Below are 41741 nucleotides of genomic sequence, written 5' to 3' on the forward strand. Positions count from 1 at the left end.
GTGTTAAATACTCAAAAATATTTTTTCTAAAATTTGTAATATTAATAATTGCCATGTATATCACCTCTTTATGTACATTATAATGTACGTAAAAATAAAAAGCAATGGTATGGATATTGAAAGTATTGTAATCATTTGGAGTAAACTGCAATAGAATTAGAAGTATCTATATTGCCACTACTTGGAAAGATACGATATAATAGGAACAGAATATATCAAAGTATGAGTATAGTATACATCATAACTTATGTTAGTCATGAAAGAGGGTACACCATGGAATGGGTATATTTAGCAATTCATTATGGAGATAATGAGCGTGGTCATATTGCGTATAACAAAGAAACAAAAGAATGCCAAGTGGTATTAGAGGATGTAACTTGGAAAGAGAAAGTAGAATCCTATTTGCAAGCAGAACAAACAGTAATGCATGCCACAGGATTAAATACATATGATGAGTTGACAGTGCAACCATTGGACTCCTACGATAACTTAAAATTAGCCTTAACTCGCATGTGGAACAAAATTGGCGTGCAAGTTGACTGGGGGATTCCAGTAGAAGTAGATGGTCAATTACACTTTGCTGAATAAGTGAGATCATATGTTGGATATTCAGCACTTGTAAGTGACAATGTGGTGCATACTGAAAGTATTCTAGTAAGAGAATATCTGATATATACCATGCATATGATAAAGCCTATAGAACAGATTAGCTATGTTCTATAGGCTTATTGTGTATGTAGTAGATGATGAGATATAGATATGTATTATCGTATATGTAATCAATAGTAAATCTATGTCATGGGTAGATAGACACTAACAGTGGGTATAGTGTAAAAATAGAACAAAAAAGAGACTTTTATCGTACATATGGAACAGTTATCCACCTAACTGTGGATAACTCAGTGTATAACTATGGGTATAGGTTGTGAGTAGCTTGTTAATACATTGTGTATTTAGTGTTAATAACTCTATAGTTATACACATCTTATACACAAAAAGTGAATAACCCTTGTACTATAAGGCTTTATTGAATCTTAATGGGTTAGAAAAAATGTTCTGTATTGTGGATATGCACATACATATACGCATATATAATATATATCGAATCTTATTTTAGATTTCATATTGCTAGGGAGAGTACAGTTAGACTATAATAGATGTATACTTGCGTTCATAGCTCAGTAGGATAGAGCGACAGTTTCCTAAACTGCAGGTCGGGGGTTCAATTCCCTCTGGGCGCACCAGATATAAAAAGGAAGTTACAGATAAGAGTAGCTTCCTTTTTTATGTATAAGTTATTTCGTTTATCAATATAACTCCTTGCAGAACTAAATACTTTAGTTTTAGTAAGTCGCTTAGAGGAACTGGCAACTAATCGATCATACTATGAGACATTGATATTACAGAATTAGAACGATATGTGATAAAATTAAAATATTATATAATTTATATACTAAGGAGAACATGCAAAATGATGAGAAGGAACGTAGTACTAGCGACGTTGGTTGCTTTATTGTGTACGTCAACAGTACTAGCAGAAGAGGTAAATTTAGGTAAGAATGGAGATACAAGCACAGCCTATACGGCTGGTGGTGTGTCGATTGGTAAAGGTACGATTGGATCGAAAGATAAGCGGATAAGTGCTCCTATTGGTATTGGGTATAATCACAATATCGATGCTAATTTTGGGATTGCCTTAGGCTATGGAGCAATGATTGAAAAAAATGGAGAACAAGGGATTGTTATTGGTACTAGCTCCTATGTGGGTAAATTAACAGATGATGAAGCATTAGGGGAGGTACCACATGATACGCCTACAAAGGTGGGGAATCAATCAGAACATGTAATGAACGTAGATGATTATAAACCATTAGATGAGTCAAAAGATAAAAAAGATACTCCAAGTATTCCCAATGGATATGAAGGAAAATTAGCCTTTCAATCGATGGCAATTGGTAATGACACTAGAGTCTATGGATTTGATGCGGTAGGGATTGGTAATGGCATTCGAGCAAATGGAACGGATTCTATTGCCATTGGTAAAGCCAGTCGAGCTTGGTTAGATGAATCCATTGCTATGGGTTCCCAAGCGGTGACAGCAAGAAAAAGAAGTATCGCTCTAGGACGGTATGCTACTACGTTGTCAGAAGATAGTATAGCCATCGGTAATCGTTCAGAAATAGGTTCTAAGGCAGATAGTAGTATGGCTCTAGGCACTTGGTCGCGTGTGAATGATAAAAATAGTGTAGCTATTGGTGTGTATTCTTCTACAGAAGGACGTGGTGCTGCTATAGATGGTACATCTGCTTTCTCAGGAGATGCGGTGAAAGCAGCAGAAGGCGTCGTTTCTGTAGGTACAGAGGGATACACGATGCAATTTGATAATGGTACGTTAGATATTCCAGATATGAAACGAAGAATCGTCAATGTAGCTGGGGGTATCAAAGATACAGATGCGGTCAATGTAAAACAGTTGAAAGCCATCACAAATGCGCTAGGATATACACCTGAAGAAATCGAGAAAATGAATGCTGGTACGGGATCAAAACCAGAAAGCATCGTCAGCCAAGTTCATACGGTGAAAGCCATGGCAGAAGAGGCAAATGATACGGCAAAAATTGCAGGGGCCTCTGCCATTGCCTTAGGCGCTTTAAAAGCCCTACCATATGATGGGACAGATCGAACACAAGTCATGGCTGGTGTAGGCCAATTTAAAGGTACAAAAGGCGTGGCATTAGGAATAGGTCATTATACAAATAAAGATAGATTCTATAATTTTGGACTTAGCCTTGCGGGACATACCCTGTCTTGGAATGCTGGAGCTTCTTTCAGAATCGGTAAAGATGAAAAGAAACCTATGATTTCCAACGATTATGAGGTGCGCATCCAACAGTTAGAAGAGAAAAATACTGAATTAGAACAAAAATTGAATCAAGTGTTGGCTATGCTAAACAAATAATCTGTAAACAGAGGCTCATTGCTACCATAGGGAGTGATGACCTCTGTTTTTATGTAGATATCATACATGATTATAACTAGCAACTATAATAACTATGTAAAAACGAGTATTAGCCAATAGATAGCACCTATGATATCCTTAATACTTGAGAAAGGGAACTTTCAATAGAAAAAATATATATCGAGTAGTTATGAAAGGATAGCAGTATGAAATTAAAATCACTTTTCACGCCCTTATTAGTAGGTGTATTAGCGTTAGGTATTGCGGGCTGTGGTACATCCACAACGACGCAGGACACGCCGAAGGAAATTAAAATTGGTGCTACGGCAGGTCCTCATGCACAAGTGGCTGAGGCGGTAGCGAAGGAAGCACAAAAACAAGGCATCCAGTTGAAAGTGGTGGAATTTTCTGATTACATCACACCAGATAAAGCCTTGGCAGATGGAGACATCCAATTGAATGCGTACCAACATGTGCCGTTCTTGGAAAACTTTAACAAGCAAAATAATTCTAAACTCGTGCCAATTGGCAAAACTATTTTAATGCCAATGGGCATCTACAGTAATACTGTGAAATCCCCTATTGATGTGAAAGATGGCGACACAGTAGCCATTCCAAATGATCCAACCAATGGTGGCCGTGCCTTAGCCTTATTACAACGAGCAGGTCTTATCAAATTAAAAGACGGTGTTGGCTTTAAAGCCACAGTAGCAGACATTGTGGAAAATCCTAAGAATCTAAAAATCCAAGAACTTGAGGCCGCACAATTACCTCGTAGCTTAGATGATGTGACATTGGCGACAATTCCGATGAACTATGTGCAAAGCGCAGGTATCAACGTAGGTGAAAAAGGATTGTACTTAGAACCAAAAGATGAGCCATTGGCTGTAATGATCTTAGCGACTCGTGAACAAGATAAAGACAATGCAACATACAAAAAAATTGCAGAAATCTATCAGTCTGAAGCTATCAAACAATTCATTGCAGAAACGTTCAAAGGAACCATTACATCTGCAAACTAATCATTATGAATATAGAGGTCTACCTATGAGGTGGGCCTCTTTTTTGTATCGTTGCAACGATAATGAAACGATAGGGGTATTGTTGCATAATATATAAAAATACATAGTTACACACTGTGCGTACATATGGTATACTATAGGATATATCTTTTAGCACTTTTACTAAGAAAAGGAGCACTTCTAGTCATAGAGATAGCAAGGGTGTAGCCATTGTTACAGTGAAGTATAGTTGCTTATGGTATACTAGAGATATGATATCGAAATAAGTAAGAATCTATAAATAGAGTATGTAAAGGGAAAGTGTGTCACCAGAGTGGTGCAAGGAGGTCTTTATGGAGTTAAGACATGAACTAGAATTTGATAAAGATTATACGATAGAAGAGGCCTTTGCAGAGGCAAAGCGTTGTTTGAACTGTGCGAAGCCATTATGCCGTACAGGTTGTCCTATTGAAAATGAAATTCCTCGTTTTATACAAGCCATTGCACATGGTAATTTTGGTTTAGCTAACGATATCATTGCGGAGCGCAGCAGCTTGCCAGCGGTGTGTGGCCGTGTGTGTGCTCGTGAAAAACAATGTGAAGGAGCGTGTATTTTAAATCGTGCGAACAAACCCATTAATATCGGTAAATTAGAGCGCTTTGCAGCCGATTTTGAAAGTGACAATAGCCTTCGTAAAGTGAAACCAAACCGTAAAGACCAAGGTAAAATTGCTGTGATTGGGTCTGGTCCTGCTGGTTTAACAGTGGCTGGAGATATGGCAAAATTAGGCTATGCAGTAACGGTGTTTGAGCGCCAAGATGAGCCAGGTGGTATCCTATTATTCGGTATTCCTGAGTTCCGATTAGGTAAAAAAATTGTGCGCCGTGAAGTGCAAAGCTTGGAACGATTAGGTGTTACTTTTGAGTGTAATGTAACAATCGGTCCAGATCGCAACTTAGATTCTTTATTTGAAGAAGGCTTTGATGCTATCTTTATTGCTACAGGTACACATGTACCAGCAGAAATTTCTTTACCTGGTGATGATAAAGCAGGTATGTTACAGGCGATGGCTTTGTTGACATCTGTACAATTAGTGCAAAATGGTAGAGCGGAAGAGTCTTTAATTCCTGTGTACAAAGGTGATAAAGTTGTCATCATCGGTGCTGGTAACGTGGCAATGGATGCGGCTCGTACTTGTATCCGTCTCGGTGCTGAAAGTGTCACTGTGACGTACCGTCGTGGACAAGAGCAAATGCCAGCGAATCCAACTGAGTTTGAAGAAGCAAAAGAAGAAGGCGTTCATTTTGAATTCTTAGCCGCTCCAAAAGAAGTGACAGGTTCAGATATCGTGGAAGGGTTGACATTTACACGACAAGAATTACAAGAAGATGGATCTGTGAAAAGCACTGGCGAAGACTTTACATTACCAGCCGATAAAATTATCGTGGCCATCGGTCATAAACCAAATACACGCTTAGTAGGTCCTGGCAATGGCATTGAAGTGAATGAGTCTGGCTATGTAGTGACACGAGATATGCCATATGGTATGACGAGTCGTCAAGGCGTATTTGCAGGTGGTGACGTAGTGCATAAACCAGCTACCGTAGTATTGGCTATGCGTGAAGCTAAAAAAGTAGTAGAAGGTATTGTAAATTACTGCGAAGCAAAACGCTTTTTAGGGGAGTAAGATTTAAATTTTTATTAACCTATGATATAATTAGAACGGAAAAGTTGATGACCTCCATTTACAAGCAAAAGAAACCCCACAGTCCGCTAACCGTGGGGTTTTAATTTCTTTGTAATTATGATATAATATGGGCAAGCGAAAAAAGTGTGAAAATAATTAGCATTAGGTTCACAAAAAACACCCAGGTGGCGAGACCTGGGTGTTTCTTATATACTAGAAAATATACTAGGAAAGTGATATAATGGAGATGGAATGAAATTGAGGACTTTCCAATTGCAAGCAAAAAAACCCCACGGTTGGCGGACCGTGGGGTTTTGCTTTTTATAGAGAGCTATCTCTTGTTGGGCTAGTTACTTCGTTTATTTCTGTTTAGCCACTTGCAAATATAGTTGCTGACTATACCTGCCACAACAGAAATAAGGAAATTGAGAAATAGATCCAATTGCAAACACCCCCTCTCTGTTACCAGTATAGGGGAAGTAACACTTATAGTATAACAAATTGTGGAAAATAACACATCTGAAAGAGTAAAAAAATATAGATATGTACTTGCGCACAGTGGACAAAGGTGTTACAATAGTAGACAGTTATTTTATTTTTAAAGTATTACACTTATAGTTAAGATTCGTACGCATATCGTACAGAAAGGAGATTATCATGGTATTGTTAGCAATTCTCGTGCTCGTCCTGTTCCTAGTAGTGAACGTCATTAGAACTAACAATTCCATAGAGGTCGCCTTTTCTTCGGTAGAGCTACCATCTTAGGTTTCTTTGTATACAGCATAAGGAATCTAGGTTGTTGTAGTCTATTTGATTAACGTGCATACATATATATTAAAAGGCGATTCCCTAGGGATCGCCCTTTTTTATATCTATAACAAGTGTTATAAATTATATTTATATAAGTAGAAAGGATCATCATATGGTACGCAGTGATAGAGTAGCCAAAGGAGCAACAAGAGCTCCACATCGTTCATTATTAAAAGCATTAGGATTCATTAATGAGGAAATTGGAAAACCAATCATCGGTATTGCCAATTCTTTCAACGAAATCATTCCAGGTCATGTGCATTTAAAAAATCTTGTACAGTCTGTGAAAGATGGCATCCGCGAGGCTGGCGGTATTCCTATGGAATTTAATACTATCGGTATTTGTGATGGATTGGCGATGAACCACATCGGTATGAAATATTCCTTGGTGACACGCAATATTATCGCTGACTCTATCGAGGCTTCTGCCATGGCCACACCATTCGATGCGATGGTATTCATTCCTAACTGTGATAAAGTGGTACCAGGTATGTTGATTGCGGCCGCTCGTTTGAACTTACCATCCGTGTTTGTCTCTGGTGGTGCTATGCTAGCAGGCGTGCATAATGGTAAAAAAATCGGTTTATCCGATGTATTTGAAGCGGTAGGTAAATTTGAAGCAGGCCTCATTTCTGAAGAAGAATTAGAACATATTGAAAACGTAGCATGTCCAACTTGCGGATCTTGCTCTGGTATGTATACAGCGAACACCATGAACTGTTTAACAGAAGCATTGGGTATGGCATTACCAGGAAATGGTACGATTCCAGCGGTTTACTCCGAGCGTTTGCGTCTAGCAAAACGTGCAGGTATGCAAGTGATGGAAGTGTTACAAGAAGGATTACGTCCAAAAGATGTATTGACGAAAGAAGCTTTTGAAAATGCGGTAGCCGTGGATATGGCATTGGGCGGTTCTTCCAACACAGCATTACATTTACCAGCCATCGCTCATGAAGCGGGCGTATCCTTAACATTGGATGATTTCAACCGCATTGCAGGGGATACACCACAATTGGCTAAATTGTCTCCATCTGGTAAATATTTCATCGAAGATTTACATGCTGCAGGCGGTGTGTATGCGGTAATGCATCGTTTACAAGAACAAGGTCACTTGCATGAAAGTGCGAAATCTGTGAGCTTGGTGGACCAAGGTACGATTGCTAAAACTGTGAAAGTCCTAGACGAAGATGTCATTCATCCTTGGAGCGACCCAGTATACACCACAGGTGGTATCGCTGTATTGAAAGGTAATTTAGCTCCCGACGGTTCCGTTGTCAAAGAAGGTGCCGTAGACCCAGAAATGTTAGTTCACTCTGGCCCAGCGAAAGTATTCAACAGCGAAGAAGAAGCAGTTGAAGCAATCATGGGTCACAAAATTGTAAAAGGCGATGTAGTCATCATTCGCTACGAAGGTCCAAAAGGTGGTCCAGGTATGCGTGAAATGTTGACACCAACAGCGACAATCACAGGTATGGGTCTTGGTAAAGACGTAGCCTTGATTACAGATGGCCGTTTCTCTGGTGCGACTCGTGGCGCATCCATTGGTCACGTATCTCCAGAAGCAGCTTCCGGTGGAACGATTGCCATCGTAGAAGATGGAGATATCATCGAAATCGACATTCCAAATCGTTCCTTGAATGTGAAACTTTCAGAGGAAGAAATTGCACGAAGAAAAGCAAATTTAGCACCGTACAAATCAGATGTTACAGGATACTTGAAAAAATATGCTATGCATGTATCCTCTGCGGCACAAGGTGCGATCGAAATCCTAGACGAAGCATAAGAGGGAACGCAGTCGGGATAGACATATCTATGAGGGAAGTACAGGTTCGTAGATAGAATACATACTTAGGAAAGGACGTTTATATGCATAAATTATACGATTTCATGGAGGCTAGGGAGAGACTTGCTACCATCGCCGTGAAAACAAAATTAATTCATAGCTCTGTGTACTCCCAAGAAACAGGCAATGATGTATATATTAAACCGGAAAATTTACAGCGCACAGGGTCTTTCAAATTACGGGGCGCGTACAATAAAATTTCTAAACTAACAGAAGCAGAAAAGGCGTGTGGCGTTATCGCCGCCTCTGCCGGCAATCATGCACAAGGGGTGGCACTGGCAGCCCAACGCTTAGGTATTAAAGCAGTCATCGTCATGCCACGCCATACACCGCTCATTAAAGTAGAGGCCACACGCCAATACGGAGCCGAAGTAGTGCTCGCTGGCGAAGTCTATGACGAAGCCTATGAAAAGGCTTGTGAACTACAAGAAAAGCACGGTTATGTGTTCGTCCATCCTTTCGATGATGAAGATGTCATCGAAGGGCAAGGAACGATTGCCTTAGAAATTTTAGAAGAATTGCCAAATGCAGATATTATCTTAGTACCAATTGGTGGTGGCGGATTGATCTCCGGTGTGGCAGCAGCAGCGAAGCTGAAAAATCCACAAGTGAAGATCATCGGTGTAGAACCAGAAGGCGCAGCCAGTGCAAAAGCAGCGGTAGCAGAAGGAAAGCCTGTGAACTTACCATCTGTAAGTACTATTGCAGATGGAGCGGCTGTAAAATTAATCGGTTCCAAGAATTTGGAATACATCCAAAATTATGTAGATGAAATTGTAACCGTATCCGACTATGAACTGATGGAAGCTTTCCTGTTATTGGCAGAAAAACATAAAATCATCGGTGAAAATGCAGGGTTACTTTCAGTGGCAGGATTGAAAAAACTGCGGGTGCGAGGCAAAACAGTAGTCAGCATTTTAAGCGGTGGCAATATCGATGTATTAACCATTGCGTCCATGATTACTAAAGGCTTAGTTGTACGGGGCCGTATTTTCACATTTGCTGTGAATTTATCAGATAAACCAGGCCAATTAGTGGCGGTGTCTGAAATCTTAGCAGAACAAAATGCGAATGTCATCAAATTAGAACATAATCAGTTTAAAAACCTAGACCGATTCCATGAAGTGGAGTTGGTGGTGACCGTAGAAACGAACGGAGAAGATCATATCAAGAAAATTACGGCTGCCATGGCGGACCGTGGATATACGATTCACCGTATCAGTTCTAATGAATTTAATGAACATGACTAATGAATAGAATGGATATAGAAAGAGGATAAACTATGAGTGAACAGAAGATGATTCGAGGAGCTCGCATACTCCTAGAAACATTGAAGCGCTTGGGAGTGACAGATATATTTGGCTATCCCGGCGGCGCCGTAATTCCTATATACAATGAAATTTATGATTTCGAGGGTATTAACCATTACTTAGCACGTCATGAACAAGGGGCGGCCCATGAAGCGGACGGCTATGCTCGTGCGTCTGGTAAATGTGGTGTTTGCCTAGCCACATCTGGTCCAGGGGCGACGAACCTAGTGACAGGTATTATGACGGCGCATATGGATTCTATTCCTCTCTTGGCCATTACAGGTCAGGTGTGCAGCCACTTGCTAGGAAAAGATGCATTTCAAGAATCGGATATTGTGGGTATTACCATGCCGGTGACAAAAAATAACTACTTGGTGAAAGATATTCGAGACATGATACGCACTGTGAAAGAAGCGTACTACTTAGCGACTACTGGTCGACCAGGTCCCGTGCTGGTAGATATCACACGAGATGCGCAATTAGATGTCATTTCTTATGAAGAATTTGAAGCTATTTTTAATGAACCAATTTCTATCGAAGGCTATGATCCGAATTACATTGGACATCCAAAACAAATCAAGAAAGCTATCGATCTATTGAAAGGTGCGAAACGACCGCTTATCATAGCAGGTCATGGGGTACTATTATCGAATGCTACAGAAGAACTTTACAAATTAGCGACTACATGCCAAGTTCCAGTAGTGAATACCTTATTGGGCTTAGGGTCCTTTCCAGGAGAACACCAATTATCGCTAGGTATGTTAGGCATGCATGGTACAGTGTATGCTAACTATGCTGTGAATGAAGCAGATGTAGTGTTAGCATTAGGGATTCGTTTCGACGATCGCATTGCAGGGGTACCGAAGGAGTTCTGCAAAGATGCTACCATCATTCACGTAGATATTGACCCAGCTGAAATTGGTAAAAATAAACTTATCGATATACCTATCGTTGGGGATTTGAAACATGTATTGAATGAAATAAATCATGAGTTGACTCCACAAACGCATGAAAGTTGGTTGGAACGCATCCGTGAATGGCGTGAAGAATATCCAATTCGAGTGCGACCTCATGAGGGAAATTCTTTATTACCACAAAAGGTGATTCAAGAAATCGACAATATTGTGAAAGGCAACGCCATCGTTGTGACCGACGTGGGACAACATCAAATGTGGGCGTCTCAATTCATTACTTTCTCCAAGCCGAATACGATCATCACGTCCGGTGGTGCCGGTACGATGGGCTTTGGTTTGCCAGCGGCCATCGGTGCACAAGTGGCACAACCAGATAAAAAGGTAGTACTCATCACAGGTGATGGGGGCTTACAAATGAACAGCCAAGAATTGCTCTTATTGAAAGCGTATAATATCCCTGTAAAAGTGGTCATCATCAACAACGGTTTCTTGGGCATGGTTCGTCAATGGCAAGAGTTGTTTAATCAACGTCGCTATTCCTTTGTAGACTTAGAGGTGAACCCAGACTTTGAAACCTTGGCAAAAGCCTATGGCGTACAAGGTGTGACATTATCCACCATCGAAGAGTTGCGCAGCCAATTGCGAGACCTGATCCTATCTGACGAGCCAGTGGTGATTAACTGCGTGGTAGAACGAGAAGAAAATGTATTCCCAATGATTCCAGCCGGTTGCACAGCCAAAGATATGATGGGATTGAAAGGAGGCCCTGACAATGAGTAAAGTACAACAACACCAAGTGTTAGTGATTACAAAAAACAAACCAGGCATCGGGGCTAGAATCTTGTCCTTGTTCAATCGTCGTGGCTATTCCGTGACCCAAATGACATCGGGCATTTCCATTCCAAAGGATCAAGCTCGGATTACCTTAACGGTGGAAACAGACGAAGTGCAATTGGACCAAATCCAAAAACAAATCTACAAACTAGTGGATGCCATCAAAGTGAAAGTGTTCTCTCCAGAACAAGTGGTGCGCCGTGAATTGATGCTCATCAAGGTAAAAGCTGACGTGTCGGTACGACCACAAATCATCCAATTAGCAGATGTGTACCGTGGCAATGTACTCGACGTAGGACCTAGCTCTATCGTTATAGAAATTACAGGGGAAACACAGAAACTCGATGCTTTCATAGAAATTATGAAAGAATATGGCATTCTAGAAATTGCGAAAACAGGTTGCACCGCTATGAGCCGTGGAGAAAAAATGTAATGACTATACCAAAACAAGGCGAGTTGTTACATTACGAAGGAGTGACCTTCGTCCGCAATGGAGAAGCGATTTTGCAAGGTGTGGACTGGCATGTGAACACAGGGGAAAATTGGGCGCTATTGGGTCTCAATGGGGCAGGTAAGTCTACCTTGCTAGGCATGATTATGGCCTATACCTGTGCCACCCGTGGTGAGGTGCGTGTCCTAGGGCATACCTTTGGCCAATGCGTGTGGAAAGACGTGAAAGATCGCATCGGATTCGTCAGCTCTACCTTAGGGCAATTTGAACGAACGATGAGAGACGAAACAGTGCGACAAATTTTGCTATCTGGAGCGCATGGCACTATCGGTGTGTATCGAGAGGTGACAGAGGAAGAAGAACAACGCTGTGATACGGTCCTAGCAGATATGGGCTTGCAGTATGTACAGCATCGTCAGTTTGGGTTATTATCTACCGGTGAACAGCGACGAGCTCTCATTGGTCGTGCTTTGATGACGAGTCCGGACTTGCTCATCTTAGACGAACCATGCAATGGGTTAGACGTACCGAGCCGAGAACAATTGCTCCGTCATCTCAATCAACGTGAGACTCAGGACAGGCCTTGTCCGTTTATCTATGTGACGCACCAAATCGAGGAAATCCTTCCCACAGTGACCCATGTGGCACTATTAAAAGAAGGCAAAATCTTTCAATCGGGGCCGAAACGAGAGGTCATTACCGATGAGATTTTATCGGCGCTCTATGGTTTGTCTGTGAAAGTAACTTGGGTCCAAGATCGACCTTGGCTGCAAGTGCTTTCATAAAATGTTTTTATAGAGTGTACAAAGATATTTTTAATCATACCAATTTATCATACTAAGTATGGTAAATCCGTAAGCCGAAAGGCTGAAAATCAGTTGAATTTCACTAGAAAATCTAGTAAATTATAAACATTAACACATGTATTACAAAGTAGGAGGTTATCACAATGGCAGGTAACATTTTAGGCACACAAGTATTTTATGATGCAGATTGCAATCTACAAGCATTAGTAGGTAAAAAAATTACAGTTCTTGGCTACGGTTCCCAAGGTCATGCGCATGCGTTGAACTTGAAAGAAAGCGGCATGGACGTACAAATCGGTCTTCGTGAAGGTTCCAAATCTTGGAAAGAAGCAGAAGAAGCTGGTTTCGTAGTAAAAGAAACAGGCGAGGCTGTAAAAGGTGCAGACGTTGTGATGATCTTGATTCCAGATGAATTGCAAGCAGAAACTTATGAAAAATCCATCGCTCCTAACCTTAAACAAGGTGCGTACTTGGCATTTGCTCATGGTTTCAACATTCATTTCGGTAAAATTAAACCATCTGCTGACGTAAACGTATTTATGGTTGCTCCTAAAGGTCCTGGTCACTTAGTACGTCGTACATTCCAAGAAGGTTCTGGCGTTCCTTGCTTGTATGCTGTATACGCAGATCCAAGCGGAGACACTAAAGAAGTGGCATTGGCATGGGCATCTGGTGTAGGTGGTGGCCGTTCCGGTATTTTGGAAACTGACTTCCGTCAAGAAACTGAAACTGACTTATTCGGTGAACAAGCAGTACTTTGCGGCGGCGTATGTGCGTTGATGCAAACTGGTTTCGAAGTATTGGTAGAAGCTGGCTACAATCCAGTTAATGCATACTTTGAATGTGTTCATGAAATGAAATTAATCATCGACTTGATCTACGAAGGTGGTTTCGAAACAATGCGTAAATCCATCTCCAACACAGCTGAGTTTGGTGACTATATTACAGGACCAAAAGTAATCCCAGCAGCAGCGAAAGAAGCTATGCGTGGTGTATTGAAAGATATTCAAGACGGCAAATTTGCTGATCAATTCCTTGGTGACTATGCAGCGGGTTACCCATACCTTAACGAACAACGTAAACAATCTGCAGCACATCAAGTAGAAGAAGTGGGCGGCGAATTACGTAAATTGATGCCTTGGATCAAAAAATAGGTCGTCTCTTGTGACGCTATGTAGCCTTGTAGCGTTCCTAACTGAATAGGGCAAAGGGAAGAGCACGGTATACCCCTCACAAACGGTATTTCATAATGTTTGTTCGGGGCACACCGTGCTCTTCTTGTGTTTGTATGAGTTAGGTAGTAAGAGAACGCCACAAAGGCTACTACTCATAACGGCGTTCCTCAGGGGAAGGGTACTTGTGGCGGTGTCAGTTGCAAACTTGCGCTTTGCTTAGTTTGCTGTTCGGCATGGTATTATTTTCATATAAACAGTATGAATAGATTATGCTATAATAAAAACTGTAAGAGCCATCGACGTGTTGTTAGGCTCATCTCTTCCTAGTATGGGAGGAGGTGATTTCTATGAAAAATTTTAGAAAGTTATCTTTATTGATAAAGTTTTTGAAGTTGATTATAGATATTTATCGTTTCTTTCAATAGAAATGAAAAGCCTAACGTAACAATAAGTATTCGCAGTACTTATACACGTTAGGCCATTTCTCTTTATTCTTCTGAGATGAGCCTAACGCTAGCTACACGTCGATGGCTCTTCTTTTGTTGTCTTAATTATATCACAGGTTGCAGGAATATTACAAATGCTACTACTCGTAACGGCGTTCTTCAGAATGATATTCATAAGGTTGTTATTTTTCATATTGTATAGTTAGGTGTGTAATGGTGGTATGAGAGTCACTAACGTGAGTTAGGCTCGTCTCTTCCTAATATAGGGGGAGGTGATACTATGAGAAAGTATGAAAAGTATACTTTATTGCTTTATCTAATTTCTGTAATAGTAAGTATCATTGACCTGTTTAAAGATCTATTTAAATAGACAATGAAAATGCCTAACGTGTATAACCAGTACTTATACACGTTAGGCATCATCACATTTTGTTGTTTCGAGATGAGCCTAACGCCAACGACACGTTAATGGCTCTCTTTTTGATACTCCAAGTATAGCATAGTTCAGAGTTAAATACAATTGTCACTTGTGACGCTATGTAGCCTTGTGGCGTTCTAGATTAGCATAAGGGAAGAGCACGACATATTCCTACGCAAACTGATACAGTGGTTAGGTTTGCTCCGGAACATGTCGTGCTCTTCTTGCATTTGTATGATTTAGGTAGTTAAGGAACGCCACAAAGGCCACTACTCGTAATGGCGTTCCTCAGGGGCTGTGTCATTTGCAAACTTGCGCTTTGCTTGGTTTGCTGTGCGGCTTGGTAATAGGTTTATAGGCCATTTCTTTTTATTCTTCTGAGATGAGTCTAACGCTAGCAGACGTTGATGGCTCTTCTGGTGTTTGCGAAGGTTTCGTAGGATGAATAAAAAATATTCAATTTGTTTAAAATGGGGGGGGGAGTAGGATAAAATATCGAAATATATCAATATTTGCTGTTGCATTAATTAGATATTATACATTATAATAGATGTACATTTAAAAATATAGATATGCAAACTAAACGGGTATTTACATTCATTATGATGATTTGATACGTAAGTATAAAGTATGAAAGTTGTTGGATAGTATCCGTCATAGTGGCAATGTGTAATGTAATAACAAAGGAATGTAAGTTATGAAAGAAAGAATATCAAAAAAACGTAAAAAATACGGTATTGCATTGTTGGCTGCAACGGCAGCGACAGTAGCGACGTCATTCAGCCCTAGTGCACCATGGGTGATGGCTAGTGTGACGGCATCTGATACGGATCCTAATTTACCAGATGACTTTAATCCTCCAATATATACGGAAGTACCCCATGATCAAGATACGGATAAAATAAATATTCCTCTTTATCATGTGCAAGCAGGTAATAATGTAAGTGTTACAACGAATACTTTTAAAGCAGAAGATTTTAATGGGGACGAGGCAACGTTTAACAATTTCATTGTAAAAGCTAATGATACTGTTATAGAGGATAGTGGCGACATTGTTGTTGATAAAGGTGAAAGTGAAAATGCTGAAAAAAGCGAAGAAAACGGTGTCACCCGTAGGTATAAATTAAAATTAAGTGACTCTTTAAAAGAGGAACTTAAAAATGCTGCCGGCGGTGGCGGTGGAGCGGCTCCGTCTAAATTTGAAAATGGAACGAATACAACTGTTGAGGGCGATGGCACAGAAAACAGCCCTTACAAATATAATGTAAACCCAGCCTTAACAGGTATTACATCTATCACTGGTGATACATTGACATTGAATGGTGGCGCAACAACTGTTGCGATCAACGATGATGGTGTTAATGTAGGTGGTAAAAAAATCACTAACCTAAAAGAAGGTGATGTATCAGAAAATTCTACTGATGCTGTAACAGGTAAACAGTTACATGAAACAAATGAAACAGTTAAAGAGAAGTTAGATAAAACAGCAGAACGTCATATTAAACCAGGTGATTATACAGTGGAGAACGGTACTGTTACATTAACATATGTAGATGGTGACGGTAACGACACAACAGACAAAGCAAAAATTACTGGATTAAGTTCTCTTAAATCTGTTGCTTCTGGTGATGAGGACAAATTAACTGTTGCTAACAATAACGGTGATATTACAGTTACACCTGTAGTGGCTACGGATATTACAAAAGCTGACGATGCAAATAAACTTGCAACAGCAGGCGTAGTTAACACAGCAATCACTAATGCAACAAGTCCATTGGCGAATAAAAACTTATCCAACATCACAGATGATGGTAAAAAAGTAATAACTGGATTAGGTACAGAAGTCGTACAAGGTAATGGCGTTACAGTTACTTCCAGCGAAGATGCAGCAACAGGTAAGAAAACATACACTATTTCTGCTAATGCAGCACAACCAAACTTTGCAAATGGTACGAACACAACTGTTGAAGGTGATGGCACAGCGGCTACCCCTTACAAGTACAATGTAAACCCAGCATTAACTGGCATTACGTCTATTACAAATGCAGCTCCAGTAGATCCAGCACAACCTGATGCAAAAGTAGCAAGCACTACATTAACAATCGGTAGCGATGCATTAACTGTAGAAAACAAACAAGCTGATGGTGCAACATCAACAGTGAAAATCGGCAAAGATGGTATCGATGCTGGTGGTAAAACAATCACTAACGTGGCAGATCCAACAGGTGATAAAGATGCAGCCAATAAAGAATATGTAGATTCTAAAGTTTGGGGCTTAAAAGTTCAAAATGGCGACAATCCAGCGGAAGCTGTAACAGCGAAAGATAAAGCGATTACATTAAAGGCTAGCGCAGATACAAGTGATGATGCAACAAAACCTAAAAAAGGTCTTGTAATTGCCAAGGACGATCAAGGCAACATCACACTTGGCTTAGAAAAAGCAGATCGTACTACATTAGACAATGCAGCTAACCTTGGTAACACAGGTTCTGACGGACGTGATGGACAAGCAGGCAAAAATGCAACTGGTGTTGTAGCTGGTGCAGCAGGTGCACAAGGCCCAACAGGTAAAGATGGCTTAAATGGTAAAGACTTAACATCTAAAGTAAACGCACTTCGTAATGGCGAAGCTGGTACAGTAGTGTACACAAATGAGGCTGGCGAACGTGTAGTGAAAGCTAACGATGGTAAGTACTATCCAGCAGGTAAGGTCAATGCAGATGGCACAAAAGCAGACGATGCAGTAGCCGTGACACCAGAAGCACGTCTAGTAAATCCAGATGGAACAACAGCTGGTGATGGAAGTAAATTATCCAATATTGCTCCTGGAACAGTGTCTGCTACGTCTAAAGACGCAGTGAACGGTAGCCAATTGTTCAACGAACGTGTAACAAGTCCAGTAATCTTCGTAGACAAAGATGGTAACCAAGTATTCAAAAATGCAGACGGTAAATTTACTACTAAAGATGGTGTAGAAATTACTGATGCTGATGAGTTAGCTAAGATTCATACAAAAGTGAATGCTGACAAACCAATGACATTGGATAATGTGGCATCTGCTGTAAAAGATCTAACAGGTACTACATACTTAGATAAATTAGCAGAAGGTGCAAAACAAGATAGCAAAGTGGCTAACTCTGCAGTGAATGTAACAGATTTACATGCAGCAACAACGGCAATTCTGGATAAACCAATTACGTTCATCGGCGACAATGATACGAACGATAAAATCGAACGCAAATTGGGTGAAACATTAAAAATCCATGGCGTGAATAATATCACTGTAACGAAAGATGCTGTTAATGCAGATACATTGAATGTAGCATTAAAACCTACATTGACTGGTATTACGTCGATTACAAATGCAACAACAGCAGATGGAGATGGTACGAAATTAACTATCGATGGCGATAAGCTATCCGTAGTGAACAAAAACGGTGCTGATACAGCAACAGTGACAATCGGCAAAGATGGTATCGATGCTGGTGGTAAAGCAATTACTAACGTGGCAGAACCAACAAATGACAAAGATGCAGCCAATAAAGAATATGTAGATGCTCAAAAATGGGGCTTAAAAGTTCAAAATGGCGATAATCCAGCAGAAGCTGTAGCACCAAAAAACAAAGCGATTACATTAAAAGCTAGTGCAGATACAAGTGATGATGAAGCAACTCCTAAAAAAGGTCTTTTAATCACTAAGGATGATCAAGGTAATATCACAGTTGGTCTAGATAAAGCGACTCGTGCCACATTAGACAAGGCAGCGAATATTGGTAACACAAGTTCTGATGGACGTGATGGTCAAACAGGTGCCAATGGACAAGGCACAGCGGTGGCTGGTACAGCAGGTGCAACAGGCTTAACTAGTAAAGATGGCTTAAACGGTAAAGACGTAACTACTAAAGTGAATGCACTTCGTAACGGCGAATCTGGTATAGTAGTGTACACAAATGCAGCAGGCGATCGTCTTGTGAAAGCAAACGATGGTAAGTACTATAAAGCTGATGAAGTAGAGCTTAATGGAGAGAAAAAACCAGGAGCAACTGCGGTTCCTACCAAAGAGGTAATTGCTAGCCTAATATCTCCAGATGGTACAACAGCTGGTGATGGAAATAAATTATCTAACATTGCTCCTGGAACAGTGTCTGCTACATCTAGAGACGCAGTGAACGGTAGCCAATTGTTCAACGAACGTGTAACAAGTCCTGTGATCTTCGTAGACAAAGATGGTAACCAAGTATTCAAAAATGCAGACGGTAAATTTACTACTAAAGATGGTGCAGAAATTACTGATGCTGATGAGTTAGCTAAGATTCATACAAAAGTGAATGCTGAAAAACCAATGACATTGGATAACGTAGCATCTGCTATAAAAGATTTAACAGGTAATACATATCTAGATAAATTAGCAGAAGGCGCAAAAACCGATAGCAAAGTAGCTAACTCTGCGGTGAATGTAACAGATTTACATAACACAGCGAATGCTCTTGTCACAAAAGGTCTTGATTTCCAAGGTAACCTAGGCGATGCAATTCATAAAGACTTAGGCGCAAAATTGGACATCGTAGGCGAAGGCACTGTAGCCGCTGATGCAGCAACAGCTGCCAACAACATCCGTACTAAAAATGTTGATGGTAAACTAGAAATTGGTTTAGTAAAAGATTTAAAAAATATTACATCTATTACAAATGCAGCTCCAGTAGATCCAGCACAACCTGATGCAAAAGTAGCAAGCACTACATTGACAATCGGTGGCGATGCATTAACTGTAGAAAACAAACAAGCTGATGGCACAAAAGCAACAGTGACAATCGGCAAAGATGGTATCGACGCGGGTGGTAAAAAAATCACTAACGTGGAAGATCCAACAGATGACAAAGATGTAGCTACTAAAAAATATGTAGATGATCACGCTTGGGATTTACATGTTGATGATGGTACTGGAACTGGCCATACAGTAATACCGAAAGACAAAGTAATTACTTTCAAAGCGGGTACTGGTACAATAGCACCAACTGATTTACCAGCAGGTCAAGATAGTCCTACTAAAGATACTGACGGATTAAGACCTAAAACTGGTGTGGTTGTTGAAACTGATAAAAACGGTACAATTACGATTGGCTTAGAAGAAGCAGATCGTAAAACATTAGATAAGGCAGCTAACATTGGTAATACAGGTTCTGACGGACGTGATGGTAAAGCTGGTGCAGGTCAAGATGGTGCAAACGTAGATGGTACAGCAGGTGCACAAGGCCCAACAGGTAAAGATGGCTTAAACGGTAAAGACTTAACATCTAAAGTAAACGCACTTCGTAACGGCGAAGCTGGTACAGTAGTGTACACAAATGAGGCTGGCGAACGTGTAGTGAAAGCTAATGATGGTAAGTACTATCCAGTGGGTAAGGTCAATGCAGATGGCACAAAAGCAGATGATGCAGTAGCCGTGACACCAGAAGCACGTCTAGTAAATCCAGATGGTACTACAACAAATGGTACAACTGTATTAAATAATATTTCTTCTGTTGTTACACCACTAGCAGGTACAGATACATTAGAAAAATTAAAAGAAGCGGCTAAAGATAATAGCCCAGTTAAAAATGCAGCTACTAACGTAACAGATTTACATAACACTGCGAATGCGATCGTTGAAAAAGGCTTGACTTTCAAAGGCAATGCAGGCGATGAGATTCATAAGAACTTAGGTGAAAAACTTGACATCGTAGGTGAAGGTACAGTAGCATCTGATGCAGCAACAGCAGCTAACAACATCCGCACTAAAAATGTTGATGGTAAACTAGAAATCGGTTTAGTAAAAGATTTAAAAAATATTACATCGATTACAAATGCAGCTCCAGTAGATCCGGCACAACCTGATGCAAAAGTAGCAAGCACTACATTGACAATCGATGGCGATGCGTTAACGGTAGAAAACAAACAAGCTGATGGCACAAAAGCAACAGTGAAAATCGGCAAAGATGGTATCGATGCTGGTGGTAAAAAAATTACAAACGTGGCAGAACCAACAGAGAATTCAGATGTAGCTACTAAAGAATATGTAGATAATCAAGCATGGAATTTACATGTTGATGATGGTACTGGAACTGGCCATACAGTAATACCGAGAAATAAAGTAATTACTTTCAAAGCCGGTACAGGTACAGTAGCACCAACTAATTTACCAGCAGGTCAAGATAGTCCTACTAAAGATACTGACGGATTAAGACCTAAAGCTGGTGTGGTTGTTGAAACTGATAAAAACGGTACGATTACGATTGGCTTAGAAAAAGCAGAACGTAAAACATTAGATGATGCAGCTAATATTGGTAACACAGCTTCTGATGGACGTGATGGCAAAGCGGGTGCAGGTCAAGATGGTGTAGCCGTAGCGGGTACAGCAGGTAAAGAAGGTCCAACTGGCAAAGATGGCTTAAACGGTAAAGACTTAACATCTAAAGTCAATGCCCTTCGTAACGGCGAAGCTGGTACAGTAGTATTTACAAATGCTACAGGTGATCGTTTAGTGAAAGCAAACGATGGCAACTACTACAAAGCGGATCAAGTAGAACCAAATGGAGCTCCAAAAGCAGGTGCTACAGCAGTTGCTACAAAGGATGTGACCGTAAGCCTAGTATCTCCAGATGGAACAACTAAAGGTGCACAAAATAAATTATCTAATATTGCAGATGGTACTGTATCCGAAACATCCAAAGATGCTGTTAACGGTAGCCAATTATTCAACGAACGTGTAACGAATCCAACTATCTTTGTAGACAAAGATGGCAACCAAGTGTTCAAAACAACAAAGGGTCAATTTGTAGATAAAAATGGGGCAGAAGTTTCTGGAGCAGTTCATACAAAATTGAATGCGGGTGCTCCAATGACATTAGATAATGTGGCGTCTGCGTTAGATAAACCAGCTGAAGGTGTAGATTACTTAGCTAAATTAAAAGAGGCCAAAGAAGGCAATACAGTTAATAACTCTGCGGTAAACGTAACAGATTTACATAACACTGCGAATGCGATCCTTGAAAAAGGTCTTACGTTTGAAGGCGATACAGCAAATGATACAGTGAAACGTAAATTGGGTGACACATTAAAAATTCATGGCGATAACAATATCACTGTGAAAAAAGATGCTACCAATCCAGATACATTGAACGTATCGTTAAAACCTACATTAACTGGTATTACGTCGATTACAAATGCAGCAACAGCAGATGGAGCTGGCACTACATTAACAATCAATGGCGATGGATTAACTGTAGAAAACAAACAAGCTGATGGCACAAAAGCAACAGTGACAATCGGCAAAGATGGTATCAATGCTGGCAATACGAAGGTTACTAATGTAGCGGCAGGTCAAAACGATACTGATGCAGTGAATGTGTCACAGTTGAAAGGAATTGCAAATTACGCAACTAATGTGGATAGCCGTGTTAATCGTTTAGGTGCTCAATCTGCTGCGATGGCTGGATTACGTCATTTACAATATGATCCATTGGAACCAACTACAGTGATGGCTGGCGTAGGTACCTACAAAGGTCAAACTGCATTGGCATTAGGTATTGCACACTATAAAAATGAGTCTCTATTATTCCATGCAGGCGCATCTATCGGCAGCAATCATGATGAATTGATGGCAAATGCAGGCGTTAGCTGGAAGTTCGGTTCTCGTGCTGATGAAACAGCGGTGAAAGATGCATATCGTCAAGGTCCTATTAGCTCTTCTTATACATTACAAGATAAAGTATCTGCCTTAGAAGCACAAAATCAATTGCAAAAAGACGAAATTAATGAGTTGAAAGCGCAATTGGCAGAAGTACTTAAATATGTAAAAAAAGGTTAATTTTTACTAACCAATACGAGTAGATTTTGTGAAAGCTTCGGCTTTCACAGGGTCTATGGTATACAAAATAAAAACAATATAGTACAATGTGTGATAAAGATTAGATAGTATATCTAGATGAGATAATTTTAGTAAGTAGAATTTGTATAGGAGATATAGGCATGAAAAAATTAGTAGTAACGGCAGTATTATTAGCTGCCACAACATCTGGTTTTGCTATGGGAGATGTGTTGTTCGATCAAAAGAACCCAGGCAATATCGTAACACCAGCGGTGGGATATGAAGTGGAAGCAGTGACACCAGAAACGGCATCTGCATTACAAGAATTAGGTATGACATTAGATCGTGCCCATGCGGTGCAGGCAGATTTAGTAGCTCGTCATGAGCGTGGTGAGCGTTTGACAGATCGTCAACATCGCTTTGCGGACCATGATGTGAACCGTGATTTCTTGCGTGTTTTAGATCGCAACTTGACTAATCGCGTGGAGTTCTTTAAACGTGCTCATAATTGGAATGGGGACAATAAATACGAACACACTGCGAACTATCAAGTGTTCTTGAACAAACATAACGAACAGGCGACAGAAGCGGTGAATGGATATAGCAACAGCTATGGCTGGAATGTATTGCGTGGTGTACGTCAAGACGCATTGGACAATGTGAAAGCCGTGCTTGACCAAAAAGGTGAAGCAACAACTGGTGAAGACATTGTGAATGCGTTGTCACAAGCAGCAGCTAAACAAGCGTTCACTGTGGATCAAGAAGAACTTCGTTTCTATATCAATGAACTTGTTTGGTATACAGCAAAACAAACAGCAAAAGAAACAAATAAAGAACTAGATCATGTATTAAAATAAGATGAACTAGTGTAGAGTATGTAGATGCTCGATAACAAAGGAGCCATAACAAACCTAAGTGGGTGTTGTGGCTCCTTTAAATCTATAAGGTATGATATAATAAAAGATAGATTGAGTAGAATATGATTCAGTAATTTATATAGGAGATAGAATTTTGAAACGTTTAGTATTATCAACAGCATTATTGCTGACAGTAGGCGCAAGTTTCGGTATGAGCGAGGACATTTTCGCTCGTCAACATCCATCCGAGGTAACGGAAGTGGCGAAGGGCTACCATTTATTAGCGACTATGCCAGAAACAAAAGAAGCCATTGACGGCCTAGTACATACGATTGATGGAGTACAACCGACGCCAGCCATGGCGAGCACATCTATGCAAGGCATCACATTAGAAGAATTGTCTCATGCTGTGAAAGGTCATGATTCTGTGACTCCTTCTGCGGTAGTGTCACACATTACAGCAAAACCAATCCATGGCATTACAATGGATGAGTTATTGACTGCGTTACAAAGCAAGGGACAAGACAAGGTGACTGTCTATGATGGTGCTCAAGTGCTATCCATTTTAGATACGAAACTAACAAAACGTTTGCGATTCTTTAAACGCATTCACAACTGGCATGGGGATAATAATCTAGATCGTTCCAACCGCCACGAAGAAGCAGCAGTGTTGGCTGGCAAGGAAACAGTGGAAAAAGGTAGCTATGCGTGGTACGTATTGAAAGATTTGCGCCACGATATCTTAGCGAATGTAGAGCAAGCCATCGAAGCGAAAGGTAATGCATTAACAGGTGAAGATATTGCTACAGCTATTGCTAGTGCAGCAGAGAGCAATGCGAAATATGTGAAGAGCGAAGAGCTTCGTTATTACATCAATGAACTTGTGTGGTACTCTGTGACAGAGACAACGAAACAACTAGGTAAATAATTGTTACCAGAAAGGACGATGACTATGCAAGAGATTGTAGTAGGCGGTTTATATCGTCATTTTAAAGGCATGTTATACTATGTCATCGACATTGCCATCCATTCCGAAACGGATGAGCCTCATGTGGTGTATCAACAGCTTTACGGAGAGCGCAAAACCTTCGTACGTCCCTTGGTGATGTTCGCCAGTGAGGTGGACCATGAGAAATATCCAAATGTGGAGCAGAAAGACCGCTTTCAGTTAGTGAACGGTTGGGATGAAGAGCAGCACTTACGCTGAGGAGGACCGGATGGACAAGAAATATTTTTTCTTCGATATTGATAATACCTTAGCGGTCTGGCCGGATGGGGTGATTCCTGAAAGCGCTCAGTACTCTTTGGAGTATTTACAGAATAAAGGCCATCACGTGGCGCTCGCTACAGGTCGTTTGCAGGCGGATGCCATGCGGTTTGCGAAGATGGCAAAGACCCCAAATTTTGTGGCTGATGGTGGCTATAGTATTACAGAAAATTACGAAGTGCAATGGATGCAGGGCATGGATCGGGACCGTTGCGTGCAGTATCTCCAGTATTTGACGAAACACAATGTGCCTTGGGGCGTGACCCACAAAAATGAGTTTGTCCGCATTACTCCTTATGAAAGTGTTCTAGCCTGGGATCCGGAGTGGGAGCTGATACAAAATGAAGTCGTACCAGACTTGGTACCAGAGGACATTGAACACTTTTACAAGGTCTATGCCTTCATCACAGAAGAAGAGGAACAGCGCCGTGGCATTGTGCATATGACGAAGGATTTAATTCGCTATGGAGACGGATGCATTTTATTTGAACCGATGGACAAAGCCTATGGGATTCGGAAAATGATCGATGGCTTTGGGGCGTCCTACCGAGACGTCGTCGTATTCGGTGACGGCTATAATGATTTGTCTATGTTCCGACCAGATTGGCTGAACATTGCTATGGGGAATGGTCGTGACGCACTGAAAGAAAAGGCTGACTACGTCACAACATCCTGCCATGACGACGGGATTTATAAAGCCTTGCAGCATTTTGGGTTTATACCGAAGCAGTTTTAGTAAATAGTGCCTTGTTGTAGGCTTCCCGGTATATGGGGAAAGCTGAAGCATAGGGCTTTTTTTATGGAAGGTGCTTATGAAAAAAGAGCTGGCAATATTGGTGGATGGAAACGTAGCTTTCAGTTAGCAACGCTTAATTATGAATGAAGTGGATAGTATACTTTCAGCATAACTATATGAAGCGGTTTGAACATCAAAATTAGTTATAGTATAATAAAGCGTAGATATATCGAAATGGGTCTTAAAAGGAGGACATACCATGGATTTAATTCAAAGTTTAAAAGAGCAAGCGAAAGGCTTGGGTAAAAAAATTGTATTGCCAGAATTCGAAGATAGCCGTGTCATCGAAGCAGCGGCTGCGATTTTGAAAGAAGGTTTCTGCGTGCCTGTATTGGTTGGTGCAGAAGATAAAATTCAAGCAGCAGCCACAGCAGCTGGTGTATCTTTGGAAGGTGCTGAAATCATCAACCCAGCTACATTCGGCGAATTAAACAAAATGGTAGATACATTTGTAGAATTGCGCGCGAAAAAAGGCATGACACCTGAAAAAGCACACGCTACTATGACTGGCGATGCATTGTTCTTTGGTGCTATGTTAGTGCGTTTAGGTTTGGCTGATGGCATGGTAGCAGGTTCTGCAAGCCCTACAGCAAACGTACTTCGTGCAGCTATCCAAGTGGTAGGTACACAAGCTGGTTTGAAAACTGTATCCAGCTCTATGCTTGTGATCACTGATAAAAAAGAATACGGCGATGACGGATTATTGATCTTCTCCGATTGCGGCGTTATTCCTAACCCAACATCTGAACAATTGGCTGATATTGCTGAGTCCAGCGTTGGTAAAGCTCGTTCCGTAGCAGGCATGAAAGAGCCTCGCGTATCCTTCTTGTCCTTCTCCACAAAAGGATCTGCTTCTTCTCCAGAAGTTGATAAAGTGGTAGCAGCTGTAGAAGACTTGAAAGGCCGTAACGTAGACTTCGCATTCGATGGGGAATTGCAATTAGATGCGTCCATCGTTCCATCCGTAGCAGAACGTAAAGCTCCAGGCTCCCAAGTAGCTGGTAAAGCTAACATCTTGATTTTCCCTGACTTACAAGCTGCGAACATTGGTTACAAATTAGTACAACGCTTTGCTGGCGCTACTGCTATCGGACCAATCATCCAAGGTTTGGCAAAACCAATTCATGACCTTAGCCGTGGTTGCTCTGTAAGCGATATCGTTGACCTTTGCGCGATTGCTGCTGTGGAAGCCAACTAAGTCGTCTCTTGCTACGTTATGTAGCCTGTGGCGTTCTTAACTGAATAGGGTAAAGGGAAGAGCACGACATATTCCTCCGCAAACTGATCCTACGGTAGGTTTGCTCCGGAACATGTCGTGCTCTTCTTACATTTGTGTTATTTAGATAGTAAAGGAACGCCACAAGGCTACTACACCTAACGGTGTTCCTCAAGGGGGAAGATGCCTGTGATGGCATCATTTGCAAACTTGCTCGTTGCTGAGTTTGCTAGTCAGATGGTAGTAAGTTTATATAAACAGTACGAATAGATTATGCTATAATAAAAATGCAAGAGCCATTAACGTGTTGTTAGGCTTATCTCTTCCTATTATGGGAGGAGGTGGTACTATGAAAAAGTTTAGAAAAATCGATATCTTGATTTTACTTCTAAAATTAATAGTACGACTCATTGATTGGTTTAACTAATTGATGAAAAAGCCTAACGATAAGAGGTTCGGACCCTCTACACGTTAGGCATTTCAAACTTACAGATTTTGAGATGAGCCTAACGCCAACCGCACGTTGATGGCTCTTCTTATTTGCAAGTTAAGTATAGCACAGTTTGTTGCAGTATTGCAACGTCTCTTGTTACTCTATGCAATCTTGTGGCGATGTCTAAATTAGCATAAGTAAGCCCGTAACATATTCCTCCACAAACTGATCCTACGGTAGGTTTGCTCCGGAACATGTCGTGCTCTTCTTGTATTTGTGTTATTTAGATAGTAAAGAAACGCCACAAGGCTACTACACCTAACTTCGTTCCTCAGGGAGGGGCGTTTGTGATGGTTTTGTTTGCAAACTTATGTGTTGTTTACTTTGCTGTTCTGATGTAGCAAGTTTATATAAACAGTACGAATAGATTGTGCTATAATAAAAGACAAGAGATAAAAGATAAAAAGGAGTATCTTATGGGATATAAAACAATAAATGGCCTTATGAAACATTTAAGAGTTAATGGAATAGCAATAGCTAATAGTACTCAGAAAAGACAATTAATTAATACCGGATACTTTCATGGATATAAGGGATATCGTTTTTACAAAGATAAAGCAAAGAGGTTACCATTTTCTACATATAAAGAAATTAATGCAACAATCCAGTATGATTCCGATATTAAATCGTTATTGTACAGTAAAATGATGTTTATAGAAACAGCAGTAAAAAATATTGCATTAGAATGTATCTTGGATAGTGCAAGGTCGGAAAGTATTCAAGTGATGTGTGATAAAGTAATAAGTGGATATCATAATGCGCCTATCCAATGCACGACAAAGAATAAAGAAAAATTACAACAGAATAAGCTTAATTTACAAAATTTAATACAAAAGAATCTTGCTAAGGCATATAGCAGTAGAAATCAAAAGATTATGCATTTCTATAATAATGTGAAGTATTCTGATGTGCCTATTTGGGCATTATTTGAAATATTAACTATGGGGGATTTTGGATATTTGCTTTCATGTTTAACATATACTGTAAGAGATGCTATTACCAAAAGAATAGGATTTAATTTAGCAAGTGATACTAATAGAGAATTGCTATATAAGTTTATCTACACACTAAAAGATTTGAGAAATGCAATTGCTCATAATGGTGTTGTATTTGATACAAGATTTAATAATATTAATATAACACCTGCAATGGAAAGTTGTTTAAAGAATGATGTAGGATTACCGTATTTTAATTTAAAAACAATAGGAGATTATATTATCCTTATAAGTTATTATTTAAAATTTTTACATGTTTCTAAAACAGAAGTTAAGGCTTTTATACATGAGTTTGAAAAGATTACAGCGAAGTATAAAAAGTCTGTTAATCCGTCAATTTATACAATGGTTGTTCATCCTGACCTACAGAAACGAATGACAATTTTAAAACAATTTATATAATCCTTGCTTTTAGTAGTTAATTGGAGTATAATAATAGCAACTAATTGGGGTATGCGTTTGAGGATGCATACTTGAAAGAGCCGGCTACGCTGGCTCTTTTTCTATGTCAGTAAACTTTCACAAAAGAAGTGTATAAAGGGTCTAGCAGTAGGCCCTTATTTTTTATAAAGTTTGAGTGTGTAATATTATTGAGAAGAGGCAGCACAACGCAGTCATCTTGTGAGAACTTTTATATTATAAAAGGGGGATGCTTTATATTCATTTATTATGCTATAATAAAAATGCAAGAGCCATTAACGTGCTGTTAGGCTTATCTCTTCCCTAATGGGAGGAGGTGGTTCTATGAAATTTTTAAAGAAATTATCTTTACTGATAAAACTTTTAAAATTGATTATAGATCTTTACCATTTCTTTAATTAGAAATGACAAAGCCTAACGAATAAGGTCTAGTACACCTTAACACGTTAGGCTTCATCAATGTTTTATTCTTTCGAGATGAGCCTAACGCCAAGCACACGTTGATGGCTCTTCTTTTTTGTAAGTTAAGTATAGCACATTTTATTAGACAATAGCAACGTCTCTTGTTGCCCTATGCAATCTTGTGGCGATGTCTAAATTAGCATAAATAAGCCCGTAACATATTCCTTCTCAAACTGATCCTACGGTAGGTTTGTTCAGGAACATGTTACGGGCTTTTGTGTTAGTGTAAGTTAGGTAGTTAGGATTGCCACAAGTGTACTACGTATAACGACGTTCCTCAGGGGAAAGGCACTTGTGACGGTATCGTTTGCAAACTTGCACTTTGCTTAGTTTGATGTTCTGATGTAGTAAATTTACATAAACAGTACGAATAGATTATGCTATAATAAAAATGCAAGAGCCATTAACGTGTTGTTAGGCTCATCTCTTCCCTGATGGGAGGAGGTGGTTCTATGAAGTTTTTAAAGAAATTATCTTTACTGATAAAACTTTTAAAATTATTTATAGATCTTTACCATTTCTTTAATTAGAAATGACAAAGCCTAACGAATAAGGTCTAGCACACCTTAACACGTTAGGCATTATCACATTTGTAATCTTGAGATGAGCCTAACGCCAAGCACACGTTGATGGCTCTTCCTTTTTGTAAGTTAAGTATAGCATAGTTTGTTACAGAATAGCAACGTCTCTTGTTACGTTATGTAGCCTGTGGTGTTTTTAACTAAATAAGATAAAGGGAAGAGCACGACACATTCCTCCACAAACTGATCCTACGGTAGGTTTGCTTCGGAACATGTCGTGCTCTTCTTGCACTTATGTAATTTGGTCAGTAAAAATACCACAAGGCTACTACACCTAACGGCATTCCTCAGGGAAAGGGGGCTTGTGCCGGTACCATGTGCAAACTTGTGCTTTGCTTAGTTTGCTAATTAGTGTGATGCTAAGTTCATATAAACAGTACGAATAGATTGTGCTATAATAAAAATGCAAGAGCCATTAACGTGCTGTTAGGCTTATCTCTTCCCTAATGGGAGGAGGTGGTACTATGAAAAAGTTTAGAAAAATCGATATCTTGATTTTAATTCTAAAATTAATAGTACGACTCATTGATTGGTTTAACTAATTAATGAAAAAGCCTAACGATAAGAGGTTTGCCCCCTCTACACGTTAGGCATTTCATATTTCACAAGTTTGAGATGAGCCTAACGCCAAGCACACGTTGATGGCTCTTCTTTTTTGTAAGTTAAGTATAGCATAGTTTGTTCTGAAATGCTACTGCAGTTGTTTTATTTAGAGGATAAGAAAGTAGCAAACTATGCCAAGTATTACTGTAGTTCTTTGCCGTAATAAAGCGGTTTATGTAAATTTAATTGAATAAAAGTAAATAGTAAATAACACTACAAAACAATTTGTATTCAATCTGTGTAAAATGGGGGGGGGGTAAGGCATTTATTTATCAAAAATGTAGGCTTTATGCGTTGTATAAAGTCTAGCAAACTAGTATAATATATAATGAATGTGTATACATAAAGGTATGGACATATCGATTTAAATTAATCGATTTGAAAATATTACTCTTTTTGTATATTTATTTCAAGATTCAAAAAACATAGAATGATGATACTTCACGAGGCGTGATGTGTGCGCAGATATTCCTGTAATTTACATGCTGATAACTTAGTTTGGATAATGTAATTACACCATTGAAAAGATAGTTTGTATGACAAGTATGTAAATTACGTAATATGACCATGCAATGATTCAGGTGATTTGCGCACAATAAAATCATATACATATGTAGTAGGCTAATATAGGATATACATGTGATTTCAGACATATGTAATCGTGAAGGTATATATCCATATCTATGTGTATACATGTTATTTACTATTACACCATACATAACAGCGGTACCAAGGAGTACGCTGTAACGATAGAGTAGGGTAGTGATGAATGGTTTTGCTTGTAAAAGCAGAAAGGACAGGGCGAATGGGAAAAAGCTTTGAATTTAAAGAGTGCGAGCGTTTTCTAAAACGTGTGTTAAAAGACAAAGGGATGTACAGCAAGGGGGCAGTTATTGCGTTCTTGATTACTGGTGGTATTGGATTTTTTGCGCCACCAGCACAGGCGATTATTTATGTGGAAACAAATCTTGATACAGGTGCTGCGGGGGCTGCCAGTTATTATAATGGCAATGGCAGTATTAACTTAGATCGTAATTCTGTTGTATTCGCGCCGATTAGAAATGGTAATGTCTATGGTGACTTGAACCGTACGGCGAAGAACTCTGTTATCATTGGTGCCGGCTCTTATGCGCATGGTATTGTTGAGGGTGCCAGAGAGGAAAAATTTACTGCCGTTGGTAATAACGCCCATGTAGCAGGTGGCCAAGGTACGGCGATCGGTAGTAACACGTTTGCTGTGAAACAGGCGACGGCTGTCGGTAATGACGTGTATGCCGCAGGGGACTCCTCTATCGCCATCGGTAATGACGATATTTCCACAAAATATAAGGACTCCTTGAGTAGGGAGACCTTAAAAGGTATATTCGGTAATGGTGAAAGCAACAATCCGGCTGTTGCCAAACTGTTTAGAGAAGGTAAATGGTACTCTTCTGAAAATGATGCCAAGGGACCTTTTAAATTAACGTCTTGGTCAGATTTTAATCGTTCCTATTTATCAGATGGTACAGAGATGTATAGCCCTACCTACGCTGGTGGTGTTGGTGCCATCGCGATCGGTTCTCGTTCCATTGCCTATAAAGATGGTTCCACAGCGATTGGTACTTTGTCCTATGCCTTCGGTGAAGGTTCTACAGCCATGGGTCTTCGTGCTTACACAGCAGAGAATGCAAAGGGTGCCGTTGCGATCGGTGAACAAAGTCGTTCCTTCGCGCCTCAATCCTTGGCGGTAGGTAACCGAAATGAATCTACCGATGATGGTGCTATGTCCTATGGTTATAGTGCGAAAGCCGTAGGTAAAGGTTCCTTGGCTTTCGGTTACAAAACGTATGCCAATGCGAGTATTGCAAATAATATCGCTGCAGCAGATGGTCATAGTGCAACGAACCCATTGCGTCAAGCGGTGCGTAGCAAATTAGGGAATTATTCAGAAGCACAATTAGCGGCATTAGAGACGTATCAAAATAAAGCACGTGAGTATTATGCAAAAATCGATGCTAGAGCTTCAGAGGCGGCTATTGCTGCTGCAAAAACAGCTATGGATAACGCAAAAGCAGACGTGGATGCTATCAGGTTGACAGATGTGAGTGCAATGGCTCTTGTAGATGGTGGCCAAGTATCGCATCAAAGTTGGAATACAGTGGGTAATACCATAAAAAGTGTGGTAGACACCGTTGAAGATAAGAATGCAGCAAACAAATTAACAGTTGAAAAGCTAGATGGTGTATACTTAACCACAAAAGATGAGGATGGCAATACACAAACTGTACAAAAATCTAAAAAGAGCGGTGACAATGCCATTGCGATCGGTTACTATGCGTCTGCCAAAGGGACATCAGCCATTGCCCAAGGTTCTGGTTCCGTAGTAGATTCCTTAAGTGGTATCGGTATTGGTTCCTTATCCTATGTAAGTGAGAACTCCGCTAACTCTATTGCTGTTGGTGTAGGGGCACAAGTACGGAAAGAAAACTCCATTGCTATTGGTACGCAGTCCCAAGTGTTTGGGGCAGGTGCGATTGGTATGGGCCCTGGATCTCGTGTTATGGGTGATAACAGTATTGCTATGGGTTATGGTACAGATATCCGCAGCGTTTCCTCTGTCGGGTTAGGGGTACGTGCTAAGATAGGGTATGGTTCCATGAATGCTACTGGGTTAGGTGCGAATGTTAACATCGGTACCGATGCGGGTAACACCGTAGCTCTTGGTAGTAGTGCAAGCATTGGTGATAACTCCTTGAACTCTATGGCGGTCGGTTATAATGCGAATGTTGCAAATAATACACCGAACAGTATTGCCTTCGGTACACGGGCTCGAATTGCAGAAGGTGCTACCAGTTCTTTGGCAGTAGGTGATTTGGCAGCAGTTACAAAAGCATCTTCCACAGCATTGGGCCGTTTGGCGACAGCTGATTTTGAAAACTCCGTTGCTTTAGGTTACCGTTCTACTACTCATTATTGGGGGAATCCGAATACTCGTCAATCTAACTTTAGTGCCAGTGCATCTGCTACTAATGTACATGGTTTATCTATTGATCCATACTTGCCACAAGGATCCACATTGGGTACAGAGTTAGCGAAATTAAATGCCGTAACGGCTGGTTATGTATCCGTTGGTGGCTGGGATGAGAAAGGTGCTGATGGTAAGTCTACCGGTCGCCGTGGTCTTCGTCGTATCGTCAACGTAGCACCAGGTGCGTTAGATACCGATGCGGTTACTGTGGCACAATTACGTGACTGGACAGATAAATCGGCTCATTTCCTTTCCATCGCAGGGGCGTCTAATAAAGAGGCCAAAGATTATCCAGATATCAACGATCCAATGGGTACAAAGGTAAAAAATGCTGTTGTTAAAATTAAGTCTAACTTCGATAATGATACAGCCACAGGTACCAATGCGTTAGCGTTAGGTGTATATGCTTATGCGAATGGTCAAAAATCAGTAGCCATGGGTCCTAATGCCTATGCAAACGTTGACCACGGTGTAGCCATCGGTGATAATGCGCAAGCTTGGAGTGAAGGCAGCAATGGTAATGGTGGCGTGGCTATCGGTAAGGATGCAAAAGCCTATTACTGGAATGCGTTAGCACTGGGTACAAACTCCAACGTAAGTGGTTGGAACTCCTTAGCCATGGGAGCAAATGCACGTGTGGGCGTTGTGAAAACAGTAGATGCTGCAACTGGTAATGTCACTAATGCAGGTACGAGTGTCAATGATGGCGTGGCTATCGGTCGTGCTGCAGCAGTAGATGGATCTAGCTCTATCGCGTTGGGGGCAGCTTCAAAAATTACGACAGCTACCAATGCAGTGGCCATTGGTCCTGGTGCACAAGTACTAGAAGGAAAAGATGCTAATAATAATGCAGCACTATCAACAGGAGCAGTGGCATTAGGTTCTAACGCTAGTGTGACAGGGTCGAAATATTCTGTAGCCTTGGGTTTAAACTCTGCTGTTGAATATAATGATACAAAAGCTCCAACAAAAGCAGCTTTCACCAATGAGGATATCAATGACCCAGGTAATGGTGTTGTGTCCGTTGGTAATAACGGCACTGTAAAACGTCGTATTATCAATGTAGCTAGTGGTGTTAATGATAATGATGCGGTCACTGTGAAACAGTTGAGAGCCGTAGCTCCGAAGTACTATTCTGTGAACACAACGGAAACTGATAATCGAACTGTCAATGGTGTGGCTGATGTGAAATCTAATATAAACAATGACGGCGCTACCGCTGCAGGAGCACTTGCAGTTGGTTCTTATACGAAAGCTAGTGGAAACTATTCTACAGCCCTAGGCCGTGATGTTATTACTTCGGCTCAATTATCTACAGGTATCGGTACGAATGTCACTGTCAGTGGGGAAAAATCTGTAGGTATTGGTAATAATGTGGAAGTTACCAATCATAGCGCTGTCGCGATTGGTTTAGAGGCTAAGTCGGACCATGCTCGTGGTATTGCCGTAGGTTATAAAGTAAATACCAATGAGTCTGATACATTTGCAGCGGGTTCCGAAGTGAATGTCACAGGATATGGCTCTGTTGGTATTGGTAAAAAAGTTGAGACTCGAGCGAATAATGCAGTAGGCATTGGTGCTAGTACTAATGCATTAGGTAGCGAATCCATTGCATTAGGTTATGCTGCGTACACAGGGTATACGACAACAAAAGACTCAAAAACGGTATATAATGGTGCTACAGAAGGTATTGCGGTCGGTAAAGAAGCTGTTGTTGAAAGTAACTATGCCATCGCTATCGGCGGTAATGCAAAAGTATTGCGCGATACAACGAATGCGAATGCTATCAAGGATGCAGAATCTTCTGTTGCCATTGGTGCGGGTGCTCAGGTAACAGGCGCTAAATACTCTGTAGCATTGGGCTTGAACTCTAGAGTAAATGCGACTGATACAGCTACAAAAACAACAGCTGCTTTCAGCGGTGAAGTAAACGATGATCCAGGGTACGGCGTTGTATCTGTTGGTCAATCTGGTAAATATCGTCGTATCCTAAATGTAGCAGGCGGTGTGAACGATAACGATGCAGTTAACGTGAAACAGTTGAGAGCAGCCGCTTGGGGATTGCAAGTTGAAAATGGTACAGCAGCAGCTACTGATGTGACACCAGATACAACGAGCCATAAAATTAAGTTGAAAGCGGGTAATAATGTAACCTTAGATAATACCAATGGTGTAGTGACTATCAATGCATCTGGTGGTCTTAACTCTATTACAAGCGGTAATGAAGATGTATTAGGGGTAACTACTACTAATGGTGCGGTTACGATTACACCTAACTTGGCGGGATCTGTTACTGCTACTGGGGATGCGAATAAATTAGTGACAGCTGGCGTTGTGAATACGGCGCTTAGCAATATTCCGGTGACAAGCTTCAAAGCCGATGCAGGTGGAAATAATGGCACAGAAGGAGTGTTCACACCGACATCTGCAAAAAAACAAGTGAATATCACAGGTGCTGGTGTTAATGGAACGACAAGACAAACTTGGACACAAGGGTCTGAGCGTTTTGATTCCGATAATATCGGTACTCATGTCAACTCCGATGGACGTATTTTGGTTGGTTTGAAAACTAAAATTGCCGTAAATGAAGTAGCTACCTATGACTACAATGCTGCTGGAGAAAGACAAGCTACACAAGGACCAACACTTTCTTTCACTGGCCTTGATATGAAGAATAAAAAGATTACTAATGTAGCAAACGGCGAGATTAATGCTACCTCTACAGATGCAATCAATGGCAGTCAATTACATTCTAAATTAGCTGAAAAAGCAAACGTAACTGACCTTGCTAATAAATTGGATACAACGGCAGAACTTCATGTGAAAGCAGGAGACTATACTGTAGGAAATAATGGTGAAGTATCCTTAATTCAAGAAGATGCAAATGGCACGACAAATAGTAGCAAAGGATTCAAGATTAAAAATATTGCTACAAAAGGCGATATTACCAATATCAATACTACATTAGGAAATAAGGCAGATAAATCCTATGTAGATACACAAATTGGCACAGTGTCTAATTTAGGTTACAAAGCGAATAACGGAACTGCTAAACAAGTGGCAGTTGGTACAGGCTTAAACTTTGTTCAAGGTGATGGTACTGCGACGACAGCAGCGGCAGCAAAAGCTGGCATCGAAATCGTAGCTGGTGACGATGGCAAAGTAACATTTGGTTTAAATGAAGCCACACGTAATGCTATCGACAATGCAGCGAGCAAAAATTATGTAGATACTCAAATCGGTAACGTAGCGAATAAAAATTTAAGTAATCTAAATGATGCTGGTAAAGCGGCAGTAAAAGACTTAGCAGCAGAAGCTGTGAAAGTAGCTCAAGGTAAAAATGTTACCGTCACACCTAAAACAACAGACCATGTAACAACATACACAGTAGATGCTATTGATACGAAAGTAGCCGCTGGAGAAGGTTTGTCTGTTACGGGTGGAGATACAGTAGATACAGCTACGAATACGCGTAACTACACAGTAGCCTTGTCTCAAGATACAAAAGATACATTAGCGAAAGTACAAAAAGCAGTTGATGCAATTGGTACTAATGGATCTGATGGCCGTGATGGTAAACCTGGTACAGGCGCAGATGCTGGTATGGGCAAAGACGGCTTAACAAAAGAAGATGGCCTAAACGGTAAAGACTTAACTACAAAAGTGAACGCATTACGTAACGGCGAAGCTGGTACTGTGGTGTACACGGATGAAAATGGTAAACGTGTTGTCAAAGCGAAAGACGGTAAATGGTACTTAGCTGACAAAGTAGATGCTACAGGTAACAAACTGGACGGAGCTACAGAAGTGGCAACCCCACAAGCTCGTTTAGTGAACCCAGATGGATCTACAACTGGTGGTACAACTAAGTTAAGCAACATCGCAGCTGGTAACATTGCAGCTGGTTCTACGGATGCGATCAATGGTGGTCAATTACATACTGAATTAGCTAAAAAAGCTGATGTAACAGCATTAGACGGTAAAGTAGATAAAGCAGCTGAGTTCCATGTAAAAGCAGACACATATGCTGTTGGTGAAGATGGCGTTGTGACTGTAAAACAAGAAGATGGTACAGGCACAGAAGCTACTGATAAAGCATTCAAAATCAGCGGCTTAGCTACAAAAACAGATATTACAAATATCAATACTACGTTAGGCCAAAAAGCCAATACCTCTGACTTAGAAGCCTTAAAAACAAATCCATTGACTTTCACAGGTGATGATGCACAAAAAGTAACACGTACATTAGGTACTGAGTTAACTGTAAAAGGTGCGGCAAACTTCACACCAAGTGCAACAACTCCAGCAACAGCAGCAGGCGTGAACATCCGTGTGGAAAAAGATCCAACTACAAATGCAAACGGCTTAGTGGTGAAACTAGCAGATACTTTAACTAACATGAAAGGTATCTCTGGTAATGGCAATGATCCATTGACAATCAAAAATGGTGACAATGCAGTTATCACAGTGAAACCAGGTGCTAATGGCGCTAAAGGTGATGTAGACTTTGGTGGTTCTAAATTAACGAATATTGGCACACCTGATGCTAATACAGATGCAGCGAATAAGGCGTATGTAGACAGCAAAGTTGGTGGTGTAGCTAACTTGGGCTATAAAGCAAATGGTGGCACAGCTAAAACAGTAGCAGTGACAACAGGTCTAGACTTTGTTAAAGGTGATGGCACAACGGCGACTGCAGAAGCTGCTAAAGCTGGTATTGAAATCGTAGCTGGTGACGACGGTAAAGTAACATTTGGCTTAAATGAAGCGACTCGTAATGCTATTGATAATGCAGCTAACAAAAACTTAAGTAACCTAAGCGATGATGGCAAAAATGTAGTCAAAGACTTAGCAGCAGGCGCTGTAAAAGTAGCTGCTGGTAAAAATGTGAAGGTTACAGATGCTACAGCAGACCATGTAACAACATACACAGTAGATGCTATTGATACAAAAGTCATTGCTGGAGAAGGCTTAGAAGCTACAGGTGGCGATACAGTAGATGCAGCTACTAATACACGTAACTACACAGTAGGATTGTCTCAAACTACAAAAGACACATTAGCCAAAGTACAAAAAGCAGTGGATGCAATTGGTACTAATGGATCTGATGGTCGTGATGGCAAACCTGGTACAGGCGCTGATGCTGGTATGGGCAAAGACGGCTTAACAGCAGCAGATGGCTTGAATGGTAAAGACTTAACTACAAAAGTGAATGCACTTCGTAACGGCGAAGCTGGTACAGTGGTATACACAGATGAAAACGGCAAACGTGTTGTAAAAGCTAACGATGGCAAATGGTATCCAGCTGAGAAAGTAGATGCTACAGGTAATAAACTGGACGGAGCTACAGAAGTGGCAACACCACAAGCTCGTTTAGTGAACCCAACTGGTTCTACGACAACTGCGACTAAGTTAAGCAACATTGCAGATGGTGAAATTAAAGCTGGTTCTACCGATGCGATCAATGGTGGTCAATTACATACTGAATTAGCGAAAAAAGCAGATGTAACAGCATTAGACGGTAAAGTAGATAAAGCCGCTGAGTTCCATGTAAAAGCAGACACATATAAAGTTGGTGACGATGGCGTTGTGACTGTAAAACAAGAAGATGGTACAGGCGCAGAAGCTACTGATAAAGCATTCAAAATCAGCGGCTTAGCTACAAAAACAGATATTACAAATATCAATACTACTTTAAACAATAAAGCGAATGCATCTGATTTAGAAGCCTTAAAAACAAATCCATTGACTTTCACAGGCGACGATGCGCAAGCTGTAACACGTGCATTAGGTACTACTCTAACTGTAAAAGGTGCGGAAAACTTCACACCAAGTGCTACGAACCCAGCAACAGCAGCAGGTGTTAACATCCGTGTGGAAAAAGATCCAACTACAAATGCAAACGGTTTAGTGGTGAAATTAGCAGATACTTTAACTAATATGAAAGGTATCTCTGGTAATGGCACAGATCCATTGACAATTAAAAATGGTGATAATGCAGTTATTACAGTAAAACCAGGTGCTAATGGTGCAAAAGGTGACGTAGACTTCGGTGGATCTAAATTAACAAATGTAGGTGCACCAGGTACTGGTACAGACGCAGCAAATAAAGATTATGTAGATGAAGCTATCAAAGCTGTCAACCAAACAGCAGCTGGAAATGCTAACTTAGGCTATAAAGCAAATGGTGGAACTGCGAAAACAGTAGCGGTAACAACAGGTCTAGATTTCGTTAAAGGTGATGGTACAGCGGCGACAGCAGAATCTGCTAAAGCTGGTATCGAAATCGTAGCTGGCGATAATGGTAAAGTAACATTTGGCTTAAACGAAGCGACCCGCAATGCTATTGATAATGCAGCTAACAAAAACTTAAGTAACCTAAGTGATGATGGCAAAAATGCAGTCAAAGACTTAGCAGCAGGCGCTGTAAAAGTAGCTGCTGGTAAAAATGTGAAGGTTACAGATGCTACGGTTGACCATGTAACAACATACACAGTGGATGCTATCGATACAACAGTAGCCGCTGGAGAAGGTCTTGAGGTCACTGGTGGTACAGAAAATGCTGATAAAGTTCGTACTTACAACGTAGGATTGTCTCAAGCGACAAAAGATACATTAGCGAAAGTCAGCGACATTGCTAAAGCAGTAGGTGTTGATGGTGCTAACGGCATCGATGGCCGTGATGGTAAACCTGGTACAGGCGCTGATGCTGGTATGGGTAAAGATGGCTTAACAAAAGAAGATGGTCTAAACGGTAAAGACTTAACTACTAAAGTAAATGCGTTACGTAACGGCGAAGCTGGTACAGTAGTGTACACTGATGAAAATGGAAAACGTGTTGTAAAAGCTAACGATGGCAAATGGTATCCAGCTGAGAAAGTAGATGCTAAAGGTAATAAACTGGACGGGGCTACAGAAGTGGCAACCCCACAAGCTCGTTTAGTGAACCCAGATGGTACAACAATTGGTGGTACAACTAAATTAAGCAACATCGCAGATGGCAATATTGCAGCTGGTTCTACAGATGCGATCAATGGTGGTCAATTACATACTGAATTAGCGAAAAAAGCAGATGTAACAGCATTAAACGAATTAGCAGACAAAGCGCTTACTTTTAGTGCAGATACTGGAACGAATGCAGCTCGTAAATTAGGTGAAACGTTAGCTGTGAAAGGTGCGGCAAACTTCACACCAGCAGCAACTGCAACACCAGGTGTGAATATCCAAGTAGCATCCGACCCTACGAATGGTTTGACTGTGAGCTTAGCAGATACGTTAACTAACATGAAAGGTATCTCTGGTAATGGCACAGATCCATTGACAATTAAAAATGGTGACAATGCAGTTATTACAGTGAAACCGGGTGCTAATGGTGCAAAAGGTGATGTAGACTTCGGTGGCTCCAAATTAACAAATATTGGCGAACCAGGTGCTAATACAGATGCAGCGAATAAGGCATATGTAGATACGAAATTTGGTAACGCAGCAAATAAAGATTTAGATAATCTAAATGATGCTGGTAAAGAGGCAGTGAAAGATTTAGCAGCACAAGCTGTGAAAGTAGCTCCTGGTAAAAATGTGACAGTCACTCCTGCAACAGAAAACCATGTAACAACATATACAGTGGATGCTATCGATACGAAAGTTATCAAAGGTGATGGCATTGAAGTCACTGGTGGCGATGAAGATACTGATAAAGTTCGTACTTACAACGTAGCATTGTCTCAAGCGACAAAAGATACATTAGCGAAAGTCAGCGACATTGCTAAAGCAGTAGGTGTTGATGGTGCTAACGGCATCGATGGCCGTGATGGCAAACCTGGTACAGGCGCAGATGCTGGTATGGGCAAAGACGGCTTAACAAAAGAAGATGGCCTAAACGGTAAAGACTTAACTACGAAAGTGAATGCACTTCGTAACGGCGAAGCTGGTACAGTGGTGTACACAGATGAAAACGGCAAACGTGTTGTAAAAGCTAACGATGGCAAATGGTATCCAGCTGAGAAAGTAGATGCTAAAGGTAATAAACTGGACGGAGCTACAGAAGTGGCAACCCCACAAGCTCGTTTAGTGAACCCAGATGGCACAACAATTGGTGGTACAACTAAGTTAAGCAACATCGCAGATGGCACGATTGGAGAAAACTCCAAAGATGCAATCAACGGTGGTCAATTACATACTGAATTAGCGAAAAAAGCAGATGTAACAGCATTGAACGAATTAGCAGACAAAGCGCTTACTTTTAGTGCAGATACTGGAACGAATGCAGCTCGTAAATTAGGTGAAACGTTAGCTGTGAAAGGTGCGGCAAACTTCACACCAGCAGCAACTGCAACACCAGGTGTGAATATCCAAGTAGCATCCGACCCTACGAATGGTTTGACTGTGAGCTTAGCAGATACGTTAACTAACATGAAAGGTATCTCTGGTAATGGCACAGATCCATTGACAATTAAAAATGGTGACAATGCAGTTATTACAGTGAAACCGGGTGCAGCAGGTGCTAAAGGTGACGTAGACTTCGGTGGATCTAAATTAACAAA

Annotated in this window: 18 protein-coding genes and 1 tRNA gene; all 19 read left to right on the top strand. The window is 40.7% G+C overall.

The window, feature by feature from the left end; genetic code table 11:
- The first annotated feature begins 273 nt into the window (after positions 1-273).
- Positions 274-588, top strand: coding sequence for a hypothetical protein (locus tag EO121_RS07450; protein WP_127167155.1), 315 nt, complete (start codon positions 274-276; stop codon positions 586-588).
- Positions 589-1167: 579 nt separating this feature from the next.
- A tRNA-Arg gene (locus tag EO121_RS07455) sits at positions 1168-1244 on the top strand.
- 227 nt (positions 1245-1471) lie between these two features.
- Positions 1472-2959 carry a YadA-like family protein gene (locus EO121_RS07460; RefSeq protein ID WP_127167157.1) on the top strand — a complete coding sequence of 496 codons (1488 nt, stop codon included), beginning with the start codon at positions 1472-1474 and terminating at the stop codon, positions 2957-2959.
- Between the two features lie 206 nt (positions 2960-3165).
- Positions 3166-3981, top strand: a complete 816-nt coding sequence (locus EO121_RS07465; RefSeq protein WP_127167159.1) for a MetQ/NlpA family ABC transporter substrate-binding protein — start codon at positions 3166-3168, stop codon at positions 3979-3981.
- A gap of 332 nt (positions 3982-4313) precedes the next feature.
- Entirely contained in the window at positions 4314-5648 is a 1335-nt protein-coding gene (locus EO121_RS07470; protein WP_127167161.1) for an NAD(P)-dependent oxidoreductase, read from the top strand.
- A 922-nt stretch (positions 5649-6570) separates the two neighbouring features.
- Entirely contained in the window at positions 6571-8241 is a 1671-nt protein-coding gene (gene ilvD, locus EO121_RS07475) for a dihydroxy-acid dehydratase (RefSeq protein ID WP_127167163.1), read from the top strand.
- An 83-nt stretch (positions 8242-8324) separates the two neighbouring features.
- Positions 8325-9551 carry a threonine ammonia-lyase gene (gene ilvA, locus EO121_RS07480; protein ID WP_127167165.1) on the top strand — a complete coding sequence of 409 codons (1227 nt, stop codon included), beginning with the start codon at positions 8325-8327 and terminating at the stop codon, positions 9549-9551.
- 32 nt (positions 9552-9583) lie between these two features.
- Positions 9584-11305 (top strand): biosynthetic-type acetolactate synthase large subunit, encoded by a 1722-nt coding sequence (gene ilvB / locus EO121_RS07485; RefSeq protein ID WP_127161376.1) that lies wholly within the window; start codon positions 9584-9586, stop codon positions 11303-11305.
- Positions 11298-11792: an acetolactate synthase small subunit gene (gene ilvN / locus EO121_RS07490; protein ID WP_126938427.1), complete on the top strand. Its 495-nt coding sequence runs from the start codon at positions 11298-11300 to the stop codon at positions 11790-11792. The genes ilvB and ilvN overlap by 8 nt, the downstream gene beginning before the upstream one ends.
- Entirely contained in the window at positions 11792-12595 is an 804-nt protein-coding gene (locus tag EO121_RS07495; RefSeq protein WP_127167167.1) for an ABC transporter ATP-binding protein, read from the top strand. Before ilvN ends, EO121_RS07495 begins: the two co-directional genes overlap by 1 nt.
- A gap of 164 nt (positions 12596-12759) precedes the next feature.
- On the top strand, positions 12760-13770 hold the full coding sequence (gene ilvC, locus EO121_RS07500) for a ketol-acid reductoisomerase (protein ID WP_127011130.1): 1011 nt from the start codon (positions 12760-12762) through the stop codon (positions 13768-13770).
- 1582 nt (positions 13771-15352) lie between these two features.
- Entirely contained in the window at positions 15353-22501 is a 7149-nt protein-coding gene (locus tag EO121_RS07505) for a YadA-like family protein (RefSeq protein ID WP_127167169.1), read from the top strand.
- Between the two features lie 161 nt (positions 22502-22662).
- Positions 22663-23358 (top strand): hypothetical protein, encoded by a 696-nt coding sequence (locus EO121_RS07510; RefSeq protein ID WP_127167171.1) that lies wholly within the window; start codon positions 22663-22665, stop codon positions 23356-23358.
- A gap of 154 nt (positions 23359-23512) precedes the next feature.
- Positions 23513-24286, top strand: coding sequence for a hypothetical protein (locus tag EO121_RS07515; RefSeq protein WP_127167173.1), 774 nt, complete (start codon positions 23513-23515; stop codon positions 24284-24286).
- A 24-nt stretch (positions 24287-24310) separates the two neighbouring features.
- Positions 24311-24565 (top strand): DUF1653 domain-containing protein, encoded by a 255-nt coding sequence (locus tag EO121_RS07520; RefSeq protein WP_009353968.1) that lies wholly within the window; start codon positions 24311-24313, stop codon positions 24563-24565.
- A gap of 10 nt (positions 24566-24575) precedes the next feature.
- Positions 24576-25361, top strand: a complete 786-nt coding sequence (locus EO121_RS07525; protein WP_127167175.1) for an HAD-IIB family hydrolase — start codon at positions 24576-24578, stop codon at positions 25359-25361.
- Between the two features lie 259 nt (positions 25362-25620).
- Entirely contained in the window at positions 25621-26619 is a 999-nt protein-coding gene (pta, locus tag EO121_RS07530) for a phosphate acetyltransferase (RefSeq protein WP_126938417.1), read from the top strand.
- Between the two features lie 927 nt (positions 26620-27546).
- Positions 27547-28527 (top strand): Abi family protein, encoded by a 981-nt coding sequence (locus EO121_RS07535; RefSeq protein ID WP_127167177.1) that lies wholly within the window; start codon positions 27547-27549, stop codon positions 28525-28527.
- 2469 nt (positions 28528-30996) lie between these two features.
- A partial coding sequence (locus tag EO121_RS07540) for a hypothetical protein (RefSeq protein ID WP_164725893.1) occupies positions 30997-41741 on the top strand: 10745 nt, incomplete at its 3' end.

It is taken from the genome of Veillonella sp. CHU732 (assembly GCF_003992085.1).
GTDB lineage: Bacteria > Bacillota > Negativicutes > Veillonellales > Veillonellaceae > F0422.

What these genes read in the sequence shown, in the direction of transcription:
- EO121_RS07450 (WP_127167155.1), top strand. Translation starts at nt 274, where the DNA reads ATGGAATGGGTATATTTAGCAATTCATTATGGAGATAATGAGCGTGGT.
- EO121_RS07460 (WP_127167157.1), top strand. Translation starts at nt 1,472, where the DNA reads ATGATGAGAAGGAACGTAGTACTAGCGACGTTGGTTGCTTTATTGTGT.
- EO121_RS07465 (WP_127167159.1), top strand. Translation starts at nt 3,166, where the DNA reads ATGAAATTAAAATCACTTTTCACGCCCTTATTAGTAGGTGTATTAGCG.
- EO121_RS07470 (WP_127167161.1), top strand. Translation starts at nt 4,314, where the DNA reads ATGGAGTTAAGACATGAACTAGAATTTGATAAAGATTATACGATAGAA.
- ilvD (WP_127167163.1), top strand. Translation starts at nt 6,571, where the DNA reads ATGGTACGCAGTGATAGAGTAGCCAAAGGAGCAACAAGAGCTCCACAT.
- ilvA (WP_127167165.1), top strand. Translation starts at nt 8,325, where the DNA reads ATGCATAAATTATACGATTTCATGGAGGCTAGGGAGAGACTTGCTACC.
- ilvB (WP_127161376.1), top strand. Translation starts at nt 9,584, where the DNA reads ATGAGTGAACAGAAGATGATTCGAGGAGCTCGCATACTCCTAGAAACA.
- ilvN (WP_126938427.1), top strand. Translation starts at nt 11,298, where the DNA reads ATGAGTAAAGTACAACAACACCAAGTGTTAGTGATTACAAAAAACAAA.
- EO121_RS07495 (WP_127167167.1), top strand. Translation starts at nt 11,792, where the DNA reads ATGACTATACCAAAACAAGGCGAGTTGTTACATTACGAAGGAGTGACC.
- ilvC (WP_127011130.1), top strand. Translation starts at nt 12,760, where the DNA reads ATGGCAGGTAACATTTTAGGCACACAAGTATTTTATGATGCAGATTGC.
- EO121_RS07505 (WP_127167169.1), top strand. Translation starts at nt 15,353, where the DNA reads ATGAAAGAAAGAATATCAAAAAAACGTAAAAAATACGGTATTGCATTG.
- EO121_RS07510 (WP_127167171.1), top strand. Translation starts at nt 22,663, where the DNA reads ATGAAAAAATTAGTAGTAACGGCAGTATTATTAGCTGCCACAACATCT.
- EO121_RS07520 (WP_009353968.1), top strand. Translation starts at nt 24,311, where the DNA reads ATGCAAGAGATTGTAGTAGGCGGTTTATATCGTCATTTTAAAGGCATG.
- EO121_RS07525 (WP_127167175.1), top strand. Translation starts at nt 24,576, where the DNA reads ATGGACAAGAAATATTTTTTCTTCGATATTGATAATACCTTAGCGGTC.
- pta (WP_126938417.1), top strand. Translation starts at nt 25,621, where the DNA reads ATGGATTTAATTCAAAGTTTAAAAGAGCAAGCGAAAGGCTTGGGTAAA.
- EO121_RS07535 (WP_127167177.1), top strand. Translation starts at nt 27,547, where the DNA reads ATGGGATATAAAACAATAAATGGCCTTATGAAACATTTAAGAGTTAAT.